This window comes from Plantactinospora sp. CA-290183 (assembly GCF_050936375.1).
Classification (GTDB): Bacteria; Actinomycetota; Actinomycetes; order Mycobacteriales; family Micromonosporaceae; genus Plantactinospora.
In genome coordinates this window covers 1-57671 of the sequence record NZ_JBNJMX010000010.1, presented here as the reverse complement: position 1 = coordinate 57671, position 57671 = coordinate 1, and the positions used below count along the sequence as shown (strand labels likewise).

At 70.6% G+C, this 57671-nt stretch carries 43 protein-coding genes and 2 pseudogenes (1 of these 45 running past the window's edge); 33 read left to right on the top strand and 12 right to left on the bottom strand.

Annotated elements, in window-relative coordinates; all coding sequences use genetic code 11:
• Positions 1-147, bottom strand: partial view of a CHAP domain-containing protein gene (locus ACQEUR_RS17335; protein ID WP_433031861.1) — the 5' portion only. The gene continues 774 nt to the left of window position 1, outside the view; 147 of the gene's 921 nt are visible here — the first part of the coding sequence; its start codon is at positions 145-147; its stop codon lies beyond the left edge, outside the window.
• A 65-nt stretch (positions 148-212) separates the two neighbouring features.
• Positions 213-1217, bottom strand: a complete 1005-nt coding sequence (locus ACQEUR_RS17330; RefSeq protein ID WP_433031858.1) for a C40 family peptidase — start codon at positions 1215-1217, stop codon at positions 213-215.
• A gap of 229 nt (positions 1218-1446) precedes the next feature.
• Here ACQEUR_RS17330 and ACQEUR_RS17325 point away from each other — a divergent pair, with 229 nt between their 5' ends.
• The 6 genes from ACQEUR_RS17325 (at position 1447) to ACQEUR_RS17300 (ending at position 8872) form a co-directional block, all read left to right on the top strand.
• On the top strand, positions 1447-4242 hold the full coding sequence (locus ACQEUR_RS17325; protein ID WP_433031855.1) for a tetratricopeptide repeat protein: 2796 nt from the start codon (positions 1447-1449) through the stop codon (positions 4240-4242).
• A 50-nt stretch (positions 4243-4292) separates the two neighbouring features.
• A complete protein-coding gene (locus tag ACQEUR_RS17320; RefSeq protein ID WP_433031971.1) occupies positions 4293-4610 on the top strand; it encodes a DUF4360 domain-containing protein in 318 nt (105 codons plus the stop codon).
• Between the two features lie 106 nt (positions 4611-4716).
• Entirely contained in the window at positions 4717-5067 is a 351-nt protein-coding gene (locus ACQEUR_RS17315) for a hypothetical protein (protein WP_433031852.1), read from the top strand.
• 541 nt (positions 5068-5608) lie between these two features.
• On the top strand, positions 5609-6235 hold the full coding sequence (locus ACQEUR_RS17310; RefSeq protein WP_433031850.1) for a M23 family metallopeptidase: 627 nt from the start codon (positions 5609-5611) through the stop codon (positions 6233-6235).
• Positions 6236-6463: 228 nt separating this feature from the next.
• Positions 6464-7762, top strand: a complete 1299-nt coding sequence (locus ACQEUR_RS17305) for a hypothetical protein (protein WP_433031847.1) — start codon at positions 6464-6466, stop codon at positions 7760-7762.
• A gap of 378 nt (positions 7763-8140) precedes the next feature.
• A complete protein-coding gene (locus tag ACQEUR_RS17300) occupies positions 8141-8872 on the top strand; it encodes an NPP1 family protein (RefSeq protein WP_433031844.1) in 732 nt (243 codons plus the stop codon).
• Between the two features lie 47 nt (positions 8873-8919).
• On the opposite strand, the gene ACQEUR_RS17295 is transcribed toward ACQEUR_RS17300, so the two are convergent.
• Positions 8920-10617, bottom strand: a complete 1698-nt coding sequence (locus ACQEUR_RS17295) for a ThuA domain-containing protein (protein WP_433031841.1) — start codon at positions 10615-10617, stop codon at positions 8920-8922.
• Positions 10618-11806: 1189 nt separating this feature from the next.
• Here ACQEUR_RS17295 and ACQEUR_RS17290 point away from each other — a divergent pair.
• The 6 genes and pseudogenes from ACQEUR_RS17290 to ACQEUR_RS17265 all read left to right on the top strand — a co-directional run bounded on the left by ACQEUR_RS17290 (position 11807) and on the right by ACQEUR_RS17265 (position 23358).
• A pseudogene (locus ACQEUR_RS17290) lies at positions 11807-14860 on the top strand (OmpL47-type beta-barrel domain-containing protein).
• An 85-nt stretch (positions 14861-14945) separates the two neighbouring features.
• On the top strand, positions 14946-16166 hold the full coding sequence (locus ACQEUR_RS17285; RefSeq protein ID WP_433031838.1) for a multicopper oxidase domain-containing protein: 1221 nt from the start codon (positions 14946-14948) through the stop codon (positions 16164-16166).
• A gap of 87 nt (positions 16167-16253) precedes the next feature.
• Positions 16254-20321 carry a ThuA domain-containing protein gene (locus tag ACQEUR_RS17280; RefSeq protein WP_433031835.1) on the top strand — a complete coding sequence of 1356 codons (4068 nt, stop codon included), beginning with the start codon at positions 16254-16256 and terminating at the stop codon, positions 20319-20321.
• Positions 20322-20814: 493 nt separating this feature from the next.
• Positions 20815-21645, top strand: coding sequence for an ABC transporter substrate-binding protein (locus ACQEUR_RS17275; RefSeq protein ID WP_433031832.1), 831 nt, complete (start codon positions 20815-20817; stop codon positions 21643-21645).
• A 57-nt stretch (positions 21646-21702) separates the two neighbouring features.
• Positions 21703-22566 (top strand): amino acid ABC transporter permease, encoded by an 864-nt coding sequence (locus ACQEUR_RS17270; RefSeq protein ID WP_433031830.1) that lies wholly within the window; start codon positions 21703-21705, stop codon positions 22564-22566.
• 6 nt (positions 22567-22572) lie between these two features.
• Positions 22573-23358, top strand: coding sequence for an amino acid ABC transporter ATP-binding protein (locus ACQEUR_RS17265; protein WP_433031827.1), 786 nt, complete (start codon positions 22573-22575; stop codon positions 23356-23358).
• A gap of 24 nt (positions 23359-23382) precedes the next feature.
• On the opposite strand, the gene ACQEUR_RS17260 is transcribed toward ACQEUR_RS17265, so the two are convergent.
• Positions 23383-24585 (bottom strand): DUF2786 domain-containing protein, encoded by a 1203-nt coding sequence (locus tag ACQEUR_RS17260; protein WP_433031824.1) that lies wholly within the window; start codon positions 24583-24585, stop codon positions 23383-23385.
• Positions 24586-24761: 176 nt separating this feature from the next.
• On the opposite strand from ACQEUR_RS17260, the gene ACQEUR_RS17255 reads away from it, so the two are divergent.
• The 4 genes from ACQEUR_RS17255 (at position 24762) to ACQEUR_RS17240 (ending at position 30354) form a co-directional block, all read left to right on the top strand.
• Positions 24762-25988, top strand: a complete 1227-nt coding sequence (locus tag ACQEUR_RS17255) for an ABC transporter substrate-binding protein (protein WP_433031821.1) — start codon at positions 24762-24764, stop codon at positions 25986-25988.
• Positions 25989-26045: 57 nt separating this feature from the next.
• Entirely contained in the window at positions 26046-26987 is a 942-nt protein-coding gene (locus ACQEUR_RS17250) for a carbohydrate ABC transporter permease (protein ID WP_433031818.1), read from the top strand.
• A complete protein-coding gene (locus tag ACQEUR_RS17245) occupies positions 26987-27877 on the top strand; it encodes a carbohydrate ABC transporter permease (protein WP_433031815.1) in 891 nt (296 codons plus the stop codon). The genes ACQEUR_RS17250 and ACQEUR_RS17245 overlap by 1 nt, the downstream gene beginning before the upstream one ends.
• A gap of 233 nt (positions 27878-28110) precedes the next feature.
• Entirely contained in the window at positions 28111-30354 is a 2244-nt protein-coding gene (locus ACQEUR_RS17240) for a penicillin acylase family protein (protein ID WP_433031812.1), read from the top strand.
• 90 nt (positions 30355-30444) lie between these two features.
• On the opposite strand, the gene ACQEUR_RS17235 is transcribed toward ACQEUR_RS17240, so the two are convergent.
• A complete protein-coding gene (locus ACQEUR_RS17235) occupies positions 30445-31380 on the bottom strand; it encodes a lysostaphin resistance A-like protein (RefSeq protein ID WP_433031809.1) in 936 nt (311 codons plus the stop codon).
• A complete protein-coding gene (locus ACQEUR_RS17230) occupies positions 31377-31745 on the bottom strand; it encodes a hypothetical protein (protein ID WP_433031806.1) in 369 nt (122 codons plus the stop codon). Before ACQEUR_RS17230 ends, ACQEUR_RS17235 begins: the two co-directional genes overlap by 4 nt.
• A gap of 60 nt (positions 31746-31805) precedes the next feature.
• Here ACQEUR_RS17230 and ACQEUR_RS17225 point away from each other — a divergent pair, with 60 nt between their 5' ends.
• The 4 genes from ACQEUR_RS17225 (at position 31806) to ACQEUR_RS17210 (ending at position 38722) form a co-directional block, all read left to right on the top strand.
• Positions 31806-32207: a GntR family transcriptional regulator gene (locus ACQEUR_RS17225; protein ID WP_433031803.1), complete on the top strand. Its 402-nt coding sequence runs from the start codon at positions 31806-31808 to the stop codon at positions 32205-32207.
• Positions 32204-33334, top strand: a complete 1131-nt coding sequence (locus ACQEUR_RS17220; RefSeq protein WP_433031800.1) for a DUF1648 domain-containing protein — start codon at positions 32204-32206, stop codon at positions 33332-33334. Before ACQEUR_RS17225 ends, ACQEUR_RS17220 begins: the two co-directional genes overlap by 4 nt.
• 266 nt (positions 33335-33600) lie before the next feature.
• Positions 33601-37065 (top strand): galactose-binding domain-containing protein, encoded by a 3465-nt coding sequence (locus ACQEUR_RS17215; protein ID WP_433031797.1) that lies wholly within the window; start codon positions 33601-33603, stop codon positions 37063-37065.
• Positions 37066-37687: 622 nt separating this feature from the next.
• Positions 37688-38722, top strand: coding sequence for a glycoside hydrolase family 11 protein (locus ACQEUR_RS17210; protein ID WP_433031794.1), 1035 nt, complete (start codon positions 37688-37690; stop codon positions 38720-38722).
• Positions 38723-38879: 157 nt separating this feature from the next.
• Here ACQEUR_RS17210 and ACQEUR_RS17205 read toward each other — a convergent pair.
• A pseudogene (locus tag ACQEUR_RS17205) lies at positions 38880-39239 on the bottom strand (GTP-binding protein); the annotation flags it as partial.
• 151 nt (positions 39240-39390) lie between these two features.
• On the opposite strand from ACQEUR_RS17205, the gene rpmB reads away from it, so the two are divergent.
• The 7 genes from rpmB to ACQEUR_RS17170 all read left to right on the top strand — a co-directional run bounded on the left by rpmB (position 39391) and on the right by ACQEUR_RS17170 (position 44548).
• Positions 39391-39624, top strand: coding sequence for a 50S ribosomal protein L28 (gene rpmB, locus ACQEUR_RS17200; RefSeq protein ID WP_433031792.1), 234 nt, complete (start codon positions 39391-39393; stop codon positions 39622-39624).
• A complete protein-coding gene (gene rpmG, locus ACQEUR_RS17195; RefSeq protein ID WP_433031789.1) occupies positions 39624-39791 on the top strand; it encodes a 50S ribosomal protein L33 in 168 nt (55 codons plus the stop codon). The genes rpmB and rpmG overlap by 1 nt, the downstream gene beginning before the upstream one ends.
• A complete protein-coding gene (rpsN, locus tag ACQEUR_RS17190; RefSeq protein ID WP_433031786.1) occupies positions 39791-40096 on the top strand; it encodes a 30S ribosomal protein S14 in 306 nt (101 codons plus the stop codon). The genes rpmG and rpsN overlap by 1 nt, the downstream gene beginning before the upstream one ends.
• 231 nt (positions 40097-40327) lie before the next feature.
• Entirely contained in the window at positions 40328-41458 is a 1131-nt protein-coding gene (locus ACQEUR_RS17185; protein WP_433031783.1) for a FecCD family ABC transporter permease, read from the top strand.
• A 2-nt stretch (positions 41459-41460) separates the two neighbouring features.
• Positions 41461-42243, top strand: a complete 783-nt coding sequence (locus ACQEUR_RS17180) for an ABC transporter ATP-binding protein (RefSeq protein ID WP_433031968.1) — start codon at positions 41461-41463, stop codon at positions 42241-42243.
• Positions 42244-42250: 7 nt separating this feature from the next.
• Positions 42251-43255, top strand: coding sequence for an ABC transporter substrate-binding protein (locus ACQEUR_RS17175; protein WP_433031780.1), 1005 nt, complete (start codon positions 42251-42253; stop codon positions 43253-43255).
• Positions 43256-43261: 6 nt separating this feature from the next.
• Complete coding sequence (locus tag ACQEUR_RS17170; RefSeq protein WP_433031777.1) at positions 43262-44548, top strand: MFS transporter; 1287 nt, start codon at positions 43262-43264, stop codon at positions 44546-44548.
• A 62-nt stretch (positions 44549-44610) separates the two neighbouring features.
• On the opposite strand, the gene ACQEUR_RS17165 is transcribed toward ACQEUR_RS17170, so the two are convergent.
• Complete coding sequence (locus tag ACQEUR_RS17165) at positions 44611-45321, bottom strand: DNA alkylation repair protein (RefSeq protein WP_433031774.1); 711 nt, start codon at positions 45319-45321, stop codon at positions 44611-44613.
• Between the two features lie 128 nt (positions 45322-45449).
• Between ACQEUR_RS17165 and ACQEUR_RS17160 the strand changes: the two genes are divergently transcribed.
• A complete protein-coding gene (locus ACQEUR_RS17160) occupies positions 45450-45947 on the top strand; it encodes a DinB family protein (protein ID WP_433031771.1) in 498 nt (165 codons plus the stop codon).
• Positions 45948-46026: 79 nt separating this feature from the next.
• Here the strand turns inward: ACQEUR_RS17160 and ACQEUR_RS17155 are convergent, their stop codons facing one another.
• The gene (locus tag ACQEUR_RS17155; RefSeq protein ID WP_433031768.1) at positions 46027-46788 is read right to left on the bottom strand and encodes a methyltransferase domain-containing protein; all 762 of its coding nucleotides are present in this window, start codon (positions 46786-46788) and stop codon (positions 46027-46029) included.
• An 83-nt stretch (positions 46789-46871) separates the two neighbouring features.
• Between ACQEUR_RS17155 and ACQEUR_RS17150 the strand changes: the two genes are divergently transcribed.
• The gene (locus ACQEUR_RS17150) at positions 46872-47288 is read left to right on the top strand and encodes a MerR family transcriptional regulator (RefSeq protein ID WP_433031765.1); all 417 of its coding nucleotides are present in this window, start codon (positions 46872-46874) and stop codon (positions 47286-47288) included.
• A gap of 161 nt (positions 47289-47449) precedes the next feature.
• Here ACQEUR_RS17150 and ACQEUR_RS17145 read toward each other — a convergent pair whose 3' ends face one another.
• The 3 genes from ACQEUR_RS17145 to ACQEUR_RS17135 all read right to left on the bottom strand — a co-directional run bounded on the left by ACQEUR_RS17145 (position 47450) and on the right by ACQEUR_RS17135 (position 53165).
• On the bottom strand, positions 47450-50455 hold the full coding sequence (locus tag ACQEUR_RS17145) for a family 16 glycoside hydrolase (protein WP_433031761.1): 3006 nt from the start codon (positions 50453-50455) through the stop codon (positions 47450-47452).
• A gap of 301 nt (positions 50456-50756) precedes the next feature.
• On the bottom strand, positions 50757-52832 hold the full coding sequence (locus ACQEUR_RS17140; RefSeq protein ID WP_433031758.1) for a glycoside hydrolase family 36 protein: 2076 nt from the start codon (positions 52830-52832) through the stop codon (positions 50757-50759).
• 75 nt (positions 52833-52907) lie between these two features.
• Positions 52908-53165, bottom strand: coding sequence for a class II D-tagatose-bisphosphate aldolase non-catalytic subunit (locus tag ACQEUR_RS17135; RefSeq protein ID WP_433031755.1), 258 nt, complete (start codon positions 53163-53165; stop codon positions 52908-52910).
• Between the two features lie 202 nt (positions 53166-53367).
• Here ACQEUR_RS17135 and ACQEUR_RS17130 point away from each other — a divergent pair, with 202 nt between their 5' ends.
• The 4 genes from ACQEUR_RS17130 to ACQEUR_RS17115 all read left to right on the top strand — a co-directional run.
• Positions 53368-54135: a GntR family transcriptional regulator gene (locus ACQEUR_RS17130; protein ID WP_433031752.1), complete on the top strand. Its 768-nt coding sequence runs from the start codon at positions 53368-53370 to the stop codon at positions 54133-54135.
• Positions 54136-54350: 215 nt separating this feature from the next.
• Complete coding sequence (locus ACQEUR_RS17125; protein WP_433031749.1) at positions 54351-55652, top strand: D-tagatose-bisphosphate aldolase, class II, non-catalytic subunit; 1302 nt, start codon at positions 54351-54353, stop codon at positions 55650-55652.
• The gene (locus ACQEUR_RS17120; RefSeq protein ID WP_433031746.1) at positions 55649-56896 is read left to right on the top strand and encodes an SIS domain-containing protein; all 1248 of its coding nucleotides are present in this window, start codon (positions 55649-55651) and stop codon (positions 56894-56896) included. Before ACQEUR_RS17125 ends, ACQEUR_RS17120 begins: the two co-directional genes overlap by 4 nt.
• A 5-nt stretch (positions 56897-56901) precedes the next feature.
• Positions 56902-57671 (top strand): N-acetylglucosamine kinase (locus ACQEUR_RS17115; RefSeq protein ID WP_433031743.1); only part of this gene is annotated, 770 nt, incomplete at its 3' end.

Sequence of the window (57671 nt, the reverse complement as noted above, 5' to 3'; positions counted from 1 at the left end):
ACCCTCGATGTACGGACTGTTCAGATACGGCAGGTTGTGCGCCGTGATCTGCGAATTCACCCGCACCGTCGCCGCCGCCTGAGCCGGTGCGGCGCTCACCGCGAGCCCGACGACGACGAGCGCGACGAGATTCGCGGCCGCGATCACCCGTGCGGCGATCCTAGCCGCGCCGAAGTGTCTGGACATTGGTCATCTCCCCTGGGGTGTCCGGGTCAGCGGATCGGACGCACGACGTACGGCATGACGCCGGACTCGCTCGGACTGAAACTGCGCCGGCGGATATCGGGGCCGCTGCTGGCCGCAGTCGCCTCGATGATCGCACCGTTGCCGACGTACAGCGCCACGTGATGGATCGCGCTGGGGGAATGGCTGCTGTTCGACCAGAAGATCATGTCGCCCGCGACCCGCTGGGCGAGTGCGACCCGGTAGCCGTTGGCGTACTGGGTCCGCGAGTCCCCGCCGACGTTGATTCCGGCACCACGGTAGAAGGCGTACTGGGTGAAGCCGGAGCAGTCGAATCCGTAGACGTCGGAATCGTCCCGGCCGCTGGGGCTACAGCAGATGCCGTAGGTCGGGCCATTCTGGTTGCCGCCGCCCCAGGAATAGGGGTACTTCCCGAGCATGGCGGTCGCCGCCGCGATCACTCCGGACACCGCGCCCGGTTTCCGGAAGCCGCGGCAGGTGTACAGGTCGGGACGGGTCCGCAGCCGGCTCGCGTGCAGGAAGTAACCCTTCACGAAGTACCACAGGTCACTGCCGTTGACAGTCTGACCGGCAGCCACACAGACGGCCTGGACATTCTCGTTCGAGGTGAACCAACCCGAAGCCGCCGGCGCGTCGAACGACGGACTGCTGTACCCGTTCGCCGCCAACGGCACGTTCGTCGGCCCACCACACTGCGGAATCCCCGTCGCCACCGCGAACGCGTACGCCGGGTAGTACCTCGTGGAGATCCGGTACCAGAAAATCGAGTTACCCACGTACTCACGACCACGGATATAACACTCCACCGACACCGACCGACCCGCCGTCAACACCGAACCCTCGATGTACGGACTGTTCAGATACGGCAGGTTGTGCGCCGTGATCTGCGAATTCACCCGCACCGTCGCCGCCGCCTGAGCCGGTGCGGCGGTGACCCCCGCGGTCACCAGGCCGATGACCGCCATTGTGAGGACGGCGAATTTTTTCGCGCCGCCAAGGATGGTAGATCTCACGTATTCCTCCACCTGTTAATCGAACGTCTACGTCGTGCACTTCCACGAGTCGTCGACCGGGCACGGGTGCCCGGTCGACCCACCGTTGGCGCTCCCGCGTACCGCCTCGTTGTCGCCGAGGACTTCCTGAGAGTGGCCGGAGGTGGTGAGGTGGATGGTTAACAGGTTGTTGTAGCTCGACTGGGTGGGTTCACGGGCGACGACCCGTGCGGCCGTTTCGAGGGGTGTCGTGCAGATTCGGATGCTGGGCCCGGTGCAGGCGTACGCCGACGGTCGGGACCTGGATGTCGGACCGCGCCAGCAACGGCATGTCCTGGCCGTGCTCGCCGTCGACGCGGGTCGTGTCGTGACCACCGAGGCGTTGATGGACCGTGTCTGGGAACAGGTGCCCTCCGGCGCCCGCCGGGCGTTGCACGTGCACGTCACGCGGATCCGCCGGATGCTGGAGCAGGCCGACCCGGCCGGTGCACCGGCGACGCTGGTACGCCGCTCGGGTGGTTACCTGCTCGACGTCGATCCCGACCGGGTCGATGCCCACCGGATGAGCCGGCTGTTCGAGCAGGCCCGCGCGGCCGGGTGCGACGATCGGCGGGCCGCGTTGCTGCGCGAGGCGGTCGGTCTGTGGCGTGCCGAGCCACTGGGCGGGTTGACCGGGTCCTGGGCGGCGCGGACCCGCGAACGGTGGCGCCGGCGGTACCTGGACACCGTCGTCGCGTGGGCCGACGCCGAGGTGTGCGTCGGTGACCCCGGCGCGGTGATCGGGACGCTCGGCGACCTGACCGACGAACACCCCCTGGTGGAACCCCTGGCCGCGGCACTGATGCGGGCGCTGTACGCCGCCAGCGGGCAGGCCGAGGCCCTGGAGCACTACGCCCGGGTCCGCCGACACCTCGTCGACGAACTCGGCGTCGACCCCGGACCCGAGCTACAGGCGGTGTACCGGGCCATCCTGCGGGGCGGACCGGATCCACTGCACGCCGCCGCCACGCCGCCGGAGTACCCGGCACCCGTGCCGGGGCAGCTCCCCGCCGACGTGGCCGGCTTCACCGGCCGTACCGGCCAGCTCGCCGCCCTCGACGCCCTGCTGACGCAGCACCCAGGGCCGGCGCCGACGGCAGTGGTCATCTCCGCGGTCTGCGGCACCGCCGGAGTGGGCAAGACCGCCCTGGCCGTGCACTGGGCGCACACCGTCGCCAACGAGTTCCCCGACGGACAGCTCTACGTCAACCTGCGCGGCTTCGACCCCGCCGGCCGGGTGACGACCCCCGCCGAAGCCGTACGCGGACTCCTCGACGCCCTCGGCGTACCACCCGAACGCGTCCCCAGCACCCTGGACGCCCAGACCGCCCTCTACCGCAGCCTCCTGGCCGGCAAACACGTCCTCGTCCTGCTGGACAACGCCCGCGACGCCGAACAGGTCCGCCCACTGCTACCCGGCACCCCGACCGCCCTGGCCCTGGTGACCAGCCGCGACCAGCTCACCCCGCTGGTCGCCGTCGACGGCGCCCGCCCGCTGCCCCTGGACGTCCTCTCCACCGACGAGGCCCTGCACCTGCTCACCGAGCGACTCGGCGCGCAACGGATCACCGCCGAACCCGTCGCCGTACGACAGATCATCGCCGCCTGTGCCGGACTACCGCTCGCGCTGAGCATCGCCGCCGCCCGCGCCCAGCAGAGCACCTTCGCGCTGGCCACCCTCGCCACCGAACTCAGCCAGGCCACCGACCGGCTCGACGCCCTCGACGCCGGCGACCCGACCACCGACGTCCGGGCGGTGTTCTCCTGGTCCTGTGCGGCGTTGCACGCGCCCGCCAACCGACTGTTCCGACTCCTCGGCCTCCACCCCGGCCCGGACGTCTCCATCCCGGCCGCGGCCAGCATCGCCGGCCTGCCCATCCGGCAGGCCCGCCGGTTGCTGACCGAGCTGACCCGCGCCAACCTGCTGGTGGAGCACGTTCCCGGCCGGTACACCATGCACGACCTGCTCCGCGCCTACGCCGGCGACCTCGCACACACCACCGGACCCGACCAGGTCGGCCGCGCCACCGCCCGGCTGCTCGACCACTACACACACACCGCGCACACCGCCAACCGCCGCATCTACCCGGCCCGCGACCCGATCCAGGTGCCCCTCACCCCCGTCGCCCCGGGCGTCAGCCCCGAACACCTCGCCGACCACCAGCAGGCGATGGCCTGGCTGACCGCCGAACAGTCCGTCCTACTCGCCGCCGTCAGACACGCCGCCGACCACGGCCTCGACGCGCACGCCTGGCAGCTGGCCTGGGCCCTCGACACGTTCCTGCACCGGTTGGGCAACTGGCACGACCACGTCGCCGTCTGGGAGATCGCCCTGCACGCCGCCCGCCGCCTGGACGACGCGACCGCGCAGGCCATCGCGCACCGGCGCCTCGCCTCCACCCACACCCAGCTCGGCCGGCACACCGACGCGAACACCCACCTGGAGCACGCGCTCGACCTGTACCTCCGGACCGGTGACCGGGGCGGCCAGGCCCACACCCAGCGCAATCTCGCCTACCTGCGTCAGCGGCAGGGCGACCCCGAGCGCGCCCTGCACCATGCCCAGCAGGCCCTCGCGCTGTACCAGCTGACCAGCGATCACTGTGGGCAGGCCAGCGCCCTCAACGAGGTCGGCTGGTGTCGGGCCCAACTCGGCGACTACGCCCAGGCCATCATCGACTGCGCGCAGGCACTCCCCCTGTTCCAGCGGGCCGCCGACCACCACGGGCAGGCCATGACCTGGGACAGCCTCGGCTATGCCCACCACCACATCGGCCACCACGACCAGGCCGTGGACTGCTACGAGCGCGCCCTGACCCTGCTGCGCGGGGTCGGTGACCGCTACAACGAAGCCGATGTCCTGACCCATCTCGGCGACACCCACCGGGCTGCCGGCGACCCTGCCGCGGCGCGCATCGCCTGGACCCAGGCCCTGACCATCCTCACCGACCTCGAACACCCCGACGCGGAGGCGGTCCGCGCCAGACTGTCGGCACGGGAAGCGTGACCGGGTGCCGGTGGAGAGCGGCCGGCAGCAGCTACCATTGATAGGTATCGATTGCGTCTCCAGCGGTTACGCCTACCTCACCCGGGGGCGCGAGCGGGGTGAGCCGGGTCAGCCTCTACTTCCAGGGCGGATCGGAGACGACGTCGTTGACCCGCTCCCTCACCGGCCCGATCGCGGAGGACTGGGTGGCGACCCAGAACGTCGGGCCGGAGTCACTGGTCTTCGGACCCTGCGGCGAGGACCGCTACCTCAACATCAACACCGAGCTGCGGGTCAGCGCCGGCAGCTCGGCCTCGGTGAGCGGCTTCGTTGCCCGGGACGCGGTGAGCAGCTACCGGCTGCTCTGGAGGCGCTGCCCGGGAGGGTGACAACCCGCTGGTCGTCACCCTGGTCCACGGATCGGGACCGGTCCCCGGCAGCCCCGATATCGTCGAGGGCGACCCCGAACCGGCCATCATCCTGGTGAGGCAATCGATGACCCGACGTACCGCCCGACTCGCCGTGCCGATGCTGCTGCTCAGTGCCCTCACCGGCTGTGTGGGCAGCGCCGGGGAACCCCACACCCTGGTCCTCTCGGCGACCGGGACGGCGGCCCTCGAAAACGTCACCTACACGGTCGGGGGAGAGACCGTGGAGGAGAAGACGGCAACGCTGCCCTGGGAGAAGACGTTCCAGATCCGGTCGGGAAAGTGGGACCTGGTGATCCGGCACCGTGCCGGGGACGTCCAGGCGATCGCCACCGTGGACGGGAAGCTGCTCACCCAGGGCGCCGGCGGCGGTACCGGCACCGGCCAGGTACAGCTTTCCGGGTCGATCGACGACTGAACGGACGGCTGCGCAACCTGCCTACCCGGGCCACGACCGCCCGTGTCGTGCCGCCGTCGCGGTAACCGGCCTGAGCGGACGCCGGTGCGGTAGCGGTCGAGCCCAGGGTTCCGGCACCGCTTCGCAGGGATCCGGACAGGGCCGGCCGCGCAGCGGGAGCCGGGGGTGCCGCGCCGGCACGATCGACGCCATGACGGATATTTCGTTACCTCGGCGGGTGGGGCTGGCCGGTAGCCGGCCTACCGGATCGGCGTCGCTGTTCATCGCGGTCGCGGTGACCAGGCTGGTGGAACGCCGGTGAACGCCCCGTCCCACGTCCACGGTCCCGCCGGCCCCCGGCGCCGCGGCTCCAGGGGGAACACCAACGGCCGCTGGGCCGGACCGCGACCGAGCGAGGCTCGCCGGCGTCATGATCACGGTGATCAGGGAGTGAGTATCGCGGCGCGCCGACGACACGCGGGAACACCTCCCTGATCACGGCGATCATGGACGGGGGGCCTGGCGGCAGCCTCTCGGGAGGTCGTCTGCCATCCTTGGGAAGGTGACGACCGGCCGCTCCACCAGACGCCGTACCCGCCGCCCGGCCCGAACCGTCCTCGTGCTCGTCGCGGTCGTGGCCCTCCTCGCCGTCGCCGCGCTGGTCGTGCTGCTGCGGTCGCCGGGTCCACGCCCGCTCTTCCAACTCCCCGTCGCCTGCGGCGAGAGCTGGCAGCTCGGCACCTATCCCGGCCACGACGACTACGACGTCGACCTGTTCCCCACCGAGGGCGAGGCATGGGGGCGACCGGTGCTCGCCTCCTACGCCGGCACCGTCACCGAGGCGGGGATCAACGGCTCCCTCGGCGGGCGTACCCCCGACAACCCGGACGGCCCGCGCGGCCGTGGCGGCGGCTACTGGGTGAAGATCGACCACGGCGGCCGGTGGGAGACGCAGTACCTGCATCTGCTCGAACCCCCGCTGGTCCGCACCGGTCAGCGGGTGGCCCGGGGCGAGCAGATCGGGCGACTCGGCAGCACCGGCAACTCCGGCGCCCCGCACCTGCACTACGAGCAGCGCCGGGGCTGGCAGAAGGTCGAGACCCATTTCGACGGCGCACCGTCCGGCATCACCCACGACCGCACCGAGTACACGGTCACCCGGACGAGCAACAACTGCGACGCCGGCTGACCGTAGCCCCGCACCCGGCACGCTGGCCGTCCCGGCGGCCGAGGGCGGACCGGTCGTTCGGGACGGCGGACGTCGCCGAAGCAGGCTCGGCAGCGAGGGCGCCGTCGGCCTCCGCTGTCCGGCCGTGTCCAGCCGTGTCCAACATCGCGGGTGGCGACCACCGCTGCACTGCCAGCATCTCCCACGTCCCCGGCGGATCGCCGGGCACGCCGATCCGAGGGAGGACACATGGGTTCCACCACGTCCCGCCGCGCGCTGGTCCTGGCAGCCGCGGCCGTACTGGGGGTGGCGATGACCGCCACCACGGCCGCCGCCGGGCCGGTCGACGCGCCGCCACCGGACCTCGCGGTGCAGCTGAAGGGTCCGGCGAAGCCGGTGTTCGACCGGGACGACGCCATCGCGGCCGCCATGAGGGACATACCCACCTTCGGCGGCGCGTACGTCGACCGGAAGAGCTCCGTCCTGCACCTGTGGCTGACCCAGCCGGCGACCGCCGACGTGGCCCGGTCCCGGGCCGCGCTGGCCGCCGGCACCGGACTCGCCGCCGCCGGTACGGTCGTGCACCGGGTCGACTACACCTTCGCCCAGCTCAACACCTGGCACGACGACATGGCCACGCTGCTCTCCCTACCGGGGGTGGTGATGACCGACCTCGACCAGCGGGTCAACCGGCTCACCCTGGCGGTCGCCGACGCCGACCGCACCGGTGCCGCGATCAAGGCGGGCCTGGCCGGTCTCGGCATCCCCCTGGCGGCGGTCAACCTCGTGCCCGGCGAACCGTTCCGTACCACCGTGCGGGACCAGACCCGGCCACTGCACGCCGGCACCCAGATCCAGTTCGCCCGCGGCGCCTCGACGTTCAACTGCACGCTCGGCTTCCCGGCGACGCGATCCGGCGTCAACGGGTTCGTCACCGCCTCGCACTGCTCGACCACCCGCAGCGTGGTGGACGGCGGCCGCTACTGGCAGTCCACCCGCCCCGCCGGCGACGCGAACCCGGTGGGCACCGAGACCGTCGACCGGGCCTTCTTCACCAGCACCTGCCCCACCGGCCGGCTGTGCCGGGTCAGCGACGCCAACTTCGTGGCCGCGCAGACGGGCGTCAACATCGCCCTGGGCCGGATCGCCCGGCCCCCGCTCAACAGCACGAACTGGAACGGCACCGACACCTTCCGGGTGGTCGCGAGGGGCGGCACCGCGGTGGGTGACCCGGTGCAGAAGGTCGGGCGTACCACCGGCCGGACCAGCGGCACCGTGACCGGTGACTGCGTCGATCTCAATGTCGCCGACACCAACATCACGCTCTTCTGCCAGGAGACGGCGACCTACCAGTCCGCGGGCGGGGACAGCGGATCGCCGGTCTTCGAGGTGACCAACTCCCCGGCCGCCAACGACGTGGCCCTGGTCGGGGTCCACTGGGGTGGCGGCGTCGTGGACGGGGTCAACTTCGCCGCCTTCAGCGAGCTGACGAACGTGGGCCTGGAGGTGGGCACGATCCAGGTCTGCGCCGCCGGCTTCTCCTGCTGATCCGCACCGAGCGCGGGCGGCCCGTCCCCAGCGGGCCGCCCGCCCGGGTGTCACCGGGCTGACGAGCGCCGCGCACCCTGTCGCCACCGCCGGCCCAGCCGGTTGGTCATCCGCTCGACCGGGCGCGTTTCCCGGGAGGTCGGGGCCCGGCGAGGGTGCGTTCGTCTCGGTTGTGGACATTGACCGCGGATCCGCTCTGTGAGATACAGATCATCACGCGTCGGCGGGTGAACCATCCGGGCGCGTCGATTCCGCGAAAGGCGAGGAATGGAACACGTGGCATCGCCGTCAGCTGCCCCGCCGGGGTCCCTCCCGGTCCGGTCCCCCGGCACGTTCGTCAGCCGTCATCGCCGTACCCTGTTCCGCATCCTGGCCGGGATGGCCGGGCTCGGGGTCATGCTCCCCGCGACGGCGGCCTTCGCCGACTCGCTGCCCAACCTGCCGGGGAACGCCGGAGGATACGAGGCATCGTTCTCGCCCGCCTACGACTACGACGGCGACGGCTGCTACGCCGTCGCGGCCATCAGCCCGGACGGCACGCTCAACCCCGGGCTGAACACCACCGGTGCCGTCAACGGCAGCTGCCGGGACCAGTCCGATCTGGACCGGTCCCAGACGTACGCCCGGTCGAGGTGCAACAACGGCTGGTGCGCGATCGTCTACGCCAGCTACTTCGAGAAGGACCAGGCCGTGCCCGGAAGCGGCCTCGGCGGCCACCGGCACGACTGGGAACACGTCATCTCCTGGGTCAACCAGGCGTCGAACCAGGTCGAGTACGTGACCACCACCCAGCACAGCAGCCAGCGGACGTACGGGCGCTCGGAGGTGCGTTTCGACGGAACGCACCCGAAGGTCGTCTACCACAAGGACGGCGCGTCGACGCACTTCTTCCGGCTCGCCAACGGCAACGACGAGCCGCCGGAGAACCACTACCACAACTGGCGCCAGCCGCCCATCGTGGACTGGAACGGGTGGCCGAGCACCGAGCTGCGGGACAGGCTGATGAACGCCAACTTCGGCTCCGCGAGCATCAAGATCAAGGATGGCTCGTTCGAATACCTGCTGAACGCGGCCAAGCCCGCCGGGATTCCGTTCGACCCGCAGGGCTGAACCGGAGCGATGGGGCGACCCGCGACCACGCGGGCTCGGGGCGCGGGTCAGTGCGCGCGCAGCGCGGTCCAGTCCTCGACCCGGGTGAGCGGTACGGGTGCGGGTCGCTCCACCACCGTCGTCAGTTCGACGCGCCGACCCTGGGCGGCCGACCGGAGAAGGGCGGACATCGTCTCCAGTACGTGCAACGCGACCTCGCCGCCGGCGCGCGGCGGACGCCGCGCGTCGGACGTGACGAGGTCGATCAGGCCGACCCCTCGGGATCCGTTGGCGTAGCCCGCCCGGGGTTCGAGAACGCGCCATCCGGGGCCGCCGAGCGCGAAGAGACGGACCTCGCCGTCGAAGTGGTTCGGGTCGGGCACGGCGAGACTCCCCGCCTCCCCGTGCACCTCGATCGGCGCGGCCGTCGTCGCGACGCCGTCGAAGCTCGTCGTGATGGTGGAGAGGGCACCGTTGGCGTGCTCGAGCACGCCGGTCACATGGCTGTCCACCTCCACCGGGATTCGCTGACCGAGGCGCGGGCCGGAGCCGATGACGCGCTCGGTGCGAAGCCGGCTGGCGGCGCCGACCACGGCGCGGACCGGCCCGAGCAGGTGGACGAGCGCCGAGATGTAGTACGGCCCCATGTCCAGCAGTGGGCCGCCGCCCGGGGCGTAGTAGAAGTCGGGATCGGGGTGCCACCGCTCGTGCCCTGCCGTGACCATGACGGCCGACGCGGAGAGCGGGCGCCCGATGAGACCGCCGTCGATCGCGGCGCGCGCCGTCTGCGTACCCGTACCCAGGACGGTGTCCGGCGCGCAACCCACGCGGACGCCCGCCGATGCGGCCCGGTCGATGATCGACCGTCCGTCCGGGAGCGTGACGGCGAGTGGCTTCTCCACGTAGACGTTCTTGCCCGCCTCGATCGCGCCGAGCGAGATCTCGGCGTGCGCGGCGGGGATCGTGAGGTTGAGCACCGTCCGCACGTCCGGGTGGGCGAGCAGACGCTCGACGCCCATCGCCTCGGCGCCGGGGATCCCAGCGGCGGCCGAGGAGCCTGAAGGCTGATCGAGGTCGGCCACCACGACGTCGCCGAGGGGTGGTCCGCGAGCATGTCCAGGTACGCTGGAATGAACAGGGCTGTTGCGACGCGGTGCAGGTCGCCCGGCATCCTCTCGATGACGGTACGCACGCTCGGGTGCTCCAGCACGTCGAGGCTGTGCCCCGGGGTCGTCACGACGACGCGCAGCGCCCCAGCAGGTCGATCGCTGGCGAGGCGTTGGCCCCGGTGCCGCCGGTGCCTCCCGCGTCGGGTGGGTCGTGGTGGCCAGTACGTCGATCAGGTCGTCGTGCAGCACCCAGTACTGCTCGGTGACCAGGTCGAAGTCCTCGATCCCGGCGGTGATCGGATGTTCCCGGCCGAGGTCGGTGATCCGTACCGTGTGCGGCAGGAAGTTGTCCTCCGGGCCACCGCGACGCTCGCACGGCTCCTTGCCCGGATGGGTCGCGAACTGGCCGCCGACCAGGTGCAGGTAGTCGGACGACGCGCGGAACGAGTCCGCGATACCGCCGTGCCAGCCGGTGAAGCCGGTCCCGGCGACGACCGCGGCGCCGAGGCCGGCCAGCTGCTCCGGGGTGATCTGCGACATCGTCACGCACTGCACGACGAGGTCGGTGTCGGCCAGCTCGGCGGCGTCGGCGTAGATCTCCGTCGACTCCTCGACGCGTACGGCATAGCCGCTGCGCTCGAGGAACGGGATGAACAACTCCGTCGCCCTGACCGGCTGGTGCCCCTCCCATCCACCGCCGACCGAGTGCCCTCGCTGCCACCCTCGCTCCCTCCCACGGTCCGTCTCGTCCCGGGCCGGCCGCCAGGCGGTGCCATGCCGGCCTGTCGACCACCGAGAGGTCCTCCAGGCTCAGGGTCAGTGTGATCAGGCGCCTGCGCATGTCGGAGTCTTGATCTTATCGGCACTTCGCGCTGCACGGCGGCATGCCGGTCGGCGCCGGAGCCGGGCGGGCCTGCCCGCGACGGCCCGGGTGCGGCCGGGCCGGCCGGGCGGTGACCGCCGGCTCGACGCGACGACGCGGTGGGCCTACGATGCCCGCCGTGGAGATCGTCAACCTTGATCCACAACCCGGGTCATCCGGCACCCCGGTAGCCGGCAGGTCCCCGAGAGGTCCGGCGGGACCGTGCCGGACGAGGTCGACGCCCGCATCGCGCCCGGTACGGCGGAGGGCGTTGACCGTCCGGGCAGCACCGGGAGTGTCCGATGTGGGTGTCGCGACCGGCGAGGGCGCCCGGCGGCCAGTGGACCGGGGTGGCAGTTCCTCCGCGCACCGCACTCGGAGCCGGCCCCCCAGCCTTCGCCGCCGAAGCGGATAACGCCGTTTGGTTCCGACTCTTTTGTCGCCACGGATGAAAGTGAAGGTGATCCTGTCGAAAGATCTGGACACATGAACGCCAAGCCCGTTAGGGTCGGTCAACATCCAGATGTTTCCTCGAGGTAACCGACGGCGCGGTTAGCTCACCGTCTGTGGGGTCACGGCTCGACCGGGGGGAGCGGCACTCCCCAGGGTCAGCGGTGCCCGCAGACCGACCCGGCGCGGCGGCGCGCCATGCCCCCAACCAGGCCGGTCCCCCAGCCCCGCGGTGACGCGCGGTCGGCTCCGGCCCGGAGGCGGGTCGGACCCCGTCCACCGTCCACACTCGATCCCCCACTCCGGACACGTTTGTCCACATGCTGTCGACCGTTCGCCGCACCACGATTTTCAGCGTCGCCGGCCACCCGTGCGCGTGGCCTGCCGCCAGGTCATCCATCGATCCCTCGCGAAGGCCCTACGGGACCGTCGAAGGCTTGTCATTTCCGCTTGGTATGTCCGACGCCTGCCGCTCTTCCCGCCGAACGCCTGCGGCTGCTCACCCGGCTCGCCGCGGGCCGGCCCGGCCGACCGATGACGGTGCTCGCGGCGGCGGCCATCCTGCTCGCCGGCTCCGCGCTGGTCTCCGTCCCGGCCGGCGCCCGCCCGGCGGACACCGAACCGGCCGCGACCAGCGCCGGCACGTCGGCGCGGCAACTCCAGGCCCAGGTGCTCACGTGGACGGGGGACAACAGCACGCAGGCGTACGCCTCCGCCCCCGCCACCGCCGTCGCCGGGGCGGCCACCCTGGTCTTCGAGAACAGCACCGCGACCGGCAACACCACCGGTATGCAGCACACGCTCACGTTCGACACCGAAAACCCCGCGTACAACAGCGATGTGGACGTGGACATCCTGGCCGACCCGTTTGACGCCAACCAGGGCCGGTGGACCGTCGACGTGACGCTCACGCCCGGCACCTACCGCTACTTCTGCGCGATCCCCGGGCACGGCACGATGAACGGCCTGCTCGTGGTCACCGGTGGTGGCGAGGACACGACCCCGCCGACGGTGACCGCGGCGGTGACGGGCGAACGCGACTCCGACGGCGCGTACCTCGGCGCCGCCACGGTGGCGCTCTCGGCTTCGCTCTGGCCACCGACGATTGCCTGGCAGCCGGCCGGGTGCGCGTACGCTGGACGGAGGTCCGTACGGCACGTACTCGGCCCCGACCCGCCCCGCACGGCTACGGTCACCTACCGGGCCACCGACCAGGCGGGCAACACCTCGGCGGTGCAGTCCGCCGCCTTCACCGTGGCGGCACCGCCGAACCCGGACACCACCGCCCCCACCGTGACCGCCGCGGTCACCGGCGACCAGGACGACGACGGCGCCTACGTCGGTGCCGCGACGGTGACGCTGTCCGCCACCGACGCCGAGTCCGGGGTCGAGCGGGTCGAATACTCCGTCGACGGCCAGGCGTACGCCGCGTACACCGCCCCGGTCACGGTCAACACCCCCGGCCAGCACACGGTCACCTACCGGGCCACCGACCAGGCGGGCAACACCTCACCGGTGCAGTCCGCCGCCTTCACCGTGGCGGCACCGCCCAACCCGGACACCACCGCCCCCACCGTGACCGCCGCGGTCACCGGTGACCAGGACGACGACGGCGCCTACGTCGAGATGGCGACGGTGACCGTGACGGCCACCGACGCCGAGTCCGGGGTCGAGCGCATCGAATACTCCGTCGACGGCCAGACGTACGCCGCGTACACCGCCCCGGTGATGGTGCACCAGCCGGGTGAGCACACGGTCAGCTACCGGGCCACCGACAAGGCGGGCAACACCGCCGCCCCGCAGTCGGTCACCTTCACCGTGGCCGGGACGCCGGACCCGGACACCACCGCGCCGACCGTGACCGGTGGCGTCACCGGTGACCAGGACGACGACGGCGCCTACGTCGGTGCCGCGACAGTGACCCTGTCCGCCACCGACACCCAGTCCGGCGTCGACCGGATCGAGTACGCCGTCGACGGCCAGGCGTACGCCGCGTACACCGCCCCGGTCACGGTCAACACCCCGGGCGAGCACACGGTCAGCTACCGGGCCACCGACAAGGCGGGCAACACCTCGCCGGTCCAGTCCACGACCTTCACGGTGGTCGGGGCGCCGAACCCGGACACCACCGCGCCGGCCGCGACCGCCGCCGTCACCGGCAACCAGGACGACGACGGCGCCTACGTCGGTGCCGCGACGGTGACGGTCTCCGCCACCGACGCCGGGTCCGGCGTCGACCGGATCGAATACGCCCTCGACGGGCAGCCGTACGCGCGGTACACCGCCCCGGTCACGGTCAACCAGCCCGGCCAGCACACCGTCTCGTACCGGGCCACGGACGTCGCCGGTAACACCTCCACCCCGAAGGAGGTCTCCTTCACGGTGGCCGCGCCCACCAACCCCGACACCACCGCACCCACGGTGAACGCCGCGATCACCGGACAGCAGGACGGCAGCTGGGCGTACGTCGGCAGTGCCACCATCGCGCTCACCGCCGCCGACACCGAGTCCGGTGTGCACCGCGTGGAGTACGCCCTCGACGGGCGGGGTTACGTGGTCTACGCCGGGCCGCTCACGGTCAACACCCCCGGTCCGCACACGTTCAGCTACCGGGCCACCGACAAGGCGGGCAACACCTCCGGGACCGGGTCCACCACGTTCACGGTGGTGGCGAGCGGGCCGCCGGCCCAGATCTGCCGGGTGACCGACACCCGCCCGACGGTCTGGATCGGCACGCTGAACAGCGATGTGCCCAACCGGCCGGTCGAGGCCGGCTGTTCGGTCAACGACCTCATCCTGGACGAGCGGAGCTGGCCCAGCCACGGCGAGTTCGTGGCGCACGTCGGGACGGTCGCCGAACACCTGCACCACCGGGGCGTCATCCTGCTGAAGGAACACAACGCCCTGCTGCGCACAGCCCGCGAGTCCGGCGTCGGCAAGCCCGAGGACAAGCAGGGCTACCAGCCGCTGCTGGACCGCTCGGCGGCCTCGTTCAAGCAGTGGGAGCAGGTCGGTGCCGGGGGCTTCGGCCGCAACGCCGACGGGTCGGTCACCAGCCGGGCCGTCGACGGCCTGGGCATGCTCTGGTTCCCCATCCGCACCTACGGCGACTTCTCGCTGAAGCTCCAGTGGCGCGACGACGCCCCGGGTGACGGCCGCGCCAACAGCGGGGTCTTCGTCCGCTTCCCGCAGGTGCACCAGCACCCGCAGGAGTCCCGCCCCGAGTGGGTGGCGATCAAGTACGGCCACGAACTCCAGATCTACGACCGGCCGGACGGCGACCAGTACAAGAGCGGCTCGGTGTACGGCTTCGACCGGGTGGACCTGGACGGCGCGCAGGTGACCCCGAAGGGCACCTGGAACGACTACGAGATCCGGGTCGTCGGCCAGCACTACTCCGTGTTCCGCAACGGCGTGCTGATCAACGAGTACGTCAACGTCCCCGGAGCCGTCTTCGACCCGCCCCGCGCGGACGATCCCGGTGGCGCCGGCCGCCAGCACGCCACCGGCTACGTCGGCGTGCAGAACCACGGCGCCAGCGACATCGTCAGCTTCCGCAACATCAGGATCGCCCCGCTGAACCCGTGACCCGGGTACGGCGCGCCGTCCTCTCCCCTCCCACCGGCATCCACGGTGGTGGGCCGAGCGATTGGATACAACGTTGGACAAGGACATGAACGACCTCGGTGAGTTCGTGCAGTCACGGGCGACCGAGCGCCCGGACACCGGCCCGGCCCGGCTCCTCGGATCGAGCGCCGGGCGGGCGGTGCTGGTGGTGGCGGTCCTGTTGGCGACGCTGGTCGGCGCGGGCGGGCTGGCCATCGCCGGCGGCACCACCGCCCGGCCGGCCGAGCTGGCCGCCGGCGCCGTCACCGGTGCCGCCGCCCCGTCGGCGGAGCGGCCCGAGGGCTGCGTCGCCCCGGATCGGCGCCTGGACCTGTACGCGGTGGAGCTGCCCAAGGACCCGGTGACGAACCAGGTCCGGCTCGGCTACGGCCTCACCCCGCAGACGGCCTCCTACCCCGGGCCGACGATGGAGATGATCGAGGGAGAGTGCCTGGCGATCACCCTGCACAACCAGGTGCCGGTCGCCACCCTGGAGGCGCTGCGCACCGACGCCGCACACCCGCTCGGCGTCTCGTTGCACGTGCACGGGGTCAAGTACACCCAGATGTCCGACGGCACCACGCACAACGGCTCGTTCGTGCCGCCGGGCGGGTCGCGGACGTACGTCTGGTACGCCAAGCCGCGGACCGCGACCTCGCAGGGTACGGCCGGCTACTGGTGGTACCACGACCACGTGGTCGGCGGGCCGCACGGTACCCAGGGCCTCCGCTCCGGGCTGTTCGGCGGCCTGGTGGTACGCCGGCAGGGCGACGTGCGGCCGGACCGGACCTACGTGACGGCCTTCGGCGACCGGCAGACCATCAACCTGCGGCGCAGCGCGGAGGCGGACACCTGTGACCCGGTGAATCCGGTGCCCGGCCCGACCTGCATCGTGGCCAAGAAGGGCGAGCGGGTCGAGTTCATCGTGATCGGCCTCGGCGACGACATGCACACGTTCCACGTGCACGGCCACTCCTGGGCGGACACCCGGACCGGCATGGTCGAGGGCGGCAACAAGGCACTGATCGACAACACCCCGGTCATCGACAACAAGACCCTCGGGCCGGGCGACACCTTCGGGGTGCAGTTCATCGCGGGCGACTCGGTGGGACCGGGGCACTGGATGCTGCACTGCCACATGCAGTTCCACTCCGACCTGGGCATGTCCACCTGGATGCACGTCCTCGACGAGAACGGGCAGATGCCCCCGCACGGTGGCGGCCACGCGCCGACCCCGCCGGCGTCGGGTTCCCCGGCACCGGCCGGCGCCCACGCGAACCACCGCTGACCCGGGCTCTGTCACCTCGGCCCCCAACCCCCACCATCCCGCGCCACCACCTGAAGGACTCTTCGTACCCCCTCTGGAGGAGGAGAAATGGCCCACCAACGCCATTTCCAGCTATCTCGATCGGTCGGACGACTCCGACCCGGCCCCGCCGACCCGCCGCCCGCCGGGGTACCCCGGTCACGGCGTCGCGGCGCCGGACCGTTCCGCCGGGCGGTCGCCCTGGCCACGGGCACCGTACTCACGCTCGGCCTGCTGACCACGCCGGTCTCCGCCGCCCCGGACCCGAGCGTCGGCGGGATAGCCCCGGCCTGGAACGGCCAGGTGGTGAACGTCCTGGTCTTCCACGGCCCGGCGGCGTCCCAGGAGGACCCGGTCGCCAAGGCCGTCAACAGCATCCGGAAGCTGGGCAGTGAGAACGGCTTCTACGTCCACGACTCGGACGACCCGTCGGTGTTCACCGCCGACAACCTGGAGCGCTACCGCAGCGTCGTGTTCCTGTCCGCCAACGGGGTGACGCTGAACGACGCCCAGGAGGCCGCCTTCCAGGCGTACGTCAAGGGGGGTGGCGGGTTCGTCGGCATCCACGACGCGGCCCGCGCGCAGCCCGGCTCCGAGTGGTTCACCGGCCTGATCGGTACCCGCCCGGCGGCGAGCCTGCCGAACGCGGAGGAGATCGAGAGCATCACGGCCAGCGGCAGCAACCCGCCGAACGAGGTCGAGGGCAACCTGATCGACGGGGCGACCGGGACCAAGTGGCTGACCCGGACCCCGACCGGCTGGGTCGCCGCCAAGCTCGCCGCGCCGAAGGCGATCGCGCAGTACGCGCTGACGGCCGCGAACGACTTCCGGGGCCGTGACCCGAAGGACTGGACCCTGCAGGGGTCGGCCGACGGCAGCACCTGGACGGACCTGGACCGCCGGACCGGGGAAACCTTCTCCCAGCCGTTCCAGACCAAGCAGTACACGTTCACCAACACCACGGCGTACCAGCACTACCGGCTGAACATCACCGCGAACAGCGGCGAGCCGATGATCCAGCTCGCCGAGTTGTGGCTGATCGGCCCGGACGCGGGACCCGCGCCGGAGAGCAAGGTGCAGGAGGCCGTGGTCGACGTGGTCGACCGGCAGCACCCGGCGAACAAGGGCCTGCCGCTGACCTGGACCCGGTCGGACCAGTGGATGAACTGGGACCCGAGCCCGGTGGGCAAGGTGCACACGATCGCCCAGGTCAAGGAGAACACCTACCAGGCGGGGCTGGGCGGCAACGGTGCCTTCCACCCGATCTCCTGGTGCCGGGACTACGACGGCGGCCGGTCGTTCTACACCGGCATGGGCCGTACCGAGGCCAGCTACACCACGGACACGAAGTTCCGTAGCCACCTGCTCGGGGCGATCCAGTGGACGACCGGGACGGTCCGTGGCGACTGCCAGGCGACCATCGCGTCGAACTACAAGATCGAGCGGCTGACCGCCACCAACCAGACCGGCCAGCTCGACCAGATCGGCGAGCCGCACGGCCTGACCATCGCGCCCGACGGCAAGGTCTTCTACATCGGCAAGGCCGCCTGCGCGACCGGGCCGGTCGCCGACTGGGCGGACCCGAACGTGGGTCTGGGCTGCGGCACGATCCACCAGTGGGACCCGAAGACCAAGCAGGTCAAGCTGCTGACCACGTTGAAGGTCATGGGCAACCGGGGCAGCGGCAGCGAGCTGGTGAAGAACGAGGAGGGTCTGGTCGGCATCACCCTCGACCCGAAGTTCGCGGAGAACGGCTGGTTCTACGCCTACTGGATGCCGCACGAGTCGATCGACCGGGAGAAGCGGATCGGTCAGCGTACGGTCTCCCGGTTCACCTACGACCACGACAGTCAGTCGGTCGACCAGGCCACCCGCAAGGACCTGCTGCACTGGGACACCCAGATCCACAGCTGCTGCCACGCCGGTGGCGGCATGACCTTCGACGAGTCCGGCAACCTCTACATCGGTAGCGGTGACAGCAACTCCTCCGGCGGTTCGGACGGCTACTCCGGGAACAACTGGACCCAGGAGTACGCCGGCGTCTCGTTCCAGGACGCCCGCCGTACCTCCGGCAACACCAACGACCTGAACGGCAAGATCCTGCGCATCCACCCCGAGCCGGACGGGACCTACACCATCCCCGACGACAACCTGTTCACCGGACAGGAGGGGGGCGGCGGCAAGGCCCGCCCGGAGATCTACGTGATGGGCGTGCGCAACATCGCCCGGATCGCCTGGGACCCGGTGAACGACTGGCTCACCGCCGCGTGGGTCGGCCCGGACGCGGGTGCCCCGAGCCCGGAACTGGGGCCGGCGAAGTACGAGACCGCGACGATCATCACCTCGGCGGGCAACCAGGGCTGGCCGTACTGCATGGGTAACCGGCAGCCCTACCGGGACCGCAGCAACACCGACGCCACGGTCCTGACCGGGTGGTACGACTGCGACAACCTCAAGAACACCTCGCCGCGCAACACCGGTCTGGTCGACATCCCGCCCGCCCGGGACAACATGATCTGGTACTCGCCGCAGGGTGGCGGCCCGGTCTTCCCGAAGCGCACCGACGGGAGCGGCCTGCCGACCTACAAGCCGGAGGACGCCACCTTCACCCAGCCGTACCTGAGCGGCGGCGGTCAGGCCATCATGGACGGCCCGACGTACCAGCGGGAGAACGTCGACGTCGACAGCGGCGTGGCGTGGCCGGCGTACTGGGACAACAAGTGGTTCATCGGTGACCAGTCCAACTCCAACAACCGCGTCGCCGTCACCGTCGACCCGAGCACGGTCGCCCAGGCCGGCGCGCCGGCCTTCGCCGAGGACCTGCGCAGCATCATCCAGGGCGGCACCGGCCCCAACCAGCTCGACTCCTGGATGGACGCCAAGTTCGGCCCGGACGGCGCGCTCTACATGCTCGACTACGGCAGGGGCTTCTTCAGCCTCCACCCGAACCAGAAGCTGATCCGCATCACCTACTCCGGTAGCCAGGCCACCCCGAACCCGAGCCAGGCGCAGGCCCGGTCGGTGTCGCCGAGCCAGCCGCGGACGGTCGCGTTCTCGGCCGCCAAGGCCGGTGGTGTGGCGTGGGAGTGGAACTTCGGCGACGGCAGCAAGCCCTCGACCCAGGCCCACCCGACGCACGTCTACAAGCGGTACGGCACCTTCCAGGCGACGTTGAAGACGACGTACGCCAACGGCGAGGTCGTGACCGGAAAGATCGACGTCGTCGCCGGTTGCACCGCGGCGGACGCCCGGCCGACGGTCTACCTGCTGGACACCGACACCGGGGTGGCCAACCGCCAGGCCGGCGGCGGCTGCACGATCAACGATCTGATCGACGACGAGACCACCTGGCCGAACAAGGCCTCGTTCGTCACCCACCTGGACGGGGTGCTCGCCGAGCTGAGCGCGGCACACGTGATCGACAACCGCGAGGTGACGAAGCTGCGCCGGGCCGGGGCGCAGTCCGCGATCGGCGCCACCGCCGGGTACGAGGCGATCTTCGACGGGTCGGCCACCTCGCTCGCCGGTTGGCGGCAGGCACCCGGCGGGTCGTTCTCACTGCGTCCCGACGGATCGATCCGCAGTTCCGGCGGGCTCGGCATGCTCTGGTACGCCGACGAGCAGTTCGCCGACTACTCGATCAGGATGCAGTTCCGGGACATCTCCCCGGAGGGCGTCCGGGCCAACAGCGGACTCTTCGTACGGTTCCCGGACCCGAGGATTCCGGTGGAGCAGCGCCCGGCCGGCAGTTGCGGCACGGTGGGGTCGGCCCGCAGCTCCCAGGCGTGGGTCGCGATCTACTGCGGTCACGAGATCCAGATCTACGACGGGGAGACGGGTGAGCCGCAGAAGACCGGCTCGGTCTACAACTTCTCGCCGAACACGCTGGACAAGGCCGGGGTGACCCCGAAGAACCAGTGGAACGACTACGAGATCCGCGTGGTCGGCCAGCACTACACGATGATCCGCAACGGCGTGGTGATCAGCGAGTTCGACAACACGCCGGGCAAGCAGTCGTCCCGCCAGGGCGACCCGCCCACCGACCTGCGGCAGTTCCTCAGCGGCTTCGTCGGACTGCAGAACCACGGCAACAACGATGTGATCGAGTTCCGCAACGTCAGGGTGCGACAGCTCTGATCGACGGGTGCCGGATACGGGCGCGACCGCCCGTATCCGGCATTCCCGCCGGGTCGGCCCGTCGATCGGCCGACCGGCACCAGCAGGCAGTTTGGCCAGCGCGTCAGCCGCGCTGAAGGCGGACCTCGCGGCCCTGTCCGCGCCGTCCGCACACGTCGGGCCGACCGGTACCGGCCCGCCCGCACCGGGCGGCGGCGCCGCCGGGATGGCGGTCACCGTGCAGGTCGGGCTCACCGCCCCATCCGGTTCTCGCCGTCCGTCCGGTTCGGGCTCGGCCAACCGGAGCGCCTGGTCGACCCTCCCCGTACCGCCGGCCGTTCGCGCCGCCGGGTGGCGGGCCAGGGTTGCGGTATCGAGACCGACGGAGCACGACCGAGTGTGTTACGCATGAGCTGGTGAGACGGGGCGTGACGTGGGCCCCGGACGCCGGCCCGGTAGATCCTGGCTTAACCTATAGGAAAATGCGTTTTGCTTGATTGGGGAGGATAGGCGGATGGTGAAGCTTCGGAGTGCCCGGCGTGGCGCGGCGCTGGCCATGGGCACGGTGTTGACGGTCACCGGCCTGGTCGGCTGCGCGAAGGAGGACACCGGCGGCACCACCGCCGACGGCGTGCAGCTGGTCCGGGCCGGCACGCTGACCACCTGCACCCACCTGCCGTACTCGCCGTTCCAGTCCAAGGACGCCAGCGGCAAGGTGGTCGGGTTCGACGTCGACATCGTCGACCTCGCGGCCAAGAAGCTCGGTGTGACCCAGGAGATCGTCGACACCCCGTTCGAGGGCATCAAGTCCGGCGCGGACCTCAACTCCGGCAAGTGTGACGTGGCCGCCGCCGGGATGACCATCACCGACGCCCGCAAGGAGGTGCTGGACTTCAGTGCCCCGTACTTCGACGCCACCCAGGCGCTCGTGGTGCTGACCGGCAAGCCGTACCGGACGCTCGCGGACCTGTCCGGCAAGCGGCTCGGCGTGCAGGGCGCCACCACCGGCGAGGACTACGTCAAGCAGCAGGTCCAGCAGCAGGGTCTCAAGATCGAGGTGGTCTCGTACAAGGACCTCGGCGCCGCGCAGCAGGCACTGGCCACCGGGCAGATCGAGGCCGCCGTGGGTGACCTGCCGGTCTGGAACGAGTACGTCAAGGCCAACCCCGGCAGGGCCGTTGTCGCGGGCGGCTTCGACACCGGCGAGCAGTACGGTCTCGCGGTCAAGAAGGGCGGCAACCCGAAGCTGCTGGAGACCATCGACCAGGCACTCGCGCAGGCGCGGGCCGACGGCAGCTATGACAAGATCTACGAGAAGTGGATCGGCGCGAAGCCGACGGTCTGACCTGGTCTGACGTGACGACATCGCCCGGCGCTGCCGGCCGGGTGAGCTGGGGGAGGCATGGCAGATCCTGAGACGCTGACGACCGGGGCCGAGGTCCGACCGGCCCCGGTCCCGCCGCCTCCTCGGCGCCGGCTCGGCCGCCGACAGCGGCAGCGGTTGTGGCGACTGGCCGGTTACCTGGTCTTCACCCTCGTACTGCTCGTCGTGGTGGCGGCGGCCGACTGGGGTCGCCTGGCCGACGCGTTCTTCCGGCTGGACATCGCGGGGGGCATGTTCCCCGAGGCGATCACCGTCGCTCTGCGTAACACCATCGTCTACACGCTGCTGGCGTTCGCCTTCGGGTTGGCGCTCGGGCTGGTACTGGCCCTGATGCGACTCTCGTCCGTCGGGCCGTACCGCTGGTTCGCCACCGGCTACATCGAGCTGTTCCGGGGGCTGCCCACCCTGCTGGTGCTCTTCATGGTCGGCTACGGCGTCCCGCTCGCCTTTCCCGACCGGGAGATCCCCGGCGGAGTGTACGGCGCGGTCACCGTCGGCCTCGGCGCGACCGCCGCCGCCTACATGGCGGAGACGATCCGGGCCGGGATCCAGGCCGTCCCGAAGGGGCAGCTGGAGGCGGCCCGGACACTCGGCATGTCGCACGGCCGCGCGATGGTCTCGATCGTGCTCCCCCAGGCGTTCCGGATCGTCATCCCGCCGCTGACGAACGAGATCATCCTGCTCACCAAGGACACCTCGCTGGCGTACGTGCTGGGGGTGACCGCGACCACCATCGAGCTGACGAAGTTCGCCGGCGACACCCTCAACACCCGGGTCAACCCGACCCCGCTGGTGGTCGCCGGCCTGCTCTACCTGGTGATAACGCTGCCGCTGTCACAACTCGTCCGGTGGCTGGAACGCCGGGCCGCGAAGGAGAGGTGACCGGCGGTGCCCGCGATCGAGATTCGCGACCTGCGTAAGGCGTTCGGCCGGCTGGAGGTGCTGCGCGGCATCGACCTGTCGGTGGAGACCGGCGAGGTCGTCTGCGTGATCGGCCCCTCCGGGTCGGGCAAGTCCACCCTGCTGCGCTGCGTCAACCTGCTCGAGGAGCCGTCCGCCGGATCGGTGCACGTCGACGGCGTGGAGGTCACCGACCCGGACTGCGACATCGACGCCGTACGGCGCCGGATCGGCATGGTCTTCCAGCAGTTCAACCTCTTCGGCCACCTGCGGGTCCGGGAGAACCTGACCATCGCGCAGCGTCGGGTGCTCGGCCGGTCCCGGGCCGAGGCGGAGCGGATCGCGGCGGCGAACCTCCAACGGGTGGGCCTGGCCGAGAAGGCCGACGCCTACCCCACGCAGCTCTCCGGCGGTCAGCAGCAGCGGGTCGCGATCGCCCGCGCGCTGGCGATGGACCCCCGGCTCATGCTCTTCGACGAGCCGACCAGCGCGCTCGACCCGGAGCTGGTCGGCGAGGTGCTGGCGGTGATGCGCTCGCTCGCCGCGGAGGGCATGACCATGCTGGTCGTCACCCACGAGATGAGCTTCGCCCGCGAGGTCGCGTCGCGGGTGGTCTTCATGGACGGCGGCACCGTCGTCGAGTCCGGTCCGCCCGAGGAGGTCTTCGGCTCGCCGCGCGAGGCCCGGACCAGGGAGTTCCTGCACCGGGTGCTCGAACCGACCCGGGTGAGCGCGGCCGAGATCGGCGCCGGCTCGCCGGTCACGCCCGGGTAGCGCGCCGCCCCACCGCCGGGTGGGCTACCGGCCCGGCGTGGTGCCGGTCGGCAGGGAGGCGCGGTCGGCGGCGTCCCGGCCGGAGTCCCAGCCCTCCCGGCTGTCCACCCGGCTGCCCCGGGCCCGGACCGTACGCGGGAACACCCGCTGCATGGTCTCGCGGACCTGCTCGTCCCGGGAGGCGAGCACCGGCAGCAGGTCGGCGGGGTCCGTCGCCGCCTCCAGCGCGGCCTGCGCGGCGCCGGCCAGTCGTTCGCCGATCCGTACCGCGAACGCCACCAGAAAGGACTGGCGGAACGCCCGCAGCCGGGCCCGACCGGCCTTGCCGCCCGGCGGCTCGGCCCGCGCCATCGCCCGGTGGGCCTGCACCAGCAGGGAGGTGTAGAGCAGGTCGACCGCGTCGATGTCGGCGTCGAAGCCGAAGACGGTGGTGAACGCCAGCTCCGGCGACCAGACCGTGTGGCAGCGGTTGGCCCGGGCGACGGCGTCCAGCAGCGAGGCCTTCTCCCCCTCGTACGGGTGGTCCACGCCGATCCGGCGCGCGAACGGCACCACCGTCGCCGGGGCACCGCCCCGTACGACCAGGAGCGCCTCGTCGAGGCTGTGCCGGGTGGCGAGTTCCTGGGCCTTGGCGGTGTACGTCTCCGCCTCGGCCGGAAAGGTCGTCGACTCCGCCTTGGCCAGCAGGGCGCGTACCCGGTCCAGCAGCCGCGTGTCGATCCGGGACGACCCGGCGGCGCCCGCCCGGTCGGCCGGGGTGACGGCGGTCCCCGGTGGCGGGACGAGCACCTCGACCGGCGGGAGCGCGGCCAGGATGGCGAGCAGGCTCAGCACCAGGTCGAGGACGGCCACCCGGTCGAGCCTCCAGCGGGCGGCGATCTCGTCGAGGTACGTCGCGTCGCTGCCCCACCAGAGCCGCGCGCCGAGCGTGTCCGCCTGCGCCAGCCAGCGCGGATCGACGGTGGCCCGGGGAAACTGCCGCAGGTGCGCGGCGACCGCGTCGGTCACCAGGTCGGCCTGCTGCGGCTGGCCGCGCCGGGCGACCACCCGGTGCAACTCGGCCGGCTGCCACCCGCCGCGCCACAGCCTCGCGCACGCCTCGTGCACCGCGGCCACCAGCTCCGGGTCGACCTCGGCCGACGGCGTGACGGTCAGCGCGTCCAGCCCGGATTCGTAGTCGACCGTTCCGACGAGAACCGCTCGGATCCGTTCCCGCACAGATGTCACCAGCACAAGGTTACGGATGCCGGGTCGGGCGTTTCACCGGATGCCACGATCAGTGCCGGGTCGAGGTGGCGCCGGGCGTGGCGCCGGGCCTCGGGCCGGTTTGCCGGCCGGATGGCACGGGTAGAGGCCGATCACCGTGACGCCCGTCACGTCCGTCCTCGCCGGAGGTGCCGCGCATGCCCCCTCGGACCGCCCGTCTCGTCGCGAGTCTCGCCGTGATGTCGCTGGTCGCCGGGTGCGGTCTGGTCGGCGGCGCCGGGGACGGGCGCGTCGAGATCGCGTTCTTCCAGTTCAAGTCCGAGGCGGTACAGACCTTCGACCGGATCATCGAGGACTTCGAGCGGGAGAACCCGGACATCCGCGTCGTGCAGGACCACGTACCCGACTCGGAGACCGCGCTGCGCACCCGGCTGGTCCGCGACGACGTTCCGGACGTGATGACGCTCAACGGCAACGCCTCGTACGCCGAACTCGCCCGCGCCGGAGTCTTCTACGACTTCTCCGGCCACGCCGCCAGCAGGACCGTCACCCCCGCGATCCTGGAGGTACTGGCCGAACTCGGCACCGCGAATCTCGGGGAGGTGAACGCGCTCCCCTTCGCCAGCAACGCCTCGGGCGTCATCTACAACAGGGAGATCTTCGCCGCCCACGGCGTCGCCGTGCCGAAGACCTGGGCGGAGCTGGTCGCGGCTGCGGAGAAGTTCAAGGCCGCCCAGATCACCCCGGTGTACGGGACGTTGAGCGACGCGTGGACCACCTTGGGCGCGCTCAACCCGATCGCCGCGAACCTGTCGCCGGACGACTACTGGGACCGGCTGCGCGACGACCAGACCTCGTTCCAGGAGGGCTGGCCCGAGGTGGCCCAGCGGTACGAGCAGCTCTCCTCGTACGCGCAGCGGGACAGGCTCTCCCGCGGCTACGACGACGGCAACCAGGCGTTCGCCAAGGGCCAGGCCGCGATGTACCTCCAGGGCAGTTGGACCATCCCGGCGATCCGGCAGTTCAAGCCCGCGTTCGACCTCGGCGTCTTCCCCATGCCGGCGGGCGAGGCCCGTCTGGTGTCCGGGGTGGACGTGGCGGTGACCATGCCACGCGAGCCCCGCCACGAGCGCGCGTCGTTGGCGTTCGTGGAGTACCTCGTCCGCCCCGAGGTGATCGCCGCGTACGCCGAGGAGCAGAGCGCGATCCCGACGCTGCGGGGTCAGGCGCCGGCCGACCCGGCGTTGGCGGAGCTGGCGCCGCTGTTCGCGCAGGGCCGGATCGTCGGCTTCCCCGACCATCAGATCCCGCCGGTGATCCCGCTGGCGCAGATCGCCCAGCAGTTCCTCATCGACGGCGACGAGCGGGCGTTCCTGTCCACCCTGGACAAGGAGTGGGACAAGTTCGCCCGGCGGCGGAACTGAACGGGCAGCGAGCGGGCCGGGGGCGACGACGGTGACGACGGCCGGAGGACAGCACTGATGACAACTGCCAGCACGTCGCCACCCGACGTCGACGATCCACCGGTGCCGCCCGGGTCCCGCCGTCGACGGAAGCGGTCCGACCGCACCGACGCCGCCTTCTACTGGATGGTCGTCCCGGCGTTCGTGCTCTTCGTCGTCTTCCACACGGTCCCGGTGCTCCAGGGCGTCTTCTACAGCTTCACCGACTACGCCGGGTACGGCGACTGGAGTTTCGTCGGTCTGGAGAACTACGGGTACATCTTCCGCGACGAGCGGATCCGCGACTCGTACCTGTTCACGTTCCAGTTCGCCATCCTCAGCACGGTGCTGACCAACGTCGCCGCACTGGCGATCGCGGTCGGCCTGAACTCGCGGATCAGGTTCCGCACCGCACTGCGCGGAATCTTCTTCCTCCCGCAGGTGATGTCGATCCTGGTGCTCGGTTACATCTTCAACTACCTGTTCAGCACGACCCTGCCCTATCTGGGGCAGAAGTTGGGCAGCCGGACCCTCTCCACCAGCATCCTGGCGGACGAGGACCTGGCCTGGGTCGCGATCGTGGTGTTCGCGGTCTGGCAGGCGACCGCCTTCGCGGTCATCCTCTACCTGGCCGGTCTCCAGACCATTCCCACCGAACTGTACGAGGCGGCGTCGATCGACGGAGCCGGCCGGTGGCGGCAGTTCCGGCAGATCACCTTCCCGCTGATCGCGGCGTTCTTCACCATCAACATGGTGCTGTCGCTGAAGAACTTCCTCCAGGTCTTCGACCACATCATCCCGCTCACCGCCGGCGGTCCGGGCACCTCCACCGAGAGCATCTCGATGGTCATCTACCGGGGCGGCTTCCAGGGCGGCGACTTCGCCTACCAGACGGCCAACGCGGTGCTCTTCTTCATCGTGATCGTCGCGTTCTCGCTGTTCCAGCTCCGGATCCTGATGCGCCGGGAGGTGCGGGCCTGATGTCCAGCCCCACCGTCGCCACCCGGGACGCGACCGCCGGACGGCCGCCGGCCCGGCCGGTCCGCGCCCGTCGGAAGAACCGGGTCAACTGGTGGCTCACCGCGCTGATGGCCGTCCTCTCGCTGACCGTCCTCATCCCGCTCTACTTCGCGGTGGTCACCGCGCTCAAGACGCCCGAGGAACTGGCCGGGTCCGGATTCGCGCCGCCGGGGAACCCCCGCTGGGCAAACTTCGCGGACGCGTGGCGGCTGACCAACTTCCCGAACGCCGCCCTCAACAGCGCGATGGTCACGGTTGGCGCGCTGGTGCTGACCCTGCTGAGCAACTCCATGGTCGCGTACGCGATCTCGCGCAACATGCACCGGCGCCGCTTCCGGCTTCTCTTCTACTATTTCGTCTCGGCGCTGTTCGTGCCGTTCCCGATCATCATGCTCCCGGTGGTGAAGCAGACGGCCCTGCTGGGCATGGACAACCAGCTCGGCCTGACATTCCTGTACGTGGTCTACGGCCTGGCGCTCAACGTCTTCATCTACGTCGGCTACCTCAACTCGATCCCCCGCGAGCTGGAGGAGGCGGCGCGGACCGACGGGGCGGGCGTCTGGACCACGTTCTGGCGGATCATCTTCCCGCTGCTGGCCCCGATCAACGCCACGGTCGGCATCCTGACCTGCCTGTGGGCCTGGAACGACTTCCTGCTCCCGCTGGTCGTGCTCTCCAGCCCGGAGGCGCAGACCCTGCCACTGGTCCAGTACGTGTTCCAGGGCCAGTTCAGCACCAACTACACGCTCGCCTTCTCGTCGTACCTGATGGCGCTGGCACCGATGGTGCTGCTCTACCTGATCGCGCAGCGGTGGGTGATCTCCGGGGTGATGCGCGGCTCCGTCAAGTGAGGCCGCGGTGGGCGGTTCCGGACCGAGCCGCTTTGACCTAGGGTGATGATCATGAAGCCCTGCCGGCCCCCGCAGCGCTCCTCGGCCGGACGCGCCGGACCACCCCCGGTACTGACCACCGCCGCGCTCAACGCCGCGGCCGGAGACGACGCAACCGCCAGCACGTGGGTCCCGCTCCCCGGTTCGGGGCACCCCGCACGATCCCGTCACCCCCGAGAAAGGTGGGCCCACCCATGAACACGCACAACGAAGGGCTGAGCCGGCGCCGTGTCCTGGGCGGAGCAGTCGGGCTGACCGCCGGCGCCGCCACCGTCGCGGCGGGACTGCCCCCCGCCGGCGCATCCGCCGCCGCCACCCGAACCGCGCCCGATCTGGCCCGCTGCCGCGAGCAGGCCGCGCACGTGACGATCACCCGCGATGACTGGGGCATCCCGCACGTGGTGGGCAGGACCGACGCGGATGCGGTGTTCGGGATGATGTACGCCCAGGCCGAGGACGACTTCAACCGGATCGAACGCAACTATCTGGTGAGCCTCGGCCGCCTCGCCGAGGCCGAGGGCGAGAGTGCGATCTGGCAGGACCTGCGCCAACGGCTGTTCGTCGATCCCGCGGCGCTGAAGCGGGACTACGGGAGGATCCCGGGCTGGCTACGCAGGCTGATGCAGGCCTGGGCGGACGGGCTGAACTACTACCTCGCGACACACCCCGAGGTACGCCCGCGGGTGATCGAGCGGTTCGAGCCCTGGATGCCGCTGAGCTTCTCCGAGGGCAGCATCGGCGGCGACATCGAGCGGGTGCCCCTCACCCAACTGGAGGCCTTCTACGCCAATCGCAGCGTGCCGATGACCGACGAGGAGCGCGGGCTGCTGTTCCGCGAGCCCAGGGGCTCCAACGGCATGGCGATCGCGCCGAGCCACACCCGCAACGGACACGCGCTGCTGCTGATCAACCCGCACACCAGCTTCTTCTTCCGCTCGGAGCAGCACGTGACGAGCGGCGAAGGGCTCAACGCGTACGGTGCGGCCACCTGGGGACAGTTCTTCATCTACCAGGGCTTCAACGCGAACACGGGCTGGATGCACACGTCCAGCGGCGTCGACAACGTCGACGAGTTCGCCGAGACGATCGTGACCGGGGCCGACGGCAGCCACTCCTACCGCTACGGCGACGCGCTGCGGCCGGTGACGACGAAGACGATCACGTTGTCCTATCGCACCGCCGATGGCGGGCGGGCGCGGCGCAGCTTCACCACCTTCGCCACCCACCACGGCCCGATCGTGCGCGAGGCGGACGGCAAGTGGATCGCGTTCGCGCTGATGAACAGGCCCGTCGAGGCGCTGCAGCAGAGCTTCCTGCGCACCAAGACGCGGGATTACGGGGACTTCCTCCAGGTGGCCGGCCTCAAGGCCAACAGCTCGAACAACACGCTCTTCGCCGACTCGAAGGGCGAGATCGCCTTCCTGATGCCGCAGTTCATGCCGGTCCGCGAAGACCGCTTCGACTACCGCAAGCCCGTCGACGGCAGTGACCCGGCGACCGACTGGCGCGGGCTGCACACCCTCCGGAGCCTGCCGCAGGCGGTGAACCCGAGGAACGGCTGGGCGTTCAACACCAACAACTGGCCCTGGACCGCGGCCGGCGCGGACAGCCCCGACGCCGCCGACTACCCGCGCTATTTCGACCAGGCCGGCGAGAACCCGCGCGGGCCGCAGGCGATCCGGGTGCTGAGCGCGCGCCGCGACTTCACCCCGCAGACGCTGATCGCCGCCGCCTTCGATCGCTACCTCACCGCCTTCGCCCGGCTCGTGCCCGGACTGGTCGCGGCGTGGGACGGCCTGCCCGACGGCGACCAGCAGAAGGCGAACCTCGCCGACCCGATCGGCCTGCTACGCGACTGGGACTATCGCTGGAGCGCGGAATCGACGGCGACGTCGTTGGCCGTCTTCTGGGGCGAGGCGCTCTGGGCGCCCCTGACCCAGGCGGCGAGGGACGCGGGCATGTCGATGTGGGACTACCTGGCCGAGCGCGCCACCGATGCCCAGCGGCTCACGGCGCTGGAGGCGGCGACCGAACGGCTCAGGCAGGACTTCGGCAGCTGGCAGGTGCCCTGGGGCGAGATCAACCGCTTCCAGCGCAACGACGGGGCGATCACCCAGACGTTCGACGATGCCAAGCCGAGCTTCCCGGTACCCTTCACCTCCGCGCAGTGGGGCTCCCTCGCCTCGTTCGGGGCACGGCGCTATCCGGGCACGAAGCGCTACTACGGCACCAGCGGCAACAGCTTCGTGGCCGTGGTGGAGTTCGGGCCGAGGCTGCGGGCCTGGGCGGTGACGGCCGGCGGCGCGAGCGGGGATCCCGCCTCGCCGCACTTCAACGACCAGGTCGAACGCTACGCCAGCGGCAACCTGCGGCCCGTCTACTTCTACCCCGAGGACCTCCGGGGCCATGTCGAACGGCGCTACCGGCCGGGGAACTGAGCCGAACCCGCCGGCGCTGCGATGTCTCCGCAGCGCCGGCGGTCCTGTCCAGATGCTGCCTCCTCCCCCTCGGCGAGCTGGTGCGCCCGTTCAGGCAGCGCGATGCGCGCTCGGTTTACGCGCCGCCAACGCCCTGCCCGCGGCGGCGAACAGGACGATCGCCGTGGCCATGGCGATCCAGCCGGGCCAGCCGCTCAACCCGAATGACCACGGGTCGGCCGCGGCCACCTGATCGGCGTCGGAGGGCACCACGTTGACGAAGCCGATGACGACGGTGTTGTTGGCGGCGTGCGCGACGGTGGACGGCCAGACCGACCTGGTGGTCAGCCGCAGCCAGCCGAAGAGGATCCCCAGCAGTACGCAGAAGACGAGAAACGGCACCAGGCCGGGGCGCCGATCCGGTCCCACGTATCCGGGCAGGTGCCACACCCCCCAGATCAACCCGGAGAGCACCAGCGCCGGCCAGGCGCCGATCGGTCGCAGCCGTGGCAGCAGGAAGCCCCGCCACCCCCATTCCTCGCAGAACGCCAGCGGCAGGATCACCACGAACAGCAGGATGCTCTGTGCCAGGGACGACAGCAGCAGTACGGGAACCGGGTCTGCCGGGCCGGCCGCGTGGACCATGCGCAGGCCGGAGAACTGGTCCAGGTCAAGGGAGTAGACGCCCGCGACCGCGCCGATCGCGATCGCCGCGATGGCCAGCCCGAGCATGCCCGCGAACGCGAGGGCGGACTGTTTGACGGTGGTACGCCACCGAAACGGTGCGCGCAGGCCGGTGCCGATGGCGGGTCCGGTGCGCGGGCGGAACCAGCGCACGGTCACGAAGGTGGCGATGCCGACCGCGGCCATGCCGCCCGCCGCCAGGATGTCGAGCCCGCTGACCAGCCGGAGCAGCCACAACAGCCACGGCAGCGCGAAGGCGACGGCGAGGAACACGAGGAGCGGACGCCGGCTCGTGGCCGAGTGGTCGCCCGGCTCGATGGTCGGTTGCGGATGCGCCTGCACCGCCCGCGGCGGCGAGGTCATCGGGGTGCCTCCTGCCCGCGCCTGACCGCCCCGACGACGGCGTCGGCGTCCGGCAGGCTCACCACGATCTCGTCGAACGGCAGGCCGGCGGCCGGGTCGACGAGCACCCGGGCGGCGGGGACACTGCGGCGTACCGCCACCAGTTGCCTGGTCCCGGCGCCGTGGCCCCAGTGGCCGGCCCGCAGCAGACCGGAGACGGTGATGCCGTGCCGGCGGATGCCGCGTACGCCTGAGAGCGGCGCCACGGTCGCGACCTCGCGGACAGCCGTGACCGGGATGTCGACGCGTCTACGCAGCGTGAAGAACCGCTCCCAGGTGGAGAACTCGACGACCAGAATCCCGTTGTTGATCGATGCCCGTGCCATGGCCCGCACCTCCATCTTGACTATCTGTTCTACTACAGATATATCAGATAGACTGCGGTTGTGCACCTCACTCTCGATCTCGACAGCGAGGTCCCGATCTACCAGCAGATCCGGGACCGGGTCATTGAGGCGATCGCCCGGGGCGAGGCGCGGGAGGGCGACCCGCTCCCCTCGACGCGCCAGCTCGCGGCCGACTCCGGGATCAACTTCCACACCGTCAACAAGGCCTACGACCTGCTGCGCCAGCAGGGCGTCATCCGGATCAACCGCAAGAGCGGGGCCGTCATCCGCCGCGATCCCACCTCCGGCCCACCCGAGGCCGCCTTCACGGAGGAATGGGAGAAGCGCATGCGCGTACTCCTCGCCGAGGCGACCGTGCACGGCCTGGACGGTGCCGACGCGGTGGGACGCTGCCAGGCGATCGTGTCGAGGTTTCACGCCGAGCGAGGGGCGATCCCATGACGCTGCTCATCACCGCCGACCTGACGGTCATCGCGCTCGTCACCTGCCTGGCGCTGGCGACGACCTGGCTCACCCCGCCGACACTGCCGTTCGGCGTACGGGTCACCGCCGCACGAGTGGCCGATCCGGCCGTGCTCGCCCAACGTCGCCAGTTCCGCCACGGCACGATCGCGGCGGCGGCACTCGCCGGCACGGTCTCCATCCCGCTCCTGCTCGGATCGGCCGGATCCGCCGTGATCGGCAGCACCGCCACCGCCCTGGGCGTGGTGGACCTGCTGCTGTACCACCGGGCATACCGCCAGGTCCGCGCCGCCAAGCTGTCCGGCGGCTGGCGGTCCGAACACCGGCAGGGCATCACCGTCGACACCAGCTTCCGTACCGATCCGATCCGGTTGCCCTGGCACTGGTTGGCGCCGCCCACGGTCATCGCGTTCGTCAGCGCGACGATCGGTTGGTGGCGGTACGACAGCCTGGGCACCACCCTGCCGCAGTTCCAGGGGTACGGCCTCGACGCGGCAGAGCGTCAACCGACCAGCTACCTGAACGCCTTCGAGCCGGTGCTGCTACAGACCGGGATCACCCTGGCGGTCCCGCTGCTCGTGCTGCTCGTGCTGCGGTCCCGCCCCGACCTCGACGCCGCCAGGCCGGTGGGGTCCGCCCGCCGGTACCGGGTCTACCTGGGCGGGGTGGCCCGGCTGCTGCTGCTCGGCGCCGCCTGCCTCAACCTCGGACTGCTCGTCACCGCACTCCAGCTGTGGGGCGTCGTCGCCACCTCCACAGCCTGGCGGGTAGGCACGTACCTGCCCCTGGCGGCCCTGGTCGTCATCCTGCTGATCTGGCAGCACCGGGTCGGCCACGCCGGGCACCGGCTACCCGCCCAGCCCGGAGAGCCGGAAGAAGACTCCGGCGTCGTACAACGTGACGACGACCGGCACTGGATGCTCGCCGGCACGGTCTACCTCAACCGTCGCGACCCGGCCGTCTTCGTCCACACGCGGATCGGAACGCGCTGGACCCTGAACCTCGGTCACCCCATAGCCTGGCTGGTCGTGACCGCCGTGCTCACGGTCGGCCTCCTCGCCGCGGTCGGCGTCATCGACCTACCCCGACGAGAAACCCTCAACTGATCCTGCCGCCCGCGCCAACCAGATCTCGGTGCGCCCGTCCAGTGGATCTCGCACTTTTGTCGGATGCGATAAAAGTTAGAGCGTCTTCGACGAAACATCTAGACATCCAAACGTAACGATCGTAGTGTTTGCCTCGCCAGGCAGCGGCGTGCCCGGTCAGCCACCGAACGTGACGAGGTCGTCCGTCGGCCAGCACGGCGCGCCGCCGAGCGGTCTGCCGTGCCGGTGACGGCGCGACATCGTCCGCTCACCCCTGGGAGGAAACAATGTTCCTACCATCCCCACGAGCACGTACGCCGATCCTCGGCGCGGTCGCCACCGTGCTCACCGTCGCGGCCGTGTGCCTGCCGGTCGGCGCCGCCGCGGCCGCGCCGCCGCCACAGGAGCCCGGTGTCACCCTGCGGGTGTTCGACCTGCAGGTGCCGCTGAACAACCTCTGCACCCTCAAGGCCGCGCAGACCCCCAACGTCGACAAGCTGATGCCGACGGTCGACTGGACGAGCGCGGCCGACTTCGGTTTCGAGGACCGCTTCCTGGCCCAGGTCCTCGGCAACATCACCATCGCCCAGGCCGGCACCTACACCTTCCGGCTGCTCAGTGACGACGGGTCGCGACTCCTGATCGACGACGCCGTGGTCGTCGACCACGACGGACTGCACGGGCCCGACCCGAAGGACGGCACGGTCGACCTCACCACCGGCTACCACTCGCTGCGGATCGAGCACTTCGAGCGCGACGGCGGCCAGCAGTTGACGCTGCAGTGGCGCACTCCCGGCTCGACCTCGTTCGTGACCGTGCCCAACTCGGTGCTGAGCACCGACGCCGGGGTCGTCCGGGTCACCGCGCCCGGCCGCAAGGAGTGCGAGGCCAGCGGCGACTCACCCGGCGACGGGCTGCCGCTGGACGCCGTACATCCCAACTACACCTTGACGAACCTGCGGCCCAGCGGCTTCGAACCCCAGGTCACCGGCTTCGACTGGCTTCCCGACGGGCGCCTCGCGGTGCTCACCTGGGGCGGTTCGCTGACCACCGCCGGCGAGGTCTGGCTCCTGGACAACGTCACCGGCAACACCAGCCCGGCCCAGGTGACGCGGACCCGGGTGGCCAGCGGGCTTCAAGAGCCGATGGGCATCAAGGTCGTCGACGGCAAGCTGTACGTGTCGGAGAAGCACCGGTTGACGGAGCTGAACGACACCAACGGTGACGGGGTGACCGACAACTACCGGACCGTGGCCACCTGGCCGTTCGGCGGAAACTTCCACGAGTTCGCGTTCGGGCTGCTCTACGCCGACGGGTTCTTCTACCTGAACCTCTCGGTGGCGATCGACTACGGCGGCGCCACCACGAACCCGCAGCCGGTGGGGAACCGGGGCACCACCATCAAGGTGAACCGGACGACCGGCGCCGTGTCCTACCTCGCGGGCGGGCTGCGTACCCCGCATGGCATCGGCTGGGGGCCGGAGAACGGGCTCTTCGTCACGGACAACCAGGGCGGCTACCAACCGGCGTCCAAGCTGCTGCACATCAAGCAGGACCGGTTCTTCAACCACTACCTCAACCCGGCCGGGCCGTTCGACAACAATCCGGTGACCCAGCCGGTGATCTGGTTCCCGCAGAACGAGATCGGCAACTCGCCGAGCACCCCGGTGATGATGACCCAGGGCCCCTTCGCCGGACAGCTGGCCATCGGTGACGTGACGTACGGTGGCCTCCAGCGCGCGTACCTGGAGAAGGTCAACGGCGAGTACCAGGGCGCACTGTTCCGGATGACGCAGGGTCTCGAGGCCGGCGTGTCCGAGGTCAGCGTCGGCCCGGACGGCGCCCTCTACACCGGTGGCCTGCACGGGGGCGGAAACTGGGGCCAGGAGGGCAAGCTCAGCCACGGCCTACAGAAGATCGCGCCGAACGGCAGTGCCACCTTCGACATGCTGGCGATGCGGGCCCGACCGAACGGGTTCGAGATCGAGTACACCAAGCCGCTGTCGACGGCGACCGCGACCGGCCTGGCCTCGAAGTACCGGGTCAAGCAGTGGCGGTACGTCCCGACCGCCGACTACGGCGGCCCGAAGATCGACGAGGAGACGCTGTCGGTGTCCTCGGCGACCCTGTCGGCCGACGGCAAGAAGGTCACCCTGGTCGTGAACGGACTCAAGGCCGGCCGGGTCGTCCACGTCCGCTCGCCCCGGCCGTTCAGCGCGAGCGACGGCCAGGCACTGTGGAGCACCGAGGTCTGGTACACCCTCAACGCCATCCCCGGCCAGTCACCGGCGGTCAACCTCGCCCTGGGCAGACCGGCCACGGCCGACAGTTCCTGCTCGGTGACCGAGGGCCCGGCGAAGGCCGTCAACGGGACCGTCACCTCGGGGAACCTCGACAAGTGGTGTTCGTTGGGATCCAGCAGGTGGTTGCAGGTCGATCTGGGTTCTGCGCAGAGCGTGAACCGGGTCGTCGTGCAGCACGCGGGTGCCGGTGGTGAGGTGGCCGCCTGGAACACCCGCGACTTCACCGTCCAGGTCAGCACCAACGGCACCGCCTGGACGACGGTCGCGAACGTCACCGCGAACACCGCCAACACCACCACGCACACCTTCGCGGCGACCCAGGCCCGGTACGTCCGGCTCGCCATCACCACGCCGAACAGCGACGGCAGCAACGCGGCCCGGATCTACGAGTTCGAGGTCTACGGCGGCGGTGCCGCCCCGGCATCGGGCAACATCGCCCTGGGGCGGCCGGCTACCGCGGACAGCTCCTGCTCCAGCGCCGAGGGGCCGGCGCAGGCTGTCAACGGCAGCGTGACCGGCGGCAACGGCGACAAGTGGTGCTCGCTCGGCACCACCAAGTGGTTGCAGGTCGACCTCGGCTCCACCCAGAGCGTGCACCGGTTCGTGGTCAGGCACGCGGGCGCCGGTGGTGAGACCGCCGCGTGGAACACCCGCGACTTCACCGTCCAGGTCAGCACCAACGGCACCGCCTGGACCACGGTCGCGAACGTCACCGGCAACACGGCGAACGTCACCACCCACGACATCCCGGCCACCCAGGCCAGGTACGCGCGACTGGCCGTGAACGCGCCGACCAGCACCACCGACGGCGCGGCCCGGATCTACGAGTTCGAGGCGTACGGCGCGGCCGGCAACCCCGGCCGGATCACGCTCTTCGACGGGACCAACATGAACAACTTCCAGCAGGCCAACGGGGCCAACCCGACCTGGCCGCTGGGCAATGGTGGGGTGGAGGTGCTCGGCGGCGACATCCGGAGCCGGCAGAGCTTCGGCGACTTCAGGCTCCACATCGAGTTCTGGCTGCCGAACCTGCCGGCGGACGTCACCGGGCAGGCCCGGGCGAACAGCGGGATCTACCTTCAGGACCGGTACGAGTTGCAGGTGCTCGACTCGTACGGCGACACCACCCCCGCCACGAACGAGTGCGGCGCCATCTACGAGAAACTGGCGCCGAGGGTGAACGCCGCGACCGCACCCCAGACCTGGCAGACGTACGACGTGACCTTCCGCGCCGCCCGGTTCAACGCCTCGGGGGCAAAGACGGAGAACGCCCGCGTCACCGTCGTGTGGAACGGCGTCACCGTGCACGACAACGCCGAGATCAACGGGCCGACCGGCAACGGGGCGCCGGAGGGGCCCTCGGTGGGTCCGATCCGTCTCCAGGACCACGGCGACCCCGGGGCCAACCTCTTCTACCGCAACATCTGGGTCGAGCCCATCACCTCGTAGCTCGGACGACGACGTGGCAGCCGCCCACGGTCGTCACATGTGCCGGAAGTTGCCGCCTGCCACGGCCGAGGATCCTCGGCGGTGGCAGGCGGTCGCATGTCCGCACTCGCCCGGCGCCGCCAAACTCTGGGGTGGTAGGCGCCGACTCCGACCGTCACCGGCCCTTGCTAGCCGGCGTGGACCAGTGGGCGCACCCGGCCACCATGACTACGGTCCGGAAAATCTCCGGAACTTCCGGTGAGGTGTGCGCGGATCTCGCCCCTCCGACCGATGCTCCGGTGCGATCAGCCTGGATCCCGATCGACCAGATGGGACTACTGGGCAAGGAGTGGCGCCGCCCCGTGGGAAGCCGATCCACGGCGAGGGGGTTTCCGCAATGTTTCGGAAAGTTGTTGACAAGTCGACGGGTGGGTCAATACCGTCGCATCGACGGCGCTCAATCACCGTCGATGCCATCCACCGCGACCCACTCCTCCGGTCGTCGTGCAGGACGACCGGTCACCACCACCACCGCGTGGTACGACGCCGATGTCCGGCGGCCGTCACCCGGCCACCCGACAGCCCGCCGGGTCGTACCGCGCTGCTGGCCTCCCGCCAGCCGTCACGAGGAGGAAGCAAGCCCATGAGCGACACGAACCACACCCCCACCACACCGAGGAGACGCAACCGTCTGCGCCTGCTCCTCGGCGCCGCCTGCGCCGCAGTGCTGGCCGTCAGCAGCACGGTGATGGCCACCAACGCGTACGCCGAGGCCGACCGGACCGTCAGCTCGAACGCCACCGGCACGCACAACGGTTTCTACTTCTCGTTCTGGAAAGACAGTGGCGACGCCAGCATGACGCTGCGCGAGAACGGCCGCTACTCCAGCCGGTGGAGCAACAGCACCAACAACTGGGTCGGCGGCAAGGGCTGGGCGTCCGGCAGCCGTCGGACGGTCAGCTACTCGGGCACCTACAACCCGGGCAACAACAACACCTACCTCGCCCTGTACGGATGGACGCGGAGCCCGCTCATCGAGTACTACGTGGTGGAGAACTTCGGCAGCTACAACCCGAGCAGCGGCGCCACCCGGATGGGCACGGTCACCACCGACGGCGGCACCTACGACATCCTCCGCAGCCAGCGGGTGAACCAGCCGTCGATCGACGGTACCGCCACGTTCTACCAGTTCTGGAGCGTCCGCCAGCAGAAGCGGAGCAGCGGCACCATCACCTTCGGCAACCACATGGACGCCTGGGCCCGCGCCGGCCTGAACCTCGGCACGAGCTGGGCCTACCAGGTGATGGCCACCGAGGGCTACCAGAGCAGCGGGAGCTCCGACATCACCGTCCGGGAGGGCGGCGGCGGAAGCAACCCGCAGCCCACCGCCACCACCCCCGGAAACCCGGGCGGCGGCAACTGCACCGCGACGGTCTCCGCCGGCGACAGCTGGAGCGACCGGTTCAACCTCAACGTCGCGGTCAGCGGTGCCAGCAACTGGGTCGTCACCCTCAACCTGAACGGCGGCCAGACCCTGCAGAACAGCTGGAACGCCTCCGTCAGCGGAACGAGCGGAGCGATCACCGCGAGACCGAACGGCAGCGGCAACAACTTCGGAGTAACGATCATGGCCAACGGCAACACGACCTGGCCGACGATCACCTGCCGAACCGGCTGACCGCGACCAGCTCCTGACACCGCACCTGTGGCGCGGCGGCCCTCGGCCGCCGCGCCACACTCGGTACGGGGTGTTGCGGAGAGGTGGGTATCCGCGGCGGCCGGCCCGGTCGGGCCGACCGCGGCGGATGCGGTCGCACCTGTCCTGCTCCTGCCGGCTACCCCACGCCGGTGTCGTCGGCCAGCGGGGAGCAACCGGCGTACGGGTCGGGCAGCTGTCGCCAGGCGTCGAAGCCGTCGGCGACCTCCGCGTCGGTGAGCAGACAGCCGGTCAGCAGGTCGGTGACGGCCGTCGGGTCGAAACGCAGGCCGATGAAGGCCAGCACGGTGCGGCGGTCGCCGTAGTAGGTATCCCAGGACAGGTCGGCGGTCATCCGGCGGTAGTCGCTGGCCTCGACCCACCGTCCTCCGGGGAGGGCGACCAGCCAGTAGCCGAGGCTGCCCATGCTCACCCCGCCGCCGGCGGACTCGAACCCGGCCACCCCGTCCGGCTGGCTGGCCAGCCACAACTGTCCCCGGCCGTGTCCGGCCCGGCGGGATCAGCGTGCACGACACACAGGCGTGCACGAGTTCGACGGCAACGTCCTCGGGTACGCCGACGGCGGTGCGCACCGTGCGAACTCACCCCACCATCTTGTTGGGAATGGTTTTCGTTGTAAAGTCCCTGCCATGTCCACCGTCTGTGACGTCACCGGCGCCAAGCCCAGCTTCGGCAACACCGTGTCCCACTCCCACCGCCGCACCCGCCGTCGCTGGAACCCCAACCTGCAGCGCCGCCGCTTCCGACTGGCCGACGGCCGCACCGTCCGGCTCACCCTCAGCACCACCGCAATCAAGATCATCGACCGGGACGGCATCGACGCCGTCGTCGCCCGGCCGCGCGCCCGGGGAGCGAAGATCTGATGGCCAGGCACACCGACGTCCGCCCCGTGATCAAACTGCGCAGCACCGCCGGCACCGGCTACACCTACGTCACCCGCAAGAACCGCCGCAACGACCCCGACCGGCTCACGCTGCGCAAGTACGACCCCGTCGTCCGCCGGCACGTCGACTTCCGGGAGGAGCGCTGATGGCCCGCCGTGCTCTCACCGGACGCGACCAGCGCCGCGCCGTCCTCGTCGCCCGGCACACCGAGCGGCGCACCGCGCTCAGAAAACTGATCTCCGACCCCCGCACCGCGTCCGGCGCCCGCGCCGAGGCCCTCCACCGGCTCGCCGCCCTCCCCCGCGACTCCAGCCCGGTCCGGCGCCGCAACCGGGATCTCGTCGACGGCCGCCCGCGCGGATTCCTGCGCCGATTCGGCCTGTCCCGGGTCCGCTTCCGCGGCATGGCACTGCGCGGCGAACTCCCCGGCGTCCGCAAGGCCTCCCGGTAGCCACTCCCCCTTGCCACCGGACACCCCTCCCTCGTCGAGACAGGCACGCGCTCCTCCAGCCCGGGCGGACGTGGGCTCACCTGCTCGCGACCGCCGGGAAGCACGGGAGCGTGCGGCGAAGCCGCGCCGGGGGACCAGGGTGCCCGGGGTGCCCATGGGACGGCATCGCCCGTCGTGCTAGCTTCCAGATGAAGACGAAAACCGATTTCATGTAGGAGGACTGATTCTGTCGTGGCGGGGCATCCATTCCGGACCGGGCACCTCGACGGCGTACCCTCCGGCGGCGTCCGCGCACCGGAGGAACCGGCACAACCGGCCCCCGGCCGGTTGCCGTACGGTCTCGTCCTGCCCGTCGCCCTGATCCTGGGAGCCCTGCTGCTCTCCGTGCCCGTGGTGATCGGTCTCGGCACGGCGGTGGTGCCCCCCACGGACACGGTCCGATATCTGTGGGCAGGACTCACGGGTGGCACCATCACCGCCGACGAGGTGACGCGCTACCAGATCATCTGGCATATCCGTACTCCGCGGGTCCTGCTCGCGGCGTGTGTCGGTGCCGGCCTGGGCGTGGTCGGGGTCGCGGTGCAGTCCCTGGTCCGCAACGCGTTGGCCGACCCGTTCGTGCTCGGTGTCTCATCGGGCGCGTCGGTCGGGGCGGTCGCGGTGACCGTGTCGGGTGGGTTCGCCGCCGCCGGCGTGTACGCGGTCTCGGCGGGTGCGTTCATGGGCGCGCTCGTTGCCGCGGCGTTGGTTTTCGCCGCCGCCCACAGCAGGGCAGGGCTCACCCCCCTGCGGCTGGTACTGACCGGCGTGGTGATGTCCTTCGGCTTCCAGTCCGTCATGGCAATGATCATTTACTTCTCGCCGGACAGCGAGGCGACCAGCACGCTGCTGTTCTGGTCGATGGGCGGCTTCGGTGCGGCCACCTGGGGGGCACTGCCGGCCGTCGCGGTCGCGGTGATCGCCGGAACGGTCCTGTTGTACCGCAGAAGCCGCACGCTCGACGTGATGACGTTCGGGGACGAGACGGCAGCCAGCCTCGGCGTCGACACCACCCGGACCCGCACCGGCCTCTTCGTCCTGACCTCCCTGGTCACCGGCACGATGGTCGCGGTCAGTGGGGCCATCGCCTTCGTGGGTCTGGTGCTGCCGCACCTGGTCCGCATCGTGGTGGGCGCGACCCACGCCCGGGTGCTCACCGTCACGCCGCTCGCCGGGGCGTTGTTCATGGTCTGGGTCGACCTGCTGTCGCGGACGGTGGTCGCCCCCCGGGAGCTTCCGGTAGGTGTGATCACGGCCCTGGTGGGGGTGCCGGTGTTCGTCGCGCTGATGCGCCGTCGCGGCTACCTGTTCGGGGGCCGGTGACCATGGACCTCCAGTTGGACGGCATCACCGTGGCGATCGACGGCCACCTGCTCGTCCGCGAGCTGTCCCTGGACGTGGGGCGGGGAGAGACGGTGGGGCTGGTCGGACCGAACGGCTCCGGCAAGTCCACCGCGCTGCGCTGCGTCTATCGGACACTCAAGCCGACCCGGGGCGTCGTGCGCATCGGCGGCGACGACCTCGGCGCACTCCCGCTGCGGCGCACCGCCCGGTCCGTCGCGGCGCTGACCCAGGACGGCGGCGGCGACCTCGACTTCACCGTCGCGGAGGTCGTCGCCATGGGCCGCACCCCGCACCTGCGCGGCAACCGGGCACTCGACCAGCGGGAGCGGGAGTTGTGCGAGCGCGTCATGGCGCGACTCGGCATCGCCCATCTCGCCGACCGCGGCGTACTCAGCCTCTCCGGCGGTGAGCGGCAGCGCGTACTGGTGGCCCGCGCGCTCGTGCAGGAGCCGGAGATCCTGGTCCTGGACGAACCGACCAATCACCTGGATGTCCGCCACCAGATCGAACTGCTCTCGCTGCTCAAGGGCTCCCCCCTGACGGTTCTGGTGGTCCTGCACGACCTGAACCTCGCCGCGGCGACCTGTGACCGGATCGGCGTACTCCGCGGTGGGGAACTCGTCGCGGCCGGCACGCCGGAGGAGGTCCTGACCGTGGACCTCGTCCGGAACGTCTTCGGGGTGGCGGTCACCGTCGTCACGCACCCGCTGACCGGTGACCCGCAACTGCTGTACTCCCTCGCACCTCCACCCTCTCGAAAGTGAACATGACATGACGACGAACCCTCAGCCCCGTTCCACACCGATGCGCGGCACACTCACCTGCCTGGCGGCCGTCCTGCTGCTGTCCGGTTGCGGCGCCACCGTCGAGGAGGCCGACAACCGCGCCCGGAAGGTCACGGTGCAGCGGTGCGGCGAGGACATCGAGTACACCACCCCACGAAGGGCCGTCGTCTACGAGGCAGGCAGCGCCGACAAGATGTTCGTGCTCGGCCTCGGCGACCACGTCCACGGGTACGTCATGCCACCCGCCAACCCGCCGGTGAGCGAGTCACCCTGGGCACAGGAGTACGCCAGGGTGAAGTTCCTCAGCGACGACCTGCTCAACCGGGAACTGGTCGTGGACGCGGAGGCCGACTTCGTGGTCGCCGGCTGGGGGTCCGGGTTCAGCGACAAGCGGGGAATCACCCCGGAGATCCTCGACGGGCTCGGCATCCAGAGCTTCATGCACACCGAGTCCTGCTTCAACTATCCGGGCTTCCCCCAGCGCACCACCCCGTTCGAGGGCCTCTACACCGACCTCGACCGGCTCGGTCGGATCTTCGGGGCCGAGGAGCGGGCCGGCCAGGTCGTCCAGGGCTTCCGGCAGCGCGTCGACGCGGTGAAGGCACAGGTGGGGACCGAGCGGCCGCCGGTCTTCCTGTATGACTCCGGCACCGATCAGCCGTTCACCGCCGGGCGGCAGGTGCCACCGAACGACATCATCTCCCTCGCCGGGGGGCGGAACGTCTTCGAGCGGCTCGACGCCCGCTGGACGCAGGTGAGCTGGGAGGCCGTCGTCCAGGGACGCCCGGAGGTGATCATAATCCTCGACTACGGCGACAAGCCCGCCCAGGAGAAAATCAACTTCCTGAAGACCCTCCCCGCCACGAAGAATCTCCCCGCCGTGGTCAACAACCGATTCTTCGTCCTCGACTACAACGAGGGAATCAGCGGACCGCGCAACATCGACGGCCTGGAGAAGTTCGCCGCGTACCTGCGCGGCCTGCGACCCTGATCACCGGTGACGAACACGCACCCGTTCCCGCCGACCACGACCCGCTCGATCTCGCCGCCCCCGGCGTTGCTGCGGGACCCCACGTTCCTGCGCCTGTGGTCGGGTACCACGGCATCCGGGCTGGCCACCTGGGCGCTGCCGTTCATCCTCGGACTGGCGGTCCTCGACGGCGGTCTCGGTCCGGTCGGTCTCGGCGTCGTGCTCGCTGCCCGCACCGCCGGTTTCCTGGCCGCCGTGCCGGTCGGCGGGGTACTCGCCGACCGGCACTCCCGGCGGGCCGTGGTGTTCTGGTCCGGCCTGGTCGCCGCGACGGCGACCCCGGTGATCGCCGCCGGCTTCGGCCGGTCTGTTCCGCTGATGGCCCTGGCCGCGATGCTGGTGGGAGCCGGCCAGGGCGCATGCCGGCCGTCGTTCCAGGCACTCACCGCGGAGGTCGTCGATCCCGGTCGCCGCCAGCGGGCGAACGCGGCGATCACCCTCGCGGTACGGGTCACCACCATGGTCGCCCCCGCCCTGACGGCCCTGCTCGCGGTGGTCGCGTCGGCCCCGGCGCTGCTGCTCGGCACCGCGGCCCTCTGGCTGGTGGCCGCACTCGTACCGCCGGCCGGTGGACGGCGCCCGGCGGCCACCGGGCCACCCCTGCGGTTCTTCGCCGAGTTCGCCGACGGTGTCCGGGAAGCCCGCCGGCACCCCTGGTTCATGACTGGCCTGGCCGCGCTCACCGCGGTCATCGCCACCGGGTACTCCGCCACCGGTGTCGTGCTCCCGCTGGTCAGTCGAGACCGCTACGGCACGGAGGTGGTGCTCGCCGCGGCCACCACCGCCTACACCGCGGGCGCCCTGGGTGGTGCGCTGCTGATCGGTCGGTGGCGGCCCCGCAACCAGGGCTGGTCCGCCCTGGTCGGCCTCGCCTGCTACGGCTTCGCGCCGCTGAGTCTGCTGTTTCCGGTCCACCCGTCGGCGATCGTCGCCGCCTACCTGGCCGCCGGAGTCGGAATCGAACTGTTCAACGTGCCGTGGTTCACCGCTACCCAACGCGAGGTGGACCCGCGCCTGTTGGCCCGGGTGTCGTCGCTGGACTTCCTGCTGTCCTACGGTCTGGCCCCGGCGGGTCTCGCGCTGATCGCCCCGGCCATCGGGGCCTTCGGTGCTTCCGCCGTGCTCGCCGTCTGCGCGGGTGTCTGTTTCGTGGCTCCGGTTGCCGCCGCCTTCGCACCTGGGGCACGCGCCTTCACGGGCGGGTCAGCAGGCCGCGTTCGAGCGCCAGGACCACCGCGTGGGTACGGTCGCTGACGTCGAGGTTGGGTTGCTGCCACCGGTCATGGCGTCCGCGTCGCCCCGGGGGCGTTGACCGTCTACACCACACCGGACAGGTACTCCCTCCGTCGCTGGGGGTCGAACTTCTCGATCGCGTACCGCAGCATGACCCGTGGCATGGCCCGGTAATGGCGGGCCAGGAACTCCTCCTCCGCCGCTCTGTCGCGGTTGCCCACCTCGCGCAGCATCCAGCCCACTGCCTTGTGCACGAGGTCGTGTGGGTCGCGCAGGAGCCGTTCACCGAGCTGGAAGGTCCAATGGAAGTCGCCGGCCCTGATGAAGGCGAAGGTTGCCATGATGGCGATCCGCCGGTCCCACACCAGGCTCGACTCCGCCAACCGAGCCAGTACGCTGCGGTCCCTGTCGATCAGCCAGGGGCCGACGATGTACGGCGCGGACGAGTCCACCAGGTCCCAGTTGTTGATGCGGCCGGTGTTGGCCAGGACGATGTCGAAGATCCTGCCCCGTTCCTCCTCGTTCCCCCTGGCGAACTTCCGCACCAGAATGAGGAGCGACGTCAGCCTCTCCTCGTGCACGCCGCTCGTCAGCAACTCCACCGTTCCGGCCAGGGAGAGTTCGCGCCAGTACCGGCCGGCCACCCTGCGCTGCTCCGGCACGGACACGCCGATGGCTCGGTCGCCCTCGCCGTACCCGCCGGGAATCATCTGCAGAAACCGGCTCACTTTCTCCGCTCGGCGGGGATCGGCGAGGCTGGCGAGTTCATCACGGACGTCGGCAGTCGTGGCCATGACTGTGCAACCTACCCCGACCGCCGGCGCCTACGGGCTGCCGCTACGCCGGGGGTGAGCAGCCGATTCGACGACCGGGCGGCGCGTAACCAGTTGCCCTCGGGCTAAGGACTTGCGATGCTTCGCGGATGCCCTTCCTGCCGGCCACGGCCGCCGAAGACGTCATCGCTCAGCCCGTCCGGGCCCAGTTCGAGGCGTTCCTGGACGAGCACCGCGGGGCGCTGCACGACTGCCTGGATGGGCTGACCGAGGAACAGGCACGCCGGTCCCTGGTGCCCTCCCGAACCACGCTGCTCGGCCTGGTCAAGCACGCCACGTTCGTCGAGCGGGTCTGGTTCGACGAGGCCGTCACGGGCCGGCCGCGTACCGAGATCGGCATTCCGGCGACGCCGGACGAATCGTTCATCCTGCACGACGACGACACCATCGCCACCGTCCAGCACGCGTACCGTGAGACATGTGCGGCCTCCCGCCGGGCGACCTCGTCGCTCGGGCTGGATGACGTGCTCCCCGGGAACCGGCGCGGCCCGCTCCCGCTGCGCTGGGTGTACCTTCACACGCTGCGTGAACTCGCTCAGCATTGCGGGCACGCCGACATCCTGCGCGAGCAGTTGTTGCACCAGTAACGCGCCGATGACCGCAGCGCGCCACGGTCCGGACCCTCGGCGTCCCGAGGGACGTCCGGACGTACCGACGCACGTGCCGTCAGCGGGTGGCCGCGGCCAGGAAAAAGGGGATGGCGATCATCAGCCGGCCCGCGGCGGCACGTCCGTTCTGCTCCCTGATCCACGCCTCGGCCTGCTCGTCGCTGATGGCGCCGGTCCGGCGGGCGGCCTCTGCGTGTCCGGCGATCAGCGGCAGCGCTGTGGCGTCGGAGAATACGGCGGTGTGGACCTCGACCCCGACGTCGTGGAAGCCGGCATCGAGCAGCAGATTTCCATGGCTGCGGGCGATGCGGGGGTGGGGGATCGTGTCGGCGCGGGCGTGCACGATGCGGCGGGTCAGCTCGGGTCGGTCGGAGTCGATGACCACGGTGTCCCAGTCCTGGCCGAGCAGCACGATGCGGCCACCGGGAGCGAGGACCCGGCGGGCCTCGGCCAGCGCGACGGTCGGTTCGGGCAGCATGTGGTACACCTTGTCCGCCCGGTAACCGTGGACGTCCCCGTCGCGCAGCGGCAGGTCGGCGGCGTCGGCGGCGCGCACGTCGATGCCGGGGAACCGGCTGCGAGCGGCGGCCAGCATTGCCGGGTCGAGATCCGCACCGATGGCGCGGGCGCCGCGTTCGGCGAGTTCGGCTACCGCGCGGCCGGCGCCGCAGCCGACGTCGACCACCGTCGCATCCGGAGGCAGCCGGAGCAGCTGGTAGCTGCGCGCGCGTAGCGTGGCGGCGCCGGGCGTGGCTTCGGCCGCGTCGAGTGCTCGGATCAGCCTGTCGGTGTCGGTGTAGGCGGTGTGCGTCTCGGGCATGCGCCGAGTGTGCGACTTCAGGTAGACCTGAAGTCAACGCCGCATCTGCTGCGGTGAGACCCCGATGGTCGGGAGGACGCGCAGTGGAGTACTCGATCGGAGAACTGGCCGACCGCTTCGGGCTGGCCACCCACGTGTTGCGTCACTGGGAGGACGTGGGACTGCTGTCGCCGGCGCGACGGGTGGCGGGCCGACGGGTGTACGGCGCGGTCCACGTCACCCGGGTAGCGGAGATCCTGCTGGGTAAGGAAGCCGGATTCAGCCTGGCGGAGTTGCGAGAACTGTTCACCGCTCCGGACCGGGAGCGCCGACGGGAGCTGTTGCGTGCCCAGTTGGCACAGGTGCGGGAACGCATCGCCCGGCTCTCGCTGTCGCAGACGCTGCTGGAACACGGGCTGCGGTGCCGGCACCCGGACTACCAGTCGTGCCCGCAGTTCGAGGCGATGGTGCTCGCACGGCTGAACGGGGTGGTTCTGGCCGAGGCCCTGGACCACCCATGATGCCGGATTGAGCCTCAGCCGAGCTGTTCGGCCAGTCCGACGACGATGCCCTCGGGCCCTCGGACGTAGCAGAGCCGATAGCTCTCCTCGTAGCTGCCCCGGTACGGACGGCCGGGCCGGTGAACCGGTCCCGACCGTCCGCGTCCTGGCGGCTGGCGCGGCTACAGGTCGAGCGGCTCGACCCAGATGTTGCGGTACTGCACCGGGTTGCCGTGGTCCTGCAGCCGGATGGCGCCCGAGGCCGGACCCTCGGGCCGGCTGCCGCCGGTGGGGCCGAGGATCTCCACGTCGTCGTGCACGGTGACGCCGTTCCACACCACGGTGACGCGCGGGTTCTCGACCTTGTTGCCGGCCGCGTCGTAGCGGGCCTGCCGGTAGACGATGTCGTAGGTCTGCCAGCGCTGCGGCGGCAGCGCCGCGTTCACGTCGGGAGCCTTCTGGGTGTAGATGGCCGCGGCGTCGTTGGTCTGCGGCGGGTCGATCCCGAACGAGTCCAGCACCTGGATCTCGTATCGGTCCTGCAGGTAGACGCCGCTGTTGGCGCGCGCCTGACCCGTCACGTCCGGCGGGTACAGCGGCAGGTTGAACTCGACGTGCAGGCGGAAGTCGCCGAAGGCCTGCACCGTGCGCAGGTCCCCGTTGCGCACCGTCATGGCACCGTCGGCGATCGCCCACTCGGGTTCGCGTCCGTCGCTGTGCTGCCATTCGGTGAGCTCACGACCGTTGAACAACGTGATGCGCTTGCCGTGCGGCCGGACGGCGAGCACGTCGAGGTTCACGTTCCCGGAGTCCGCGGCCTCCTTGCGGTACTCGATCAGGTTTCGGCCCTTGCCCAGGCGCACGGTCGTGGTGACCGTGGCCCACTCCTGCCAGGTCACGGTGGAGGGGAACACCGTCTGCTCCACCCGCTTGCCGTTGACGTAGAGACTCAGCTGCTTCTCGCCGGAGTACGGGTTCGGACCGTTGCTGTAGCGCATTGCCAGGTCGTACTTCCCGCTCTCCCGGACGTCGACGGCGATCCTGGTCGACGAGCCGTCCTCGGCGAACCCGGCGGCGAACCCGGCACCGGAGTAGCCGGCGTGGTCGGTCGCCATGCCGACGCCGACCGTCCGGCCCTCCTCGGCCTCGAAGAACGTCTGCGGCTGCACCACGCGACCCGGCATCTCGTTGAGCGTGTACCAGGCCTCAGTGTTCCACAGCTCCTCGCCGTCGGCGGAGGTGAACGGGCGGGGTGAGCGCACGTGCACCACCCGGTTCTCCTTCAGGCCCGGGATGGTGAGCGTGACGGTACGGCCGTCCCGCGACAGCGCGGCCCCGGTGACGTCGAGCGTCTCCAGCTCGAGCTTGGGCCCGCCGTACTGGCTCGTCGCCCCGTAGCGCCACTGCGTCACCTGGTAGGCGTCGGCGAGCTCCTGCGCGGTCTCGGCCGACAGCGGTTCGGTGTACTCCAGCTCGAACCCGAGACGCGACGCGCGCATCTGCTTGACCTCGAACACCGAGCTGCCGTTGGGCGTGAGCTTCTGCAGGCCGTAGGTGAGCTTGCCCTCCTGACCCCAGTTGCCGCCGGCGCCCAGCCCACCCACGTAGAGTGCGCCGTCGGGGCCGAGGGCCACCTCGTTGACGCCGGCCTCCAGGCCCTGGGTGTGCCGGAATACCGCGCCCTGGTACTGGCCCTCGATCTTCTCGAGGAACACCCGCTGCAGACCGCCGTAGGTCACGTCGCCAACGACCAACTGCCCCTTGTACGGCCCCTGCTTCAGCAGCACCGGGGTGGACGGTGAGTTGGCGATCTCGTTCTGCGGAAGCCAGGCGACCGGACGCGTCACCGGCTTGTCGTCGAACGGGCCCGCCGGGGTGGTGTAGTGGTTGTAGAACGCTCCCGGCTTGATCTCAACCAGCTTGGACGCGGGGAGCCAGCCTCCCTGGTTGTCGGTGACGAAGACCTCCCCGCGCGGGCCCCACCCGATCCCGTTGGGGGTGCGTAGCCCGCCGGCGACGTACGTGATCTTCCCGGTCCTGGCGTTCACCTTGATCGAGGTACCGCGGTTCGGCGCGGGCTGGGGCACCGTGGTGGCGCCACCCAGGTCGATGGCGACCGACAGGTTGAGGTAGAAGTACCCGTCCCGATAGAGCAGGCCGAACGCGAACTCGTGGAAGTTGCCGCCCCACGGCCAGGTCGCGACCGTCCGGCGGTCGTCCGCGGCGCCGTCGCCGTCGGTGTCGCGCAGGGCCGTCAGCTCGTGCTTCTGGCTCACGTACACGGTGCCGTCGACCACGGCGACGCCCTGGGGTTCGCGCAGCCCGTCCGCGAACTTGCGGTAGGTCACCTGCTCGGGGCCGGTCTGCCCGGTGGCGCCCTCGACCAGGTAGACCTCGCCGGTCGCGTTGTCGGTGCCGCCCCAGGTCGAGATCACCAGGTCGCCGTCGGGCATGAAGGCCATGCCGGTGACCTGCGGCTGCACTCCCTCGGGACGCAGGTCGGTGAGGCTGTAGCCGGGGTGCACCCGGTCGAGGGGCAGGCCGTCGCCGGCGGAGTCGGTGGCGCCCTCGCAGTACTTCCAGCCGGGCGCCGTGACGCGTACGACGCCCGCGTCGGTGCTCAGCGCGGAGGTCGGCACCAGCTCGAAGTCGTCGGCGTCCGGGGTACGCCACTCGAGCCGCAACAGCTGGCCGCCGCCGTTGTCGAAGAACTCGACGGACAACGGGTGCGGGCCGGCGCTCAACGCGACCGACCCTTCCTTGGCGGTCTCGCCGTGCAGACCGTCGTGGTCGACGACACGCTGGTCGCCGATGGTCAGCCGCGACCCGTCGTCGCTGGTGAGTCGGAACGTGTACGTGCCGTCGACGGGCGCGACGAGGTTGGCGATGACGTGGCTGATGAACCGGTCGGAGAGGCCGAACTCGTCCGTGGTGGTCCAGTTGATCTGCGGCATGAGCTTGTCGACGTTCGGCGTCTGTGCGGGCTTGAGGGTGCACAGCGCCGACAGCGGGGCGCCCATCTCGTACGAGCGCAGGGTGACGCCGGGTTCCTGTGGCGGAACGTCGGCGGCGACGGGCGCGGCCGTGGCCGGGGTGACGGGGGCGGCGACGGCGAGCAGGGCCAGCGCGGTACCCGCGGCCGCGAGCGCGGCTCGACGGCGCAGGTGCGGTCGGTTCGGTGCGGTCACGGTTCCTCCGATCCCGGCCGGGAGCAGTCGTGCGACTTTCTCCTCATTGGCCGGTAGTACGACCTCGCAACACAAAAGTTTGATCTTCGACACTACCACTTTGTATCGATCTAGCGAAACTTTTGGATGCGCGAGTAAAAGTCGCCCTCGGCCGTCGGTCGGGAGCGGGTGCACCTGTCCTGTTACCCGAGGTTGCCGCACCGACGCTGATGGTCGCGAGGTCTCCGGTACTCCAGGTTCTTCTCGATCGAAGAACCCGCTACCGGAGACCTCGCGGCCTACACTTCACGGCACAATCAGGTCAGCCGACGGGCTCGGCCACGATGAGCTGGAACTTCTCGAAGGTCAGCTTCACGGTGTTGCGGGTGGCGTCGACGGTGCCGAGGGAGGTGCCGTTGAACGGGTCGGTCAGGCGGTACCTGCCCCGGCCCAGACCGCGCAGCTCGACCGTCCCGTTCCACTGGTCGGCGTAGAAGGCGTAGTGCAGGGCCCCGCCCTTGGTCACGACGTGCGCCTCGGGCTTGTCGAACCCGATGTCGTACAGCTCGCCCCGGTACTCGCCGGTGGGCAGCATGTTCTCGTTGTACAGGCTCACCCATTTGCGCCAGAGAACATCCTTCTCCGGGGTGAGCACCACTTCGTCGTCCGGGCCCGTCGGGTAGGCGAACTTGGTCGACAGGACGGCTCCCACGCCGTAGCTGGACGCGAAGTCGTCGCCGCCGTCGCTCAGTTCGACATGGTCGCCGGCGTAACTGGCGCCCTGACCCATCAGCGCCTTCATCGTCTTGCCCTTGCTCCGGACCTGGTAGGACGAGGTGGGGTCCGAGCCCGGGTACTGGTCGGTGTAGGGCAGGTTGTGGAAGGCGAAGGCGGTGCCGCAGGGGCAGAGCTCGATGACCGCGTTGCGGTTCGCCTCGTGCGCGGCCTCGTGCACCGCCTTCCAGAACTGCGCCAGGCCCTCGGTCGATTCTTCGGGGCGGGCGTGCCCGTGCGCCGGGTTGTAGCAGGGGGTGACGCCGTTGAGGTGCTGGCCGTCGATCTTGAGCCCTTCATAGCCCCAGTCGCCGATGAACCTCTTCACCTGCCGGACGAAGTAGTCCACAGTGGGCTGGTACGCCGGGCACAGCGTGTAGGCGTCCCACCAGGTCACCTCCTGCTTGTTGCCGTCGCGGTCCAGCAGGAGCATGTCCGGGCGTGCCTTGAACAGGTTGCTCTCCGGATCCGCCGCCAGCGGGGCCCACCACAGACGCGGCCGCAGGCCGGCGTCCCGGATCTGCTTGGTGAAGGCCCGCATGTCCGCCTCGCCCCGCGGGAACTTCTGCGGGTGGAGGTCCCAGTCGCCCTCGTTGGTCTGCCAGCCGTCGTCGAGCACAGCCCACTTGAGGCCGACCTCACGCACCTTGGGAAGCGTGCCGATGACCTGCTCGACGGTGAAGTCGCGCTCGTACCCCCAGGCGCACCAGATGGGTTCGAACGCCGACTTCGGCACCTTGGGCGCGCGCAGGCCGACGTCGCTCAGGTAGTCGCGATAGCGCTGGAGCGGCACGAAGTGGTCGCCCCGGTGGGCCGTCAGGAACGTGATGTCGGTGGTCAGCTGCTGGCCCGGCTTCAGGGTGCGGGGGGTGTCGCCCTCGACGGCGATGCTCGCTCCGTTGGCCGTCTTGCGAACCGGGAGGCGCAGGATCCTCGCCACGGGTTCGACGTGTCCGACGGCCAGGCCCGCGTCGCGACGCCAGACGGACGCCATCGGCGTGCCGCCGCCGTAGTCGGAGGAGTCCATCCCCAGCGAGTTCTTCTGGTCGAACCCGTCCGTCACCGGCTGCACCCAGTCGCGACGGTTCTCATAGGTGGTACCCGAGAAGGTGTAGAAGCCGCCGGACTTCTCCAGGAGTTCGTGCGCACCGTTGCGCCACCCGGTGACCTTCAGCGCGGCACCGGACATGTTGGTGTAGGTCACCTTCATCACGATCATCCCGGTCAGGCGCTGGAAGGAGGTCAGCTCCACCGTCTTCCGCACGCCGTTCTTGGCGTCGCCCCGGACGGTCACCTGGACGCCCGCGCCGTGCCGGGGATGCCTGGTGCGGCGGGTCTCGTGTCCGCGATAGGTGAACTCGTCGATCGTCGTACCGCCCACCAGCAGCGTTTCGCTGGCATCGAAGCGCGTGACGTTGACGTCCTTCAAGGCCACCCGGCTGCGCAGCTTGTCGTCGAACTCCACCGTGATGGAGGTGTCGCCGACGCCGACGACATCGGGACCACGGTGCGGTGCGGCGGCTGCGGGCGTGGCGCCCACACCCGCGGTCACAGCAGGGAAGGCGGCCAGGCCGGCGCCCCCCAGTGCCACCTTCAGTACGCTCCGCCGCTTCATGTCGGCCATCTCAAACTCCCCTTCGGGCTCGTTGCGCGGGCTCTGACGAACCAGGCCGCGCCGTTTGCTCGTCGCTGTGGATCATCAAGATCGAGTCACCTCGAACGTGCCGCCACGTTCTGCGGCGTCGAGGACGAGGGCACGGAAATCCGACGGCCACCTGCCCGGGTAGCCGTCGAGCTGGTCGACCTGGTTCGACGTCGCGTCCAACAGCAGCAGGCGCCGTCGTCGAAGGACTGCGTCACCGCCGCCTCGGTCACCAGCGGACGCATGGAGCAGACCACAGGGATGCCAACCGCCGACCCGGCACGCTGGCGCCGCCAAGATCGAGTAGAAGCTCATTCATCGAGCACTCCCCGTTCACTGCGGGCTGGTCTGCTCGACGAACGTAAGTGGTATGCTGTTGGCCTGTCAATGGTCGGCTGCCGGTAACTTCTGGTTAGGTCAGTGTGGCCCGCCGAGGCGGCGGGCCGCCTGCGGGCGACTGACCCACTGATCAATCGAACCGGTATGGTTGGCTGGTATGACTGTTGCGAGGACGCGGATGCCCCGTGCCCTGTTCGCCGACGACGCGCTCCCGCTCTACGAGCGCACCGCCGCGCAGCTGCTCGCCGACCTGCGCGGCACCGCCGCCCTCGTCGGCGACCGGCTGCCCTCCGAGCGGGCACTGGCGACCCGGTACGCCGTTTCCCGCGTCACGCTGCGGGCCGCCCTCGCCGAACTGGAGTCCCGAGGCATCGTCCGACCGGCGTCGTCGCGCGGGTGGTTCGTCGCCGACCTCGACCAGTCCCCCAACCCGGCGGTGGCGTCTACCCCGGCAGCCACCCAGGTGCAGGGCCTCGCCGACTTCGCCCGCGTCAACGGCCTGACGCCGAGCAGCCGGGTTCTCTCCGCCACGGTCCGCCCGGCGACGGTGTCCGAGGCCGAAGACCTCCGCATCGCCCCCGGCGCCGACCTCTTCGAACTCCACCGGCTGCGCTTCCTCGACAACCTGCTGGTCGCGCTCGAGCACAACCGGCTCCCGTTGGCGGCCTGCCCGGCCCTGGCCGGGACGGACTTCAACACCGCCTCGCTGTACGCCACCCTGCGCGCCGCCGACCCGCCGCAGCTGCCGCGCGTCGCCGACTACTCGTGCGAAGCCCGCCACCCGACGCCGCGGGAGATCGAGCTGTTCGGGATCGGCGACACCATGCCGATGCTCGTCGCGACCACCCTGACCTTCAACCAGGCGGACCGCCCGATCGAGCTGACGGTCCAGGTCTACCGGGGGGACCGCTACCGCTTCCGGGCGTCCATCACCAATCGGCCCTGATCAACAACATTCTTCCCGGCACCGCCCAACGCGGTGTCCGGCGATCACCGACCCACCGCGTGTGTGCACAACCACCGGCCGGTCGCGGCTGGCGGTGGTGGGGATCCTGCGTCCGCCGAGGTATACCAGATTACATACCAGCTAGACAGTAGCCGGCCACCTGGAATACCAGTAGGGTCCATTACCAGCTTCGGAACGGCGAGAGGAACCGCCCCGTGAGTAACCCGCTCGACACCGTCGTCGCCCTGCACAAACAGGGGGAACCGGTCGGCATCACGTCGATCTGCTCCGCCCATCCCCTGGTCCTGCAGGCCGCGATGGCCCAGGCCCGGGAAGACGGCGACCTGGTGTTGATCGAGGCGACCTCGAACCAGGTCGACCAGACCGGCGGCTATACCGGTATGCGACCGGCAGACTTCCGCGATCTTGTGTACCAGGCCGCCGACCGGGCCGGACTGCCTCGGGAGCGGGTCGTACTCGGCGGCGACCACCTGGGCCCGAACCGCTGGCGTTCGTTGCCGGCGGAGCAGGCCATGGCGCACACCGACGTGCTCGTGGCGGCGTACGTCGAGGCCGGCTTCACCAAGATCCACCTCGACTGCAGCTACCCCTGCGCGGACGACCAGACGCCGTTGACCGACGAGGTGATGGCCGCCCGCGCCGCCCGCATGCTCGCGGTCGCCGAGAAGACCGCCGCCGAGCTCGGGCGGGCCGGGGAACTCCGGTACGTCATCGGCACCGAGGTCCCGGTTCCCGGCGGCGCCGAGGAGACGATCGAGGAACTTCTCCCCACCACCGCCGAGTCGGCCCGCAGCACCCTGGCCCGGCACCGGGCGGCCTTCGCCGGGCAGGGCCTCGAGCACGTGTGGCCGCAGGTCATCGCCCTGGTCGTGCAGCCGGGCGTCGAGTTCGACCACCTCCGGGTGGTGGACTACGACCGGGACCGTACCAAGGACCTGCAGCGGGTCCTGGACGACGAGCCGACGATGGTCTTCGAGGCCCACTCCACCGACTACCAGACCATTCCGCGCCTCGCCGCCCTGGTCGAGGATCACTGGGCGGTGCTCAAGGTCGGGCCCGGCCTGACCTTCGCGCTGCGGGAGGCCCTGTTCGCGCTGGCCGCGATCGAGGCCGAGGTCGTTGCGGAGCAGGCCCGCTCGCGCCTGCCGGAGGTGGTCGAGCAGCGGATGTGCGCCGAGCCCGGGCACTGGGCGAAGTACTACACCGGTGACGCCGCCGAGCAGCGCCTGGCCCGGCGGTACAGCTACAGCGACCGGATGCGCTACTACTGGCCGGACCCGGAGATCCAGGCCGCCGAGCGGCGCCTGCTGACCAACCTGACCGACCGGAACATCCCGCTGCCGCTGCTCAGCCAGTACCTGCCCGACCAGTACCAGCGGGTCCGCGCCGGCACCCTCGGCAACGACCCCGTCGAACTCGTCCTCGATCGCGTCCGCGACGTCCTGCGCGGCTACCGCGACGCGGTCACCCCGTCCCGACAGCGGAAGGCAGCATGAGCACCGTCCTCGGCCACGACCCTGACTACCTGCGCCGGCGCGGTGCCGTCGACACCAGCCGCGAGATCGCCCAGCAGCCGGCCGTGTGGCGCCAGATCGGCCGCCTCGCGGCGGAGTCGGGTGCGGCGACCGCCGCGTTCCTGAAGCCGCTGCTCGACCGGCCCGACCTGCGCATCGTCCTCACCGGCGCGGGCACCTCCGCGTACGTCGGCGAGGTGCTGGCGCCGTCGCTGCGCCGGCGGCTGGGCCGCCGGGTCGATGCCGTCGCCACCACCGACATCGTGGCCGACCCGCTGGCCTGCTTCGCCGAGGATGTCCCGACGCTGCTGGTGTCGTTCGCCCGCTCCGGTGACAGCCCGGAGAGCGTCACCGCCGCCGAGTTGGCCACCGAGGTGCTGACCGACTGCTGGCACCTGGTGGTGACCTGCAACGAGCAGGGCCGGCTCGCCGGCCAGCACGCCGACCGGTCCACCTCGCAGGTCGTGCTGCTGCCCGCGGCGGCCAACGACCGGGGCTTCGCGATGACGTCCAGCTTCACCGGCATGCTGCTGGCCGGCCTGCTGGCCCTGGGCGGCCCCGACGATCTCCTGGTGGAGCGGCTCGCCACCGCGGCCGAGCAGCTCCTGGCCACCCGGCCGGCCGCAGCGGCGGACCTCGCCGCCCGCGGTCACTCCCGGATCGTCTACCTCGGCAGCGGCAGCCTGCACGGCGTGGCCCGGGAATCCGCCCTGAAGGTCCTGGAGCTGACCGCCGGCCGCGTGGTGGCCCTGGCCGAGTCCGCGCTGGCCTTCCGGCACGGACCGAAATCCGTGCTCGACGACCAGACCCTGGTCGTCAGCTACGCGTCCAACGACCCCTACACCAGCCAGTACGACCGCGACATGGTGGCCGAGCTGCTGCGCGTCATCCCGGAGCGGAACCTCGTCACCGTCACCGGCCACGCCGGGCAGCCGGCCGGGGACAACGCCTGGACGCTGACCGGCATCGAGGACGTGGACGACGCCGCGCTGGCGCTGCCCGCCGTGATCTGCGCGCAGCTGATCGGCCTGCAATTCTCCCTGGCGCTCGGGCTCACACCCGACAATCCCTTCCCCGGCGGTGAGGTCAACCGGGTCGTCCAGGGCGCGATCATGCACCCCCTGTCCGCCAGCCTGCGGGCAGGCGGACAACAGGTCCAGACCAGGGCCGCCCCGGCCCGGACGGGCGACAGAGCTGACGTCAGCAGTGACGCCAGGCGGAGGTGAGACACATGTTCCTCGGCGTGGACGGCGGCGGCACCAAGACCGCCTTCTGCCTACTGAGGGCGGACGGCTCGATCGTGGCCCAGGCCACGGCCGCGAGCAGTTACTACTTCAGTGAGGGCATCGACCTGGTGACCCGGGTCCTCAAGGAAGGCATCGGCACCGTCTGCGCGACGGCCGGCATCACCCCGGCCGACATCGGCTTCGCCTTCTTCGGGATCCCGACCTACGGCGAGGTCAGCGGCGACATCGCGGCCCTCGACGCGGCGCCCCGGGAGGTTCTCGGCCACGACCGGTACCGGGTCGACAACGACATGCTCTGCGGCTGGTCCGGCTCGCTGGGCGCCGCGGACGGCATCAACGTGATCAGCGGCACCGGGTCGATGACCTACGGTGAACGTGCCGGTCTCGGCCTGCGCGTCGGCGGCTGGAGCGAACTGTTCGGCGACGAGGGCTCGGCGTACTGGATCGCCATCCGCGGCCTCCAGGCGTTCTCCCGGATGAGCGACGGTCGACAGCCGGCCGGTCCGCTCCTGGGCGTCCTGCGTGACCACCTGGAGCTGTCCGCGGACCTGGATCTGATCGACGTCGTGGTGAACCGGTGGCACGGCGACCGCGGCAGGATCGCGCTGCTCAGCCCACTGGTCGCCCGCGCCGCCAACCAGGGCGACGAGGCGGCCGCGACGATCCTCGCCGAGGCCGGGCGGGAACTCGCCCACCTGGTGGAGACCACCCGTACCCGCCTCGGCTACCCCGACGACGAGCAGGTGCTGGTCTC

What these genes read in the sequence shown, in the direction of transcription:
- ACQEUR_RS17315 (WP_433031852.1), top strand. Translation starts at nt 4,717, where the DNA reads ATGACCCGACGTACCGCCCGACTCGCCGTGCCGATGCTGCTGCTCAGT.
- ACQEUR_RS17305 (WP_433031847.1), top strand. Translation starts at nt 6,464, where the DNA reads ATGGGTTCCACCACGTCCCGCCGCGCGCTGGTCCTGGCAGCCGCGGCC.
- ACQEUR_RS17300 (WP_433031844.1), top strand. Translation starts at nt 8,141, where the DNA reads ATGGCCGGGCTCGGGGTCATGCTCCCCGCGACGGCGGCCTTCGCCGAC.
- ACQEUR_RS17285 (WP_433031838.1), top strand. Translation starts at nt 14,946, where the DNA reads ATGAACGACCTCGGTGAGTTCGTGCAGTCACGGGCGACCGAGCGCCCG.
- ACQEUR_RS17280 (WP_433031835.1), top strand. Translation starts at nt 16,254, where the DNA reads ATGGCCCACCAACGCCATTTCCAGCTATCTCGATCGGTCGGACGACTC.
- ACQEUR_RS17275 (WP_433031832.1), top strand. Translation starts at nt 20,815, where the DNA reads ATGGTGAAGCTTCGGAGTGCCCGGCGTGGCGCGGCGCTGGCCATGGGC.
- ACQEUR_RS17270 (WP_433031830.1), top strand. Translation starts at nt 21,703, where the DNA reads ATGGCAGATCCTGAGACGCTGACGACCGGGGCCGAGGTCCGACCGGCC.
- ACQEUR_RS17255 (WP_433031821.1), top strand. Translation starts at nt 24,762, where the DNA reads ATGCCCCCTCGGACCGCCCGTCTCGTCGCGAGTCTCGCCGTGATGTCG.
- ACQEUR_RS17250 (WP_433031818.1), top strand. Translation starts at nt 26,046, where the DNA reads ATGACAACTGCCAGCACGTCGCCACCCGACGTCGACGATCCACCGGTG.
- ACQEUR_RS17245 (WP_433031815.1), top strand. Translation starts at nt 26,987, where the DNA reads ATGTCCAGCCCCACCGTCGCCACCCGGGACGCGACCGCCGGACGGCCG.
- ACQEUR_RS17240 (WP_433031812.1), top strand. Translation starts at nt 28,111, where the DNA reads ATGAACACGCACAACGAAGGGCTGAGCCGGCGCCGTGTCCTGGGCGGA.
- ACQEUR_RS17235 (WP_433031809.1), bottom strand. Translation starts at nt 31,380, where the DNA reads ATGACCTCGCCGCCGCGGGCGGTGCAGGCGCATCCGCAACCGACCATC.
- ACQEUR_RS17230 (WP_433031806.1), bottom strand. Translation starts at nt 31,745, where the DNA reads ATGGCACGGGCATCGATCAACAACGGGATTCTGGTCGTCGAGTTCTCC.
- ACQEUR_RS17220 (WP_433031800.1), top strand. Translation starts at nt 32,204, where the DNA reads ATGACGCTGCTCATCACCGCCGACCTGACGGTCATCGCGCTCGTCACC.
- ACQEUR_RS17215 (WP_433031797.1), top strand. Translation starts at nt 33,601, where the DNA reads ATGTTCCTACCATCCCCACGAGCACGTACGCCGATCCTCGGCGCGGTC.
- ACQEUR_RS17210 (WP_433031794.1), top strand. Translation starts at nt 37,688, where the DNA reads ATGAGCGACACGAACCACACCCCCACCACACCGAGGAGACGCAACCGT.
- rpmB (WP_433031792.1), top strand. Translation starts at nt 39,391, where the DNA reads ATGTCCACCGTCTGTGACGTCACCGGCGCCAAGCCCAGCTTCGGCAAC.
- rpmG (WP_433031789.1), top strand. Translation starts at nt 39,624, where the DNA reads ATGGCCAGGCACACCGACGTCCGCCCCGTGATCAAACTGCGCAGCACC.
- rpsN (WP_433031786.1), top strand. Translation starts at nt 39,791, where the DNA reads ATGGCCCGCCGTGCTCTCACCGGACGCGACCAGCGCCGCGCCGTCCTC.
- ACQEUR_RS17180 (WP_433031968.1), top strand. Translation starts at nt 41,461, where the DNA reads ATGGACCTCCAGTTGGACGGCATCACCGTGGCGATCGACGGCCACCTG.
- ACQEUR_RS17175 (WP_433031780.1), top strand. Translation starts at nt 42,251, where the DNA reads ATGACGACGAACCCTCAGCCCCGTTCCACACCGATGCGCGGCACACTC.
- ACQEUR_RS17165 (WP_433031774.1), bottom strand. Translation starts at nt 45,321, where the DNA reads ATGGCCACGACTGCCGACGTCCGTGATGAACTCGCCAGCCTCGCCGAT.
- ACQEUR_RS17160 (WP_433031771.1), top strand. Translation starts at nt 45,450, where the DNA reads ATGCCCTTCCTGCCGGCCACGGCCGCCGAAGACGTCATCGCTCAGCCC.
- ACQEUR_RS17155 (WP_433031768.1), bottom strand. Translation starts at nt 46,788, where the DNA reads ATGCCCGAGACGCACACCGCCTACACCGACACCGACAGGCTGATCCGA.
- ACQEUR_RS17140 (WP_433031758.1), bottom strand. Translation starts at nt 52,832, where the DNA reads ATGGCCGACATGAAGCGGCGGAGCGTACTGAAGGTGGCACTGGGGGGC.
- ACQEUR_RS17135 (WP_433031755.1), bottom strand. Translation starts at nt 53,165, where the DNA reads ATGAGCTTCTACTCGATCTTGGCGGCGCCAGCGTGCCGGGTCGGCGGT.
- ACQEUR_RS17130 (WP_433031752.1), top strand. Translation starts at nt 53,368, where the DNA reads ATGCCCCGTGCCCTGTTCGCCGACGACGCGCTCCCGCTCTACGAGCGC.
- ACQEUR_RS17120 (WP_433031746.1), top strand. Translation starts at nt 55,649, where the DNA reads ATGAGCACCGTCCTCGGCCACGACCCTGACTACCTGCGCCGGCGCGGT.